The sequence below is a fragment of the Bradyrhizobium mercantei genome, from assembly GCF_001982635.1.
Lineage (GTDB): Bacteria > Pseudomonadota > Alphaproteobacteria > Rhizobiales > Xanthobacteraceae > Bradyrhizobium > Bradyrhizobium mercantei.
This window is the reverse complement of record NZ_MKFI01000009.1, coordinates 1-57,671: the sequence shown is the minus strand read 5'-3', so window position 1 is coordinate 57,671 and position 57,671 is coordinate 1. Positions and strand designations below refer to the sequence as shown.

At 58.7% G+C, this 57,671-nt stretch carries 45 protein-coding genes and 5 pseudogenes (1 of these 50 running past the window's edge); 24 read left to right on the top strand and 26 right to left on the bottom strand.

Annotated elements, in window-relative coordinates:
- Together aepX and BI327_RS35130 are read left to right on the top strand one after the other, a co-directional pair.
- Nucleotides 1–392, top strand: the 3' portion of a protein-coding gene (gene aepX, locus BI327_RS35135; RefSeq protein WP_076866108.1) for a phosphoenolpyruvate mutase. The gene continues 478 nt to the left of window position 1, outside the view; the window shows 392 of its 870 coding nt (coding positions 479–870); the start codon falls outside the window, past its left edge; its stop codon occupies nucleotides 390–392.
- A gap of 520 nt (nucleotides 393–912) precedes the next feature.
- Nucleotides 913–1,239 (top strand): annotated as a pseudogene (locus tag BI327_RS35130) (sugar phosphate nucleotidyltransferase); the annotation flags it as partial.
- Between the two features lie 470 nt (nucleotides 1,240–1,709).
- Here the strand turns inward: BI327_RS35130 and BI327_RS43810 are convergent.
- Nucleotides 1,710–1,835, bottom strand: a pseudogene (locus BI327_RS43810) (type VI secretion system ImpA family N-terminal domain-containing protein); the annotation flags it as partial.
- Between the two features lie 1,039 nt (nucleotides 1,836–2,874).
- Here BI327_RS43810 and BI327_RS35120 point away from each other — a divergent pair.
- From BI327_RS35120 to BI327_RS35080, 8 genes and pseudogenes are all read left to right on the top strand, one after another.
- A complete protein-coding gene (locus BI327_RS35120; RefSeq protein ID WP_076866107.1) occupies nucleotides 2,875–3,780 on the top strand; it encodes an isocitrate lyase/phosphoenolpyruvate mutase family protein in 906 nt (301 codons plus the stop codon).
- A 371-nt stretch (nucleotides 3,781–4,151) separates the two neighbouring features.
- Nucleotides 4,152–4,949 carry a phosphocholine cytidylyltransferase family protein gene (locus BI327_RS35115; protein ID WP_076866106.1) on the top strand — a complete coding sequence of 266 codons (798 nt, stop codon included), beginning with the start codon at nucleotides 4,152–4,154 and terminating at the stop codon, nucleotides 4,947–4,949.
- 282 nt (nucleotides 4,950–5,231) lie between these two features.
- Nucleotides 5,232–5,993, top strand: a pseudogene (locus BI327_RS41190) (IS5 family transposase).
- A gap of 471 nt (nucleotides 5,994–6,464) precedes the next feature.
- A complete protein-coding gene (locus BI327_RS35100; RefSeq protein ID WP_076865950.1) occupies nucleotides 6,465–7,673 on the top strand; it encodes a pyridoxal phosphate-dependent aminotransferase in 1,209 nt (402 codons plus the stop codon).
- 160 nt (nucleotides 7,674–7,833) lie between these two features.
- On the top strand, nucleotides 7,834–8,460 hold the full coding sequence (locus tag BI327_RS35095; RefSeq protein WP_076865949.1) for a CDP-alcohol phosphatidyltransferase family protein: 627 nt from the start codon (nucleotides 7,834–7,836) through the stop codon (nucleotides 8,458–8,460).
- Between the two features lie 760 nt (nucleotides 8,461–9,220).
- Nucleotides 9,221–10,165: a GNAT family N-acetyltransferase gene (locus BI327_RS42500; RefSeq protein ID WP_076865948.1), complete on the top strand. Its 945-nt coding sequence runs from the start codon at nucleotides 9,221–9,223 to the stop codon at nucleotides 10,163–10,165.
- 43 nt (nucleotides 10,166–10,208) lie between these two features.
- A complete protein-coding gene (locus BI327_RS35085; protein ID WP_159450512.1) occupies nucleotides 10,209–10,991 on the top strand; it encodes a class I SAM-dependent methyltransferase in 783 nt (260 codons plus the stop codon).
- Nucleotides 10,969–12,120 (top strand): succinylglutamate desuccinylase/aspartoacylase family protein, encoded by a 1,152-nt coding sequence (locus BI327_RS35080; protein WP_083742330.1) that lies wholly within the window; start codon nucleotides 10,969–10,971, stop codon nucleotides 12,118–12,120. The genes BI327_RS35085 and BI327_RS35080 overlap by 23 nt, the downstream gene beginning before the upstream one ends.
- Before the next feature lie 224 nt (nucleotides 12,121–12,344).
- Here BI327_RS35080 and BI327_RS35075 read toward each other — a convergent pair whose 3' ends face one another.
- From BI327_RS35075 to BI327_RS35045, 7 genes are all read right to left on the bottom strand, one after another.
- Entirely contained in the window at nucleotides 12,345–13,829 is a 1,485-nt protein-coding gene (locus tag BI327_RS35075; protein WP_076866104.1) for an alkaline phosphatase family protein, read from the bottom strand.
- A gap of 86 nt (nucleotides 13,830–13,915) precedes the next feature.
- Complete coding sequence (locus BI327_RS35070; protein WP_159450511.1) at nucleotides 13,916–15,088, bottom strand: aminotransferase-like domain-containing protein; 1,173 nt, start codon at nucleotides 15,086–15,088, stop codon at nucleotides 13,916–13,918.
- Nucleotides 15,089–15,260: 172 nt separating this feature from the next.
- Entirely contained in the window at nucleotides 15,261–16,361 is a 1,101-nt protein-coding gene (locus BI327_RS35065; RefSeq protein ID WP_076865946.1) for a hypothetical protein, read from the bottom strand.
- Nucleotides 16,362–16,505: 144 nt separating this feature from the next.
- Complete coding sequence (locus BI327_RS35060) at nucleotides 16,506–17,762, bottom strand: extracellular solute-binding protein (RefSeq protein WP_083742328.1); 1,257 nt, start codon at nucleotides 17,760–17,762, stop codon at nucleotides 16,506–16,508.
- A gap of 81 nt (nucleotides 17,763–17,843) precedes the next feature.
- Nucleotides 17,844–18,692, bottom strand: coding sequence for a carbohydrate ABC transporter permease (locus BI327_RS35055; protein ID WP_076865944.1), 849 nt, complete (start codon nucleotides 18,690–18,692; stop codon nucleotides 17,844–17,846).
- Nucleotides 18,689–19,663 carry a carbohydrate ABC transporter permease gene (locus BI327_RS35050; RefSeq protein WP_394329907.1) on the bottom strand — a complete coding sequence of 325 codons (975 nt, stop codon included), beginning with the start codon at nucleotides 19,661–19,663 and terminating at the stop codon, nucleotides 18,689–18,691. The genes BI327_RS35055 and BI327_RS35050 overlap by 4 nt, the downstream gene beginning before the upstream one ends.
- Nucleotides 19,660–20,838 (bottom strand): ABC transporter ATP-binding protein, encoded by a 1,179-nt coding sequence (locus BI327_RS35045; protein WP_076866101.1) that lies wholly within the window; start codon nucleotides 20,836–20,838, stop codon nucleotides 19,660–19,662. The genes BI327_RS35050 and BI327_RS35045 overlap by 4 nt, the downstream gene beginning before the upstream one ends.
- A gap of 809 nt (nucleotides 20,839–21,647) precedes the next feature.
- Between BI327_RS35045 and BI327_RS35040 the strand changes: the two genes are divergently transcribed.
- From BI327_RS35040 to BI327_RS35030, 3 genes are all read left to right on the top strand, one after another.
- A complete protein-coding gene (locus BI327_RS35040; protein WP_076865943.1) occupies nucleotides 21,648–22,847 on the top strand; it encodes a pyridoxal phosphate-dependent aminotransferase in 1,200 nt (399 codons plus the stop codon).
- A gap of 13 nt (nucleotides 22,848–22,860) precedes the next feature.
- Nucleotides 22,861–23,733, top strand: coding sequence for an isocitrate lyase/phosphoenolpyruvate mutase family protein (locus tag BI327_RS35035; RefSeq protein ID WP_076865942.1), 873 nt, complete (start codon nucleotides 22,861–22,863; stop codon nucleotides 23,731–23,733).
- A 362-nt stretch (nucleotides 23,734–24,095) separates the two neighbouring features.
- Nucleotides 24,096–25,004, top strand: a complete 909-nt coding sequence (locus tag BI327_RS35030) for a LysR family transcriptional regulator (RefSeq protein ID WP_076865941.1) — start codon at nucleotides 24,096–24,098, stop codon at nucleotides 25,002–25,004.
- Between the two features lie 222 nt (nucleotides 25,005–25,226).
- Here BI327_RS35030 and BI327_RS42035 read toward each other — a convergent pair whose 3' ends face one another.
- Entirely contained in the window at nucleotides 25,227–26,747 is a 1,521-nt protein-coding gene (locus BI327_RS42035) for a porin (protein ID WP_076865940.1), read from the bottom strand.
- 1,147 nt (nucleotides 26,748–27,894) lie between these two features.
- Here BI327_RS42035 and BI327_RS35020 point away from each other — a divergent pair.
- Complete coding sequence (locus BI327_RS35020) at nucleotides 27,895–29,715, top strand: HesA/MoeB/ThiF family protein (RefSeq protein ID WP_076865939.1); 1,821 nt, start codon at nucleotides 27,895–27,897, stop codon at nucleotides 29,713–29,715.
- Nucleotides 29,712–30,245 (top strand): Mov34/MPN/PAD-1 family protein, encoded by a 534-nt coding sequence (locus BI327_RS35015; RefSeq protein WP_159450510.1) that lies wholly within the window; start codon nucleotides 29,712–29,714, stop codon nucleotides 30,243–30,245. The genes BI327_RS35020 and BI327_RS35015 overlap by 4 nt, the downstream gene beginning before the upstream one ends.
- 920 nt (nucleotides 30,246–31,165) lie before the next feature.
- On the opposite strand, the gene BI327_RS35010 is transcribed toward BI327_RS35015, so the two are convergent.
- The 3 genes and pseudogenes from BI327_RS35010 to BI327_RS35005 form a co-directional block, all read right to left on the bottom strand.
- Nucleotides 31,166–31,519, bottom strand: a complete 354-nt coding sequence (locus BI327_RS35010; protein ID WP_245335024.1) for a DUF2285 domain-containing protein — start codon at nucleotides 31,517–31,519, stop codon at nucleotides 31,166–31,168.
- Between the two features lie 250 nt (nucleotides 31,520–31,769).
- Nucleotides 31,770–31,946 (bottom strand): annotated as a pseudogene (locus BI327_RS43365) (transcriptional regulator domain-containing protein); the annotation flags it as partial.
- 167 nt (nucleotides 31,947–32,113) lie between these two features.
- Nucleotides 32,114–32,389: a DNA -binding domain-containing protein gene (locus tag BI327_RS35005; protein ID WP_076865936.1), complete on the bottom strand. Its 276-nt coding sequence runs from the start codon at nucleotides 32,387–32,389 to the stop codon at nucleotides 32,114–32,116.
- A 791-nt stretch (nucleotides 32,390–33,180) separates the two neighbouring features.
- Here BI327_RS35005 and BI327_RS35000 point away from each other — a divergent pair.
- A complete protein-coding gene (locus BI327_RS35000; RefSeq protein WP_076865935.1) occupies nucleotides 33,181–33,405 on the top strand; it encodes a helix-turn-helix domain-containing protein in 225 nt (74 codons plus the stop codon).
- 567 nt (nucleotides 33,406–33,972) lie between these two features.
- On the opposite strand, the gene BI327_RS34995 is transcribed toward BI327_RS35000, so the two are convergent.
- Together BI327_RS34995 and BI327_RS34990 are read right to left on the bottom strand one after the other, a co-directional pair.
- On the bottom strand, nucleotides 33,973–35,316 hold the full coding sequence (locus tag BI327_RS34995) for a UDP-glucose dehydrogenase family protein (protein WP_076865934.1): 1,344 nt from the start codon (nucleotides 35,314–35,316) through the stop codon (nucleotides 33,973–33,975).
- Nucleotides 35,316–36,401 (bottom strand): NAD-dependent epimerase/dehydratase family protein, encoded by a 1,086-nt coding sequence (locus BI327_RS34990; RefSeq protein WP_076865933.1) that lies wholly within the window; start codon nucleotides 36,399–36,401, stop codon nucleotides 35,316–35,318. The genes BI327_RS34995 and BI327_RS34990 overlap by 1 nt, the downstream gene beginning before the upstream one ends.
- 1,119 nt (nucleotides 36,402–37,520) lie before the next feature.
- On the opposite strand from BI327_RS34990, the gene BI327_RS43615 reads away from it, so the two are divergent.
- The 4 genes from BI327_RS43615 to BI327_RS34975 all read left to right on the top strand — a co-directional run bounded on the left by BI327_RS43615 (nucleotide 37,521) and on the right by BI327_RS34975 (nucleotide 41,570).
- Complete coding sequence (locus BI327_RS43615; RefSeq protein ID WP_076865932.1) at nucleotides 37,521–37,748, top strand: integrase core domain-containing protein; 228 nt, start codon at nucleotides 37,521–37,523, stop codon at nucleotides 37,746–37,748.
- Nucleotides 37,749–38,666: 918 nt separating this feature from the next.
- Nucleotides 38,667–39,893, top strand: coding sequence for a class I SAM-dependent methyltransferase (locus BI327_RS34980; protein WP_076865931.1), 1,227 nt, complete (start codon nucleotides 38,667–38,669; stop codon nucleotides 39,891–39,893).
- Nucleotides 39,890–40,237 (top strand): NAD-dependent epimerase/dehydratase family protein, encoded by a 348-nt coding sequence (locus BI327_RS42030; protein WP_143271745.1) that lies wholly within the window; start codon nucleotides 39,890–39,892, stop codon nucleotides 40,235–40,237. The genes BI327_RS34980 and BI327_RS42030 overlap by 4 nt, the downstream gene beginning before the upstream one ends.
- A 25-nt stretch (nucleotides 40,238–40,262) precedes the next feature.
- On the top strand, nucleotides 40,263–41,570 hold the full coding sequence (locus BI327_RS34975; RefSeq protein ID WP_245335023.1) for a DUF4910 domain-containing protein: 1,308 nt from the start codon (nucleotides 40,263–40,265) through the stop codon (nucleotides 41,568–41,570).
- Between the two features lie 453 nt (nucleotides 41,571–42,023).
- On the opposite strand, the gene BI327_RS34970 is transcribed toward BI327_RS34975, so the two are convergent.
- The 6 genes and pseudogenes from BI327_RS34970 to BI327_RS34950 all read right to left on the bottom strand — a co-directional run bounded on the left by BI327_RS34970 (nucleotide 42,024) and on the right by BI327_RS34950 (nucleotide 45,614).
- Entirely contained in the window at nucleotides 42,024–42,965 is a 942-nt protein-coding gene (locus BI327_RS34970; RefSeq protein WP_076865929.1) for an NAD-dependent epimerase/dehydratase family protein, read from the bottom strand.
- A 193-nt stretch (nucleotides 42,966–43,158) separates the two neighbouring features.
- Nucleotides 43,159–43,938 (bottom strand): glucose-1-phosphate cytidylyltransferase, encoded by a 780-nt coding sequence (gene rfbF / locus BI327_RS34965; protein WP_076866100.1) that lies wholly within the window; start codon nucleotides 43,936–43,938, stop codon nucleotides 43,159–43,161.
- Entirely contained in the window at nucleotides 43,935–44,189 is a 255-nt protein-coding gene (locus BI327_RS42025) for a hypothetical protein (RefSeq protein ID WP_143271744.1), read from the bottom strand. Before BI327_RS42025 ends, rfbF begins: the two co-directional genes overlap by 4 nt.
- Before the next feature lie 211 nt (nucleotides 44,190–44,400).
- Entirely contained in the window at nucleotides 44,401–44,940 is a 540-nt protein-coding gene (locus tag BI327_RS34960; RefSeq protein WP_245335022.1) for a DUF2285 domain-containing protein, read from the bottom strand.
- 46 nt (nucleotides 44,941–44,986) lie between these two features.
- Complete coding sequence (locus tag BI327_RS43805) at nucleotides 44,987–45,181, bottom strand: transcriptional regulator domain-containing protein (RefSeq protein WP_076865927.1); 195 nt, start codon at nucleotides 45,179–45,181, stop codon at nucleotides 44,987–44,989.
- A gap of 156 nt (nucleotides 45,182–45,337) precedes the next feature.
- Nucleotides 45,338–45,614, bottom strand: a pseudogene (locus tag BI327_RS34950) (DNA -binding domain-containing protein).
- Between the two features lie 711 nt (nucleotides 45,615–46,325).
- On the opposite strand from BI327_RS34950, the gene BI327_RS34945 reads away from it, so the two are divergent.
- Both BI327_RS34945 and BI327_RS34935 read left to right on the top strand, forming a co-directional pair.
- On the top strand, nucleotides 46,326–46,550 hold the full coding sequence (locus BI327_RS34945) for a helix-turn-helix domain-containing protein (RefSeq protein WP_076865926.1): 225 nt from the start codon (nucleotides 46,326–46,328) through the stop codon (nucleotides 46,548–46,550).
- Nucleotides 46,551–47,407: 857 nt separating this feature from the next.
- On the top strand, nucleotides 47,408–48,172 hold the full coding sequence (locus tag BI327_RS34935) for an amidohydrolase family protein (RefSeq protein WP_076865924.1): 765 nt from the start codon (nucleotides 47,408–47,410) through the stop codon (nucleotides 48,170–48,172).
- A gap of 2,363 nt (nucleotides 48,173–50,535) precedes the next feature.
- Here BI327_RS34935 and BI327_RS34925 read toward each other — a convergent pair.
- Nucleotides 50,536–51,285: an enoyl-CoA hydratase/isomerase family protein gene (locus tag BI327_RS34925; RefSeq protein ID WP_076865922.1), complete on the bottom strand. Its 750-nt coding sequence runs from the start codon at nucleotides 51,283–51,285 to the stop codon at nucleotides 50,536–50,538.
- Between the two features lie 664 nt (nucleotides 51,286–51,949).
- Between BI327_RS34925 and ccrA the strand changes: the two genes are divergently transcribed.
- Entirely contained in the window at nucleotides 51,950–53,245 is a 1,296-nt protein-coding gene (gene ccrA, locus BI327_RS34920) for a crotonyl-CoA carboxylase/reductase (protein WP_076865921.1), read from the top strand.
- 566 nt (nucleotides 53,246–53,811) lie between these two features.
- On the opposite strand, the gene BI327_RS34915 is transcribed toward ccrA, so the two are convergent.
- The 5 genes from BI327_RS34915 to BI327_RS42495 all read right to left on the bottom strand — a co-directional run bounded on the left by BI327_RS34915 (nucleotide 53,812) and on the right by BI327_RS42495 (nucleotide 57,348).
- A complete protein-coding gene (locus tag BI327_RS34915) occupies nucleotides 53,812–55,350 on the bottom strand; it encodes a porin (RefSeq protein WP_076865920.1) in 1,539 nt (512 codons plus the stop codon).
- Between the two features lie 916 nt (nucleotides 55,351–56,266).
- Nucleotides 56,267–56,389, bottom strand: coding sequence for a transposase domain-containing protein (locus BI327_RS41170; protein ID WP_159450509.1), 123 nt, complete (start codon nucleotides 56,387–56,389; stop codon nucleotides 56,267–56,269).
- A 14-nt stretch (nucleotides 56,390–56,403) separates the two neighbouring features.
- Nucleotides 56,404–56,832, bottom strand: coding sequence for an IS66 family transposase (locus BI327_RS43610; protein ID WP_283807827.1), 429 nt, complete (start codon nucleotides 56,830–56,832; stop codon nucleotides 56,404–56,406).
- Entirely contained in the window at nucleotides 56,832–57,149 is a 318-nt protein-coding gene (locus BI327_RS43605; protein WP_076865918.1) for an IS66 family transposase, read from the bottom strand. Before BI327_RS43605 ends, BI327_RS43610 begins: the two co-directional genes overlap by 1 nt.
- Before the next feature lie 31 nt (nucleotides 57,150–57,180).
- Nucleotides 57,181–57,348, bottom strand: a complete 168-nt coding sequence (locus BI327_RS42495; protein ID WP_159450508.1) for a hypothetical protein — start codon at nucleotides 57,346–57,348, stop codon at nucleotides 57,181–57,183.
- A gap of 108 nt (nucleotides 57,349–57,456) precedes the next feature.
- On the opposite strand from BI327_RS42495, the gene BI327_RS34895 reads away from it, so the two are divergent.
- Nucleotides 57,457–57,671, top strand: a 215-nt coding sequence (locus BI327_RS34895) for a helix-turn-helix domain-containing protein (protein ID WP_143271742.1), incomplete at its 3' end; no start/stop codon positions are given.

Here is a 57,671-nt window from a genome sequence, read left to right as displayed (position 1 = left end):
ACGAAGCCATTTTGCGCGCTCACGCTTACGCCGATGCGGGAGCCGATGCGATCCTGATTCACTCGCGAAGAACTGCCGCGGACGAGATCGTTGCGTTTATGCGCGCCTGGCAAAACAGATTGCCAGTCGTGATCGTTCCAACGAAATACTACCGAACACCGGTCTCCGTTTATCGTAAAGCGCGCATTTCGACAGTGATCTGGGCTAATCACTCCCTTCGCGCGGCAATGGCAGCAATGCGGCAGGTGTGCGGCCGCATCCTCGCTGAGGAGACTACAGCGAGCATTGAACCTAATATTGCGACACTCGACGAGATCTTCGAAATGTTCAATTATAACGAACTCGCTTGTGCAGAATTGCGATACCAGTCTCCCGATAGCCTACGGCAATAGCGTTTCATCCTACAACAGCTTATTGAAAGACCGCCGTCATGCAACCTTCCGCACTACTATCACGTTTCAAGAGATTGTTCCGCGCAGCACGTGTTTTCCGTTCTGATACTGCACATACGATCAAATGGCGCGACGACGTCATCGACCTTTGCACTGCTGCGTATCTCGGTTCGATCCCCCCATGCATCTCAATGACCAGTCACGAAGGGCCTACGAGCTCATATCTCTCCCGGAGAGAAGTCAACGCGGACGACAACGCGGCCCCTTCAAATGGTGAGGTCTCCTTTCCAAGGACTCTGTAGGCCTCACGTCATAGTAGCGACCATAAGCGACATTTCTCGATCACGGAGGCGCTCATTTGGTGCAACGGACAGGCATGCACAGCACTTCGTGCGCCGATCATTTGATTAAGCTCAATGACAAGCGGGCCTCTCCTGAACACGCTGAGCAAGTTCCAACAGGTGCTCGACGCTCGGAACAATGAATAAAGAGATATCCTTCGGCGGTAGAGTAAACCTAAATGGCTATCAATGCTCCCAGGAAAGCCGTCATTCTCGCCCGCCGGTATCGGTTCTCGATTGCGACCCTTGACGGATCTGCGGCCGAAGCCCCTGGTCGAGGTGCACGGCACGCCGATCCTCCACAATGCCCTGCGACCTTGGCGGCGGTCGGCGTCGAGGAGGTGACGATCGTCGTCGGCTACCGCAAGGATGCCATTAAATACGCATGCGATCGCCGCTTCGGCCCGATCGAGATCAACTATGTCGATTCGTCGGCCTTTGACCGCACGGGAAGTGCCTATTCGCTGTGGCTCGCTCGCGACACACTGCTTTCGGGCGACTGCTACCATCACGAGGCCATCACAGTGCTCGATGACAAGAGCACGGCGGGTAAGGGCATTGCCGACGTGGTTGCGGCGCAGCTTCTTAGATCCGGTGAGCACGCCATTCGAAACAGCTATGTAGCCGGCGAAAAAGACTACGCGGCGCTGGTCTCAAGAATGAAGAAGGATGGGGTGTGGGTCGCCTATATCGGCGGCTATCATACCGAAGTTGGGCTGATCGTACGCCAAGCGTCCATGAGGACAGGTCAGATCGCCATACCGAACACGAGCCAGATGCGGGTTGTGGAGGCTCGTTCGTGATGCGGTTGCAGCGCCCTGACCAATACTTCCAGAGTGACCTGGCCGTCGATGAGCTCTCCCCTGAGTTCGCGAGCCAGTCCATCGAGAGCATTCTGGACGGCGACAACTGCTGAAGCGTCGGCTTCAGTCGGCTCGTTCGCGGCCAGAACCGGGGCGAGGTGAAGGAGCCAGTGGACCGCGCCGGTCCGCGCATCTTCCTGCGTGACCGGCGGAAATAACTGCTCCCAATGGGCCTCCACCATACCGCGCAGGACGCCGAGGCCGACGGCAAGACCCTCGTATCCCTCGACCCGAAACAGGCCAAGTGGCCCAGGAGTCGACCAGAAGATCTTTTGACCGGTTCGACAGGATGTCGAGCGACAGAGTATTGTACCCTGCCCCAGTCAACCGCGGCCGGTCCGTCCAGGTGCATGCGCCGAACCTCGGCTTCGAGCCGTTTGAAGACGGCTGCCTGTCGAACATTATCGCCAGCAGGCAGAGCACCTGGCACGGGCGCAGCGCCGCGGCGCGAACGCGCAGCGATGTTGTGGTGGACCACGATCCAATAATCGAGCATGCTGGCAAACCATATCCATGTTGCAATCGGTCGCGTCACCGGAACAATCGACGTACCGGCCGATCCGGACCATCCGTCGTACGTCAAGGACGTTGAAAGCAACGCGGCCGTGGTGCTCACAAGCATCAATCAAGCCTCATGCCAATTCCGACAGCCCGACCGTAAACGCCGTTTGCTCGACCGGACGTATTTTTGTTGCACGGCCGACAACAGTGTCTCTGACAGCCATCAGACTGGCCCAGCCGTTTCGCCTCCAGAATCCTGCTCCAGGCAGATCTCGCCCACGCGCCTGTCAGAACACCATAACCGAGAACCTCGGTCGAAACGTACCGGGCATCGGGGCGCCGGCTTGCGATCACGCTGGCGCCGGCGTGACAATGACGAGCGCCAAGCCCTTCCGATGATTTTTGACGGCGTGCGCCTTCACACGCCTGATCGCCAAGCCGCCTGTTCGAAAGTCCAAGGGGCGAACCGCGCGCGAATTGACCAATCGCGCGCAAACCGCCACGCAGAGAAGCCGCAAGCTCATCGCAATTTTCGTCAGCAAGGGACGAACGCGTCGTAGTTGCGGAAACCCAGTCGTGCCTGCAATCTCGAGCGACTGTCCACCACTTTTCTCCGGTCAACTACCAACGCTCGTCATTGATCCAGATGACAGATGCATGTCACGTTCACTGACGCACGTCGGCCGTTCAAGCGCACAAGGATCCGGTATGCAGGTCCCATCAGCTTCTGTCCTCGCCAACGGCCATAGCCGGCCCGCCAGCCCGTCGTTTGCCGAGATGAAGCGCTCTCAAGTCTGCTGCAGCGGGGAACTCTCTTTCCTTATGGAAGCGCATGATGGCCTCTCCGCCGCGATCGCAGAGCGGGCAGGTTTCAAGGGCCTCTGGGCATCGGGGCTGTCGATTGCATCCTCGCTGGGTTATCGCGAAGCAAATGAGGCATCGTGGAGCCAGCTTGTCGATGTAGTCGGCCGAATCGTGAACTCTAGCGGACTGCCGGTTCTAGTCGACGGGGACGGCGGCTTCGGGAACTTCAATAACGCCCGTCTGCTGGCTCGCAGCCTCCGTCAGTGTGGCGCAGCCGGCATCACGCTGGAAGACAGCTGCTTTCCGAAGAAAAACTCGCTTCTTGGCGGTCGCCATCCTCTCGCCGCCATCGACGAGTTCTCCGGCCGCCTGCGCGCCGTAAAAGACACCGTCGCGGACGATCTGATCCTGGTGGCCCGTATCGAATCGTTTATCGCCGGGCATGAAATCGAAGAAGCACTCTCCCGCGCCCACGCGTACGCGGGATCCGACGCGATCCTCATTCACTCGCGAAGAACCGCCGCGGACGAGATATTCGCGTTCGCGCGGGCCTGGCAGAACAGGCTGCCGGTCGTGATCGTTCCCACGAAGTACTATCGAACGCCGGCCTCGGCACATCGAAGGGCGCGCATTTCAACAGTGATTTGGGCCAACCACTCCCTGCGAGCCGCGATAGCGGGAATGAGACAGGTCTGCAGTCGTATCATCGCTGAGGAGAGCACTGCCAGCATTGAGCCCACAATTGCGACGCTAAACGAGATCTTCGAACTGTTCAGGTACGACGAGCTCACTCATGCGGAAACGCGATATCTGCCCGAGCGACGACGCTCTGAATGCCATGAACAAAGCAGCAATGATTTTGAAGGACTGCTGTCTTGAAGTCGCCCGGCTTGCGACCCGCTACGGCGCCGATGCGGTCCGTTACTCGCTCCTATCGGGGGTGGGTGGCGACGACGGCAGGTGACCCAAAGCTCCCTTCAACCAGCGGGCTCTCGAACGAGCAGACAACTTGTCACGCAGCACCGCCGTGGATTACCGCCATCCGTTCTCCCAATCACCTCATTGTCTCAAGGGCAACCATTCAGCCCCACCAAAATGGCCGCTCTGCAGCACGAACGGCCTCCCTGACCAAATGGTGATCCCCTACGTTTCGCGACCACGACTGCAGCACCATACGTGAAGACCTGATGCACCAGCCGGACGCTTACAGCGTTTTGCGGAGCGCAACCTTGTGCGATGAGAGAGACCAAATGGTAGCCAGCGCTCCTGGGAACGCAATCATTCTCGCCGCGGGTTGCGGCTCCCGCCTACGTCCTCTGACAGATCTGCGACCAAAGCCGCTGGTCGAAGTCAACGGCACTCCGATCCTCCACAATGCCCTGCGGAATCTAAAGACCGTAGGCGTAGAAACGGTGACCATTGTCGTTGGCTACCGCAAGGACGCCATTCAATATGCCTGCGGTAGCCGCTTTGCCGAGCTCGAAATCAAGTATGTCGAATCAACAGTTTTCGATCGTACCGGAAGCGCTCATTCTCTGTGGCTGGCGCGCGACGCTCTTCTTTCCGGAGACTGCTTTCTTCTCGAAGGCGACGTGTTCTTCGAGAAGAACGCGCTTCACTACCTGCTAATCAGTCAAGCGACCGACGTGGCTGCAGTCGCTCCCTTTGATGAGTCGATGGAAGGATCGGCGGTCGTGTTGTCGGATGCCGGCTTTATCAGAGACTTCCGCATGAAGCAGACGGCTGCGAACCTCATTGGGGACGGCCCACGGCTTTTCAAAACGATGAACCTGTTCCGATTTTCAGCGTCGACGCTCAGAGCAACGATCGTTCCAGCGCTGGACAATATCATCAGGTCAGGAGCCACGCAGGCTTACACGGAGGAGCTCCTCGCCTATCTCGTGGAACGGCACGGTTTACAGCTCATAGCGGTGCGATGCGACGGTCTGAAGTGGTACGAGATTGACAGCGTCGAAGATCTGCGCGTTGCGGAACGCATTTTCGCAAAGGTGATCGCCTCCGCGTCACCGAAAGAACTGAAGGCATAGTGAGGTACCGGTGCCAGGCCGCCTGAGCTGGTTGCGGCACCCGCTTTCTCTCCTTCCGGAGAGAGAATGGTATCAAGTTGCAGAGGACATTTGAGCGACATGCAATGGAGTCCATTGTTTCTCACCAGTGATGCCCCCGCATTCAAAATGACAACAGGCCAAAAGGAGTTATACGCTCGCGGGCCTGTCGAACGGACCATCGCGTGCACTCTAGGCGGTGTGGACTCTAGGGATTCCCTTTTGAGACCAAATCAGATTCAAGGCTTCTTTTGGGAGGCGGCCTTGGGTGTGATGGATCGTTTGGTGTTGAGCGACGCGGCCTGGGAGCGCATGGCGGCGCTGATCATCGGCCGGCCTGACCAGAAGGGTTCGACCGGACGCGACAACCGATGTTCGTGGAAGGAGTGCTCTGGATCGTGCGCACGGGCTCTCCCTGGCGTGATCTTCCGGAGGTGTTTGGGGATTGGAACAGTGTGTTCCGGCGCTTCAGTCGATGGAGCATCAAGGGGGTCTGGTGCCGCATCTTCGAGGCGATGTCCGATGATCCGGACTTCGAATATCTGATCGTCGATTCCACCATCGTCCGGGCGCATCAGCACGCCGCCGGGGCGAAAAAAGGGGGTCTGAAGATCAGGCGATCGGTCGCTCGCGCGGCGGCCTGAGCACCAAGATACATATGGCCGTTCGCGGCTTGCGATGTCCGGTGCGGTTCACGCTTACTGCAGGTCAGAAGGGCGATGCGCCGCAAGCCGCCACGTTGATCGAGGAATTGCCCGCCGAGATCGTCATGGCCGATACGGCCTATGACGCGGATCACTTGCGCCAGGCCATCGCGGCCAAGGGCGCGCTCGCCGTCATCCCAACAACCCGTCACGTGCGCTCAAGCATCCGCTCGACAAGCATCTCTATGCCCAGCGGCATCTCGTCGAATGCTGCTTCAGCAAACTCAAGCAGTTCCGACGCGTCGCTACACGCTTCGAAAAGACCGCGAGAAATTACCGAGCCGTCGTCACCCTCGCTGCAATCGTCCTGTGGGCGCGATAAGTGTCCATACCGCCTAGAGTTCCTGCCGGCGTCGATCAAGCAAACCCTGCGGTAGCATCCCGCTGCACCACATTTCAGGCCGCGATCAACCGCCAAGACTCGTAGTTGATCCGGAAGCCGAAAGAATGTCATCAGCGTGGCGACAGCGCCGAGCCAGGCAACCCAGGTGAGGGACGTTCACATGCAAGATCAACTACAATCTGTTCTCGCCAGCAGCTCAGATCGAGCGCCCGTTCCCAAGTTGCAAGAACTGTGCGCGCCGGGCTCCTCTCCAATGCCCCGCATTTCATGATGGAAGCGCATCATCGATTGTCCGGAGCGATGGTCGCGCGCGTCCTGTCGAGTGACCATGCCGCCTGTATCGGGCTCTTCCGGCAGCAATGAGCTCGACGATGTGTCGAGCGGATTCCGGGAGCGGAAGGACCCATCGAACGGCTCGAGCACCCGATAACCAGCGCAGAAGGAGCGCACATGCTGGCTCAGCGGATTGCCTTGCTTCCAGACTCAGGTACAGCCGCGGCGCGCGCGACCACCGACGCCGCCTCTGCGGCCGGTCATCAAATCATCGATCTTGCGGCTGGCGAAGTTATCATCGAACCACCATCGTCCGTACGTGAGGGCGCGATTGCCGCAATCAAGGCGGGTACAAACCGTTATACGGATTCCATAGGGCTGCCGCTGCTGCGCACGGCCATCGCCGAAAAGCTGTCAGCGCAAACCGGTGTCGACTGGAATACCGACAACATTGTAATCACGGCCGGTGCAAAGCAAGGGCTGTTCGACGCCGCTCTGGCCGTGCTCGATCCGGGTGACGAGGTTATCATCATCCGCCCCTGCTGGCCGACATTGCCGTCCCAGGTTCTTCTTGCCGGCGCAAAGCCGGTATTCGTTGATGCTTGCCCGCCGACATATGTTCCGGATGTCGGCGCTATCCGCGCCGTTGTCGCACCGCGCACCAGGGCGATTATCATCAATTCGCCGAACAACCCCACCGGGGCCGTTTATGATCGAATAACACTTCAGGCTATTGGCGATCTCGCGATTAACTACAAGCTCTGGATCATTTCCGACGAGTGTTACTCAAACTTCGTATTCAGCGGCGCCCCCCATGAATCAATCTCCAGCGCGCATCCGGGCGTGCGTTCTCGAACGATCGTCGTCAATGCGTTTTCCAAGGAGCTGGCGATCACGGGATGGCGCCTGGGTTACCTCGCGGCATCCCGGGAGATCACTTCCGCGGCCAGGAAGCTGCACAGCCATACCACTTCGAACGCCAACGTGATCGCGCAGCACGCGATCCTGTATCATCTTCAAGTCGGTGACGGCTCATTCGAACGAGAAATGCATCAGCGTCTGGCCGATGCTCGGACCAGGGGTCTTCACATCCTGGCGGGTCTGCAAGATGCAAGCCCGCCCATCACCGAGGGTTCATTCTTCTTCTACCTCGATCTCGGCAGGCTCGTCTCCGCCCTCCCAGCCGGGATTTCCGTCCGGTCCACCGATGATATCTCTCGACTGCTGTTGAGGGAGGCGAACGTAGGATCCGTCGCCGGCGGCGCATTTGGCGACGCGAACGGTCTTCGCCTCTCGTTCGGAGCTCAACCGGATCTGGTGGCGTCAGGGCTCGAACGCGTGGTCGACACCTTGAATGATCTGAAAACCAGGCAATCAGTGGCCTGAACTCCAGCGAGTGAAGATTTCAGATGCACAATTTTACAGCGGTCCGAATTCCTGGCGCGGGATCGGTTTCAGAACAACGCCCTTGCGCAGGGTACCTTGCCAGAACCCTCCGGGACACCTCCCGGCGGCGCACGATCTCGCGAGCAGGAAGGCAACGGCGATGATCCCGTATTTGCTGGACTATGCAAATGCGATTACGGCCCTGGGTTATCTGTTTGCCGTCACCGCTCTCTTCCTGACCCTCAATGAAAAGATGGAGTTCGGCGTTGCGGCAATGCTCTGGACCTGGTTTCTGGATCATTGGGACGGCCATGTCGCGCGCAAAACCAGCCATCTCCGCCGCCCAGAGACTGCGGACTTCGGAAAGAGCTTTGATGGTTTTGCGGACTTTTTCCACGGTATCTTGTTCCCCGCCACGATCGTTATCCTTGTTGGTAACGGCACCTTGTTGTCTCTGGTCGCGAGCCTGATATTGATATTAGCGGGCGCGATCAGGCTGAGCTATTTCGAAAATGTAGGCCTCACGGCGGATGCAAAGTTTGCCGGCATTCCGGTTTCCTACGACACACCATTGATGGCTGTCCTGCTGCTCGCTCGCCCTTTACTGCCGGACAGTATCTTTCCGGCAATTGCCGCCGGCGCATTCATCATCCTCGCGCTCTTGCACGTGACAACGGCGATTCATGTCCCACCCATTCGCGGAACCGGGGTGCCGATCGCAACCGGCTTTGCCATAGCAGGCTCGATCGCACTGGCCTTGCTTGGTTCCGGGATAGTCATCTTTTAGCACGGTATCCCCGACCTCCCTAGCAGGACGATAGAAAATGATCGCGCTCCCGGCTATTGCGGACCAAGGAGTCTCATCGCGCGCCGTTTCTGCAGACCTAGGGCGAAACTTTCCACCACGCGCCGCACCCGTCGGAAACCGGTTTGCTCCTGCTTTTGACAGGCTGGAGCGTGCTGAAATGGCTGGAGCTATCCGGCCTCTCCGCTTCAACGGAATGGTGCCAGATCGAGCCGACGTAGCAGGCCGGGTTGCCCGACGTCCTGCGATGGCCCATGGTCCGGAACGGATTGCTCTGTCCAACGGTTCGCAAAACACTCTACTGATGGTTTTCGCCTCGCTTGTTCCGCCTGGCAGTATTCTTTTGACGGAGAAGCTGACGTACGCCGCATTGAAGCCAGCAAGCTCACTGCTTGGAATAAAGCTGTATTCCGTCAGGATGGATCAGGAAGACGTCGTTCCCGGCGGATTGTGCGACGCTTGCATCTGGCCTGGAAGTCGGGTGCTGTCTCTCTGTTGCATGCCGACGCTACACAATCCTGCGGCGCCAACTATGCCGGTTAAGCGTCGTGCCGCGCTCGCTGAAGTATCCCGGCGACATAACCTCTGGATCTTCGAGGAAGATACCCGCGGAGTTCTGCCTGAGATCGCGCCGCGGCCTCTGCAAACATTTGCGCCCGAACGCACATGGTGCATTCCTGGGCTCCGCAAATCGTTAGCAGCGCAATCGTGCGTTGCGTACGCCGCCGCCCCAGGCGAGGGCATGAGACGCGAGGTGTTCTGGCCCGGCGTCAGGACGACCAAATGGATGGTTGTTGCGCAGATGGCACCTCTGTTGCTTGAACAGGGTGCTGTCGAGCCGCTCCTCAAATCGGTTCGCGCCGAAACTAGCGGCCGCTGGGACATTGTGAGGAATTCGCTAGTTTCCCGGGCAGCAATAGTCCCACCCTTCTTCTATCGTGCCTGGCTGGAGTTGCATGAAGATTCGCCGGCGAACGATTTCGAGCGAGTCGTGCGAGGACGAGGTGTTTCCATTGCAACGGGCGGCTCCTTTTCGCCGGGATCCGGCGGATTTTCGTCAGGTGCCGAATTGGAATGGGCTCTCCTTCTGATTATCAGAGCGTCCATACCGAACCGGATATTGTGTACGACATCCGCGAGCAAGGAGATTATGATGCCGGATCCGCGGCTCCGCCACACGATGGACTCTCCGCGAAGCACGACGCACATTGGCAGTGTGCCAGGTTTCCTGCTCGCCGATCAGACGCTTCACATCGGAAGCGTGAGGGAAGCAGACTGTTACGATCTGAGAAAAGAAGGGCTTCAGCCAGCCAAGGCAAGAGTCGTGCCGGCCTATCCGTATGCAAAAGAGCAGTTTCATCTGGCCGCGTTTGCCGGTTTCGAGCTTGTATCGGCGGCAACGTTCCTGCTCGAGGACCGGACGGACGATGGCACCTACTCGGCAGCCGGATTTTCGTGGCGCCTGAGAGGAATGGCAACGCATCCCCGGCACCGCAATTCCGGTTACGCGACTGCCGTACTTGAACACGGCGTCAGGCTCCTTCGGCGCCGACAGGCGTCAGTTCTGTGGGCCAACGGGCGAAGCTCGGCAATCGGATTCTATCTTGAACACGGCTTTGTCTGCGTCGGCGATGAGCAAGTCCGGCCCGGGGTCCAGCCCCACTACCGCATTGAACGACGATTGTAGCCGTCGTCGTTGTCCTGTCTTAGCAGCTGGTATGGAGGTTTTCATGACATGTTCGGCTGTGTCGAATCTCGGGAACTTTACCAACTCGGCCCCCTACTACTGGGATCGGCCGCGATACGATCCAAAGCTGCTGGACATGCTATCGCTGCTGATCCGCAATTGCTTTCCGAAGCCGACGGTCGCCGACGTTGGTGCAGGCACGGGTCTGTTGACGCGCGAGCTCGCGGCGCGCGCATTCGCCGGTACCGCAATCGAGCCCAATGATACGATGCGGCAAGAAGGGATAAGGCACTCCGATCCCGGCTTCGCCTTCCGGTGGATCAAGGGCAGTGGTGAAGCAACCGGTCTCGACGATCAAAGTGTAGACTGGCTCCTGATGGGAAACGCGTTTCACTGGACAGACATGGACGCCGCTCTCCGTGAATTTCGCCGGGTCCTCACGCCGGGTGGATTCTTTACGCCCATCTGGGTGATGCTTGACACCGAATACGACGAGACCGTCCAGTCTATTGATCGCCTCTTGTCTGAAACAATTCCCTCTTTCTCACGCCACTCGGACGTCGTTCTCGAGTTCATTAAAAATCTCGGCGCTGCACCGAGCGACATCTCCGAACATCGCATCTTTTTGGAATCTCGTCACTCCGAAGTCATGTCCAGGGATCGATATCTGAACATGTGGCGATCAAGGAACGATCTCCAGAGTGCATTGAACGCTCAGGAGTGGGAAGGTGTCATTCAAAGGATCAGCGAGCTGTTGATTGAAGACCGGGTCATATTGAAGCTGAGAACGTACAGCTGGATTTTTGGACAAGGCGGATCCGGCTGACGTAGATGATTTCGGCGGCGCCGTGTTGAGTCCGGCGTGGCGCCATCTTTTTTTGGCAACAAAGAGTTTTTGCAACGCGTGGAACGAAGCCATGGCGGACATACCGAATGTAAGGTTGGTCGGAATAGACTACGATCGCCAGGGAAAGAGCCACGGGTACATCGGAATTCAGCATTCTACGACCCGCTCATGCTATTACTGGCTGCCGTTGCCCATCACCAGCATAAGGAGCGGCTCCGGTCCAACTGTCCTCGTGATGTCAGGCATTCACGGCGACGAGTATGAAGGCCAGATTGCGCTCTCCAGGCTTGCTGCGGAACTTCAGCCCACCGATGTTGCCGGGCGTATTCTTATTCTTCCAATGGCAAATTTTCCGGCAGCAAAGGCTGGCACGAGAACTTCACCGATCGATGGCGGAGATTTGAACAGGCTTTTTCCCGGCGAGGCGAATGGCAGCGTGACTCAACAAATCGCCGCCTACGTCGAACACGGATTAATGTCGATATCCGACTTCGTTATCGATCTCCACGCCGGCGGTTCATCAATCATGCACGTTGCCGCGGCCATAGTGGTTGCCGAAGCAGATGCTCTGCGCTTTCAGCAGCAAATGGACTTGGCCGAGGCTTTCGGGGCGCCATACACGATCGTTTATGCTTCACGATCTCAACCTCATTTTGGAAGAATTGCGCTGACAGCGAGCGCACGCCAGGGAGCGATAGCGATAGGTGCTGAACTTGGAGGAGCCGGATCGGCGACGTCCAGTTCTATCTCCTTGGCAGAGCAGGCGCTCGTTCGGGTTCTGCGCAGGACAGGTATTCTGGCCGGGACCAGTGACGCTCCGCCTCCGACGAGAACGCAAATTCTCTCGTCTGACCGGCCAGATACCATGACATGGGCAATGGAAGCGGGCCTGTTCGAGCCCTCTGTGACCGTGGGCAGTGAAGTCAGCCCTGGAGATCTGGCTGGAAGGATACATTTTGTAGACAGTCCAGGGCGCCCGTCGGCGGAATATCGCTTTGACGCGGACGGTGTCGTCACCGTTGCGCGGTTCATGACGCAGGTCGAGCGCGGCGATTGTCTTTACCGGATTGCGTTCAAGCCAGACGCTCACCAGAAGGGGCATCGCTAACAATCACCGTTCCCGCCCCATCAGTAGGATCCGATGCAAATCTGGCGCTCTGAAGAATGCGAAATGGCTTACCCGATGCGCGAAGTGATCGATGACGTTCGTGTGTAGACGAAGGCCGCTGCTGCAGGAGATCACGCTCCGGAGCTGCTGGAATTTCACGGCTAGCCATATAGTTCCTCGATAGTCAGGCGCTCAGGTCTCGACGACGCACGCGAAGCGCAGAACTAGCTGACCCAGGCGCCCGTAATGTAGCAAGCGCTGTCCACGTGGATGCGGCGTAGCGTCTGGGCATAGCCATCAAGGCAGGCATCAAAGACGTCTTCGCGAATTGACGGGCCATTTTTGACTGACGGCGCGGTCAGCTCACGGAGCACACGGCCGGTCATGCTCTGCGGCACGGCCAGACCGAGCAGCTGGAGCATCGTCGGAGCCAGATCGCAGATGCCTGACACCACCGATGAAATGCAGGCCGAAGCAGGGAAGGCGGAGCCGGCAACGATTCCCAAGGCGGCCAATTCCTTCGGGTGCAGTCCTCCATGGAGGCCGAGGCCTGTGCGACGGTCGTTGTCGTAAAAAGTGCCGCCGAGCAGGCCGAACGGATCGAGGCCGTCGTCGGCGCGAAAGGAAAAGGCGACGTCCGGCGCGCGAACATGATCTGCGAAGACGAGGCGATTTGAAAGGCTTCCCGGGGCAGTCCCGTGCACTTCGTCCTTCGCAGACGTAAATATTGGCCCGCACCATGGCTGGGAAGTCATGGCCGCAACCAACCGGGCAAGCTTCCGCGCGTCCGGATCGGCAAGATAGAGAGCGCCGACCTGGCCAGGCACGACGACTACGTCCACCCCGGGAGCAGGCGCCCCCCCGGGCCTGAAGCCGGCCGCACGCAAGCTGTCGGCCACCGAAATGCACGTATGCCCCGTGATGTGGCCATGGTCCGAGATAGCGATGATCTGCACTCCGGCCTGTCGGCCCTCGACCTCCCACCAGTCGAGTACGCGACCAAACTGGCGGTCGCAATGGCTGATAATGGACCGGGTTGCCTCAGCCCCCGTGCCGTGAAAGTGAGAGGTGACGTCCGGCTCGCCATAGGAAAGGATGGTGACATCTGGCCGATATCCCGGCCAGATCACATCGAGGAAAGCCGATGTGATCCAGTCCTGTCCGATACGATCGGGCTCCGTCCTGGGCGGGACCGGCGTCAACGGGCTGATCCGCGCCTCCACCTCGGCCAGGATATCGCCTGGCGTACAAGCTTCACGGAAGTGACCGGAGAGGCGAATGTGGCCACATTCCTCCGCCTTGTGGTGGAACAGGCGGGTCGTACCCGGGGTGTTGGTGGCGAGCACGGCGAGGCTGCGCCCGTGAGCGGACAATATCTCCCCCAGCGAGGGAACGGAGTAGAGCTTGCCTCCGCTTGTCAGATCAAGATCGCGAAGGAGAATGGCGTCGGCCGTGTCGATGTAACGCGGTGGCACCAGCTCGCGATCTACGTACTTGTTGCCGACCATGCCGTGACGACCGGTCACGGCGCCCGTGACGAGGCTGGGAAATGCCGAGCGCGTCTCGCTTGGATATACCGTCCGGTGGTTTCCGAGCGCAATGCCTGCATTTGCCAGACGTGTCAGGTTCGGCGTCAATCCCTCACTGACGAGATCCGGACGCAGTCCGTCAAAGCTCACGACTACAAAATGCCGCTTTTCGTCGCGCAATGATCTCTCCTGCTCTATTGTCAATGCATGGCTGCGTGCGATCTGACATCGGCCCGCGGGCTTCAGAATTCGAAAAGGGCGCCCGGTTACGCGGTCATGCCGGGCTGCAACACGCGCCGATAGGCGTCCCGCACGACTTCCAGGCCTCGTGAAAGTTGATCACGGTTGAGCACAGTGCCCAATCCTACCCTGAGCGCCTCGGGGGCAATGCAATTCCCCACGACAAATGCGTCGCCGTGCCCGACGATGACATTCCTATCCTGCGTCAGTCTCGCGATTTCGAGGCGCGCCCCGGCTCTAGGTATTCTGACCCAGAGATTCAGCGCACCGGCACTGGTCGCAACCGGAATCCCCTCCAGGATGTCCTTCGCGAGTTCATGCCGGCGCTCCATCTCGAGGCGGACAGCGCCGACGATGTCATTGGCGTGCCCCGACAGCACAAGGTTGGCTGTGACCGCCGCATTCAACGGCGCCGGCATCCAGTATGTTGACCTGACACCAGGCCAGAATGCACGACCTGCAGCCGCGCTGTCCGGCGCTACGACATAAGCCACTTTCAACCCTGGCGATAATGACTTCGCAGTCCCGAGAATGTACCATGAAATTTCCGGAGCCAGTGTCGCAAACGGAGGCGGCGCGTTCAGTGGAAGCATACTGTAGATGTCGTCTTCGATGAACTGAACGTTATTCAGGCGCGCGATGTCGACAGCTGCCCTCCGGCGCTCGAGCGTTGTTGTGGCCGTTGTCGGATTATGCAGCGTGGGCAATATGTAAAGAGCACTGGGCTTGTCCCGCTCGCAGACATCGGAAAAGCTGTCGGGTACCAGCCCCTCATCATCGATTCTTACCGGGCAAAGCCTGATACCAAGTCTTGCTGCCATCGGTTTGACCGCCGGGTAAGTCAGTTCTTCCACCGCTATTACGCCGCCGCGACCGGCAATGCCGTCGAACAAGCGGTCAATTGCGCTCTGCGTCCCATTGGTCACGACGATCCTGCTGACGTCCGGGGGGGAGCCAAGTCGTAGCGAGACAAATGCCGCCCCCGCGCTGCGGTCTCTTTCCGTCCCCATGAATCGATGGGAGCCGACAAGACTGCTAAGCTGCTCCTCCGTCATGACTTTGGAAAGGGCGCATCTATACCGCTGTTCAAACACGTCGGCCACAATCGGCGGCAGATTACCACTCAGGTTGAGTGAGCCATCGACGAGTGTGGGATCGGTCTGACGGGTGACTTCCGGTCCCCCCTTTGCGTCGGTCAAGATTCCGTCTCCCGCTGTTTCGACGTCTGGTTTCTTCCTGCGCATCCGGCCTCCCGGCGCGTCCCCCCACACGTCCGGGCGACGTCGCGCTGTACTTTCGTGAGGTGCGTGAGCCGAGGCCCTCTCGCCTCAACTCCGCGCCCCCTCTCTGTCCTGCCTGGTGAGCGTTCCATTAGGACGACGTCGCAGGCCAGCTTGTTGGCAGTCCGAGTTCTCGACGAACGATGTCGGTACCTTTGACCAGAGACCGGATCTTCCCGAAAGCTACCTCGCGCGGTAGATGCCACATCCCGCAGTCAGAACTGGGATGGAGCCTCTCCGGAGGGATTACCTCAAGCGCTCCCCTAAGTCTCGAAGCAATATATTCGGGCTGCTCAATATCCATTGTCCCGAGATCGAGCAGGCCCAGCACGACATGTTTATCGCCACAATGGCGCAGCAGATCGGGCTGATGGCGCGGTTGCTCGTACTCGATGCTCATGGCGGTCAGTGATCTGGAACTGGCCAGCAGTTCCAGCAGCTCCGGGTAGGTCGGGCTTGGCGCCTTGCTTTCTTTCGAATACGCGTACCCGTAGCAAACATGCACCGTGGTCGGCCGCGTCAGCCCTTCGATCATCCGCTCGATTGGAGCGATGCCGAGCCGCCTCGATCGACTGAACCGCGAATGCATGACCGGATCGTCAATATGCAGTACCGCTGCGCCGGCTTTTTCAAGAGCAAGCAATTCCTTGTTAAGAGCGGCCGCGACAGCCATCGCAAGCTCGAGCTCGTCGTGGTAGTATTCATCGGCCAATCGGTCGATGACGGTAAACGGGCCGACGATCTGTGTCTTGAGCGGTCGGTCGGTTTGGCGCTTCGCGAATTCAAGTTCTTTGACGGTGATCGGCTCAAGCCATTCGATGGGGCCGACTACACGGGGAAGACCGTCGTCATCCTCTCTCGACCATTCGCCCTCCTTCTTGAATTTGACCGTCCCGATTTCGGAGGGAGGCACGACGGTACTGGCGGGCCGCTCAACGTTCAGTCCGCCCAGCCTGGAAATGAAGTGGCGGTCCCATGCCGAGCGCCACGGCTCGCCGTCTGTCAACAGATCCATGCCGGCTTTTTCCTGATCGTAGATAGACAGCCGCGCAACATCGGCTTGTGCTCTTTCCAGGAGATCGGGCTGAATCCGCCAGGCACGACCACCCAAACGATAGATTTCATTGTGTTTGATCAGCCAAGCGGGCTTCGTGTAGCTACCAACAAGTTGGGTTGTGAGCGGGTGAAGCATGTTCGCGGTCCCTGTGCATGAACTTGAGTGGTCCCGTGCGCTTCACGACTTCTTATCGTGGCGCGCAACATCTTCCACGGCGCAGCGTTCGTCACGTCGCTGTGAAACACGATCGGCGGGTACGGATAATGTGAGCTCCGAGGCTTACCTTAGAAGAGCCTCGACATCCCTCGTCATAGCCTCGAGCGCGACGTCGGGTTTCGATTTGAGTGTGACCACGGCCCGCAGCTGCTCGCGAATTGCGTCGCTGATCTTGACCGAGTTTCGTCCCGGGAATGCGGTCCAGCTCGTGACGATCGGAAGCTCCTTCAGGCTTGTGACATAGAGCGGATTGTCGCTGTAGAATTTTCCCAACAGGCCCGGATCACTTGCCGGACGGTCGTTGCAGGGCATCATGCCTGTTTGCTCGACCACCAGCGTTTGCGCGATCGGTCCCGTGGCGAACTTGATGTACTCCCACGCGGCCTTTCGCTTCCTGGAATCTCTTGTGGTCAGCATGTAGATCCCACCGCCCGCAGGTATCCTTGCATTGCTTGCCGAACGCGGCAGGGGAGCGGTTCCGATCGAAAATTTGTTCGCTGAAGCTCGCAGCAGATTGCCGAGCTGCGCACTGGACCCCACGTAAATCCCGAGAACGCCAGCAGCAAACGATTGTCTCGCCTGCTCACGGGGCATGTCGGACATGCTCGATCGGCCGATCTCGCTCAGGGTCGCAAGGGCGCCCAGCCCCTCCGCATTGTTGAAGCCGATCTTTCCTTCTGAAGTCACGAGTTGTGTCCCCCGAAGATTGAGCAGCGCCTGGAAGGTCCAGTTACCATCCGCCTGGTAGTCGAAAAACATTCCGGCCCGCTGGTCGCCAAGTGCGCTGATCCTGCTGGCGATTTGCAGAATGCCTTGCCAGTCGGAAGGAAACTCGCCCGGTGTCGCGGACACCGATCGAACGAGATCGGCGTTGTAAAACATGATTGGCGTTGAGATGCGGAATGGTAATCCCCAGACTTTGCCGTGGTATGTGCCAAGGCTGACAAGCCTAGGGCTATAGCCCATCGATGCCCAGTCCTTCTCCTGCTCGATCAAAGAATCCAGGGGCTGCGCCAGATCACGATCCACGATCTCGCCGAAAAGGTTGAATGCATGTTCAGCAACGTCAGGTCCATTACCGGTGGCAGTGTCCAGAACGGTCCGCTGCAGCTGATCACCCCAAGCCTCGACGGGCGCAGCCAAAACGACAGCGATGTCGGGGTGCATCTGGGTAAAGCGTCGGGCGATCTCTTCTTGTATCGGCTTCATGTAGGAGTTCACGTAAGAGACGCGAATGGTGACCCGGCCCTCCGGATGGGCCGGCGAGCCGGCGAAGGCCCAGATCGCGACACAGAGCATTGCACAGAGGCGGCGTTTCATTTTGATGGAGCTTTCTGTTCAAGAGAACGGCGATCGCTTATCGGTCTGTTGGCGTTACCTGCTTCACTGTCGGCTGCACCGTCATTTCACCGCTCCTCCGGTCATGCCTTCGACGAACCACTTCTGGGCGGCAAGGAACGCGATGACGAGAGGCATCACGACGAGAGTTGATGCGGCCATGAGCGGGCCATAGTCGTTTCCTGCCTCCTCGTTCCTGAAAACCATGATTCCCAGGGGCGGCGGCATCAACGATTGATCACGGACGACGATCAGTGGCCAGAAGAGATCGTTCCAGTGACCGATCACCGAAAATATCGAGAAGGCGATGAGAGCGGGCAAGGCCATAGGCAGCATGATCTTCCAGACGATAGCCAGTTCAGAAAGACCGTCGAGTCGCGCGGCGTGCACCACGTCATCGGGAATGGTCATGAAGAATTGCCGGAACAGGAAGATTCCGAACGGCGAGACGACGTAGGGGAAGATGAGTGCCGCATAAGTGTCGAGCAGGCCGAGCTGGTAGCTGAGGATAAACAGTGGCAGCGACAGCACCTGGTGCGGCAGCATCAGGCCGATGAGCACGATGCCGAAGAGCAACTTGCGACCAGCGAAACGGAGCTTGGCGAGCACGTAGGCGCACGGCGCGCAGACGAGTATCTGGAGCGCCAGGATGATGGCACAGACGAGAACGCCATTTCCCATGTAGCGCAGGAGCGGCGCTTCGGTCAGCGCCCGGGAGTAGTTCTCAATCCCGTAGAACTGGTGGGGCCAGAACGAAAAGGATACCCCGAAGATCTCGCATGGGGGCTTGATCGACAACGACAGCATCCACATGAAGGGCGCGAGAATGAGCGCGCCGGTACATATCAGCACGGCGTGGCGAAGAATCGATGACAGCAGCGACTGGCGATTCGGGAACGTCATGGCGCTCATTGATAGTGCACCCTCTTGCCCATGATCCTCGCCTGGACAAGCGTGAGCGTCACGACGATGCCGAGAAAAACGACCGCAAGGGCGGCACCGTATCCGGTGCGCAAATACTCGAAGCTCTCCCGGTACAATGTGTACAGAAGCATTTCAGACGCGTGCCCGGGGCCGCCCTGGGTAAGCACTTTCACGATATCGAAGGGTTCGAACGCCCTCACCGCCACGACGATGACGACGAACATCGAAACCGGCCCCAACATCGGAAGCGTGACGGTGCGCAGTCGGTCAAACCAGAAATCGGCACCATCGACGTCGGCAGCGTCGTACAAATCCTGCGGGATGCTCTTCAGGCCAGCCAGGAACAGCACCATGGCATAGCCGAGGTTCTGCCAGATGCCGATGGCGGCCAGCACTGGAAGGGCGGTATTCTCGTCTCGCAGCCAGTTGGCCGTCGGCAGCCCCGTGACGGCAAGCGCCTGGTTGACGAAGCCGATCGCGGGGTGCAGCAACGCCTCCCAGGCGATCGCCATGGCCGCGAGTGTTGCCATGAAGGGCAAAAAATGGACAGCGCGATAAAAGGCGCGGCAGGACTTTCCGCTCTCGATCAGCACTGCGATGACAAGACCGAGGATGCCAGCCCCCGGCACGACGATCAGAACGTAGACGACGGAATTGAGAAGCGACGCCCTGAACGCAGGGTCGAGGAAGACTTCGCGAAAATTGGCAAAGCCTACGAAGGAAAAAGAACGTGCTCCGAACTGCCAGTCACTGAATGCGATGACGAAGACCCCGGCCACTGGCAGCAGGAACAAGACGAGCAGAAAGAAGACTGCCGGTCCAGCCAGCCCCCACGCCGCCAGTGTCTGCGCAACGGCGCGAGCACGGGCCGGTGACGTGACGGGGGCGCGGTCCGTTCGGGCGCCGCCCATGGCAGGGGGCTCGATGTGGACACCGGAAAGGGAAAGCGGTTCGCTCACCGGGCGATCTCCCGGATCGGTGCGATCGATGCCCGGCCGTGTCCCGCGTCCCGGCGCAGACGCCGCCCATCGCGGCTAAAGACCAGCACGCGATCTGGCCTGACGCCGACATGCAGGGTCTCGCCGATGGCGATATAAGGCGCCCGTTCCGCCAGCAGCCGCGCAATCACCGGGTGATCTACGCCCGCCAGATCAAGATGCACAAGCAGATCAGAGCCCATGTGCTCGATCATGCGGACGGAACCGGTCAGCACGTCCGGTCCACCATGGTCGACGAAATGAAACGCTTCGGAGCGAATGCCGACGGTGAGATGGGCGCCAGCGATTACGTCGAGCTCCATGGCGAGCGTCGATCCGGCCACATCGATCACACCTCGTTCGCGCACCATACCGTCGAGCATATTGATCCTGGGCGAACCGATGAATTCAGCGACGCGGCGGTCGTCGGGATCGGCATAGATGTCCTGAGGCGCCGCTACCTGCAACAGCTCGCCATCAACCATGAGCGCCACTCGGTCCGACAGCGTCATTGCCTCGGCCTGATCGTGGGTAACATAGACGAACGTGCCCCCGAGCCGCCGATGCAGATCCTTGATCTCGGCACGCATCTGCACACGCAACTCCGCGTCGAGGTTCGACAGCGGCTCGTCCATCAGGAAAACAGCAGGATGGCGGACCATCGCCCGACCGACGGCCACGCGCTGGCGCTGGCCACCGGAGAGCTGCCCTGGTTTGCGCGCCAGCAGGTGGCCAATGCCGAGGGACGTGGCGGTACGCATGACTTCCACGTCGATCGCGGCCGAGATTCGCGCCGTTCCCGGCAGCAGGCGGCCGACAAGCGGAAGCCTCTGGAAGGCCGATAGCCCGCGCATCCGGAGCGGCAGCGCCATGTTGGAGGCAACTGTCATATGGGGGTAAAGCGCGTAGGACTGAAACACCATCGCCACGTCCCGCTGCTTCGGCCTGAGGCCGTCCACCGCTCGCCTGTCGATCAGGACCGAACCCGCGTCCTGCACCTCCAGCCCGGCCAGAATACGCAACAGAGTCGACTTCCCGCATCCTGACGGCCCCAGCAGCGTCAGAAACTCGCCATCCGCTATCAGCAGCGAAACACCACGCAGAACAGACGTCGGGCCATAATTCTTCCGGATGTCCTCAATCGCTACGGATGCCATCTTCGTTACTTCCACATCGTCATGAGAGCTTTGCGAAGCAGAATGAGAATTGTCTGTCTCACTTTGGCTGCCCGCCGATGTGCGAGAACTTCAAGACCCGCTTTGCTACACCCGAATGACGCCCATCGAATAATTAGATGCTAACTATGGAACATGCGATGATGTAGAGGAGCAGCCAGAAGCAGCACGTGCCTACTCGGCACATTTTATGGATAAAGCGAGCGAACAGCGAAGAGTGCCGGAGCTTGATCCCGATTCCATCAGCGCATCTCCCTTCCGGAACGACATCCTGACTGCCGGGTGTCGAGCGCCTTGTCCTGAGCACCTTGCTTAGAGAACCTCAAAGCGGTTCGTTTCAATCCAAGGAGAGATAACTGAAGGCGCGAGAGTCGAGGCGATCTGCTCTTCGGTATGTCCCTTCTGCCGGGGCGAAGCAGCTTCGATGGGTTGCACCTTGCGACGCGACTTCCCTGACAGCGATGTCATCGCGGTGAGCAACTAGTCTTCGTGATCGCCGATTAGACGCCGGACGCGGGATCTCATGCACTGTCCCTGTCCTGCCGCGGACCATTGGCTCCCGACCTGCCGCCCCCCTGCCGTGTGCACCATCTGCGTGAAGATTCTCACGCCGTTCGTCCTCGTTGACCGTCCATGGCGCATCCACCAAGCGGGGGCCGGCAGCTTCGTTTTTGACTGATCGCAGAGCTCGATGATCTCATTCACAAACGAGATAGCATGATTGGTTACGCCGTTTGAGGGCGGGTAGAAGTTTCGACGTTATTTTTTCCAGGTTCGCGAGGTCCCCTACCTTGTCTCTCGTTGCCGAACGGCTTGGTCTCGTCCGCCCCTCTGAAACAAAGGCCATAACGGCACGTGCCGGCGAGTTGCGGGACAAGGGGGCCGATGTGATCACGCTCAGCCAGGGCGAACCGGATTTCGACACGCCTTCTGCTGTGTGCGAAGCCGGCATCCAGGCGATCCGCGAGGGGAGGACGAAATATACGGCGGTCGCCGGGATCAAGCCACTGCGCGAAGCGATCCGCACGAGCCTTGGCCGCGATCACGGACTGGATTATGGTATCGACCAGATTACGGTGGGTTGCGGTGCGAAGCAGGTCCTGTTCAACGCCCTGTTCGCGACCCTTGATCCCGGGGACGAGGTGGTGATCCCGACGCCATGCTGGGTCTCCTATCCGGACATGGTAACGCTCGCCGGTGGCAAACCGGTGCTCGCCGCGTGCGAGGAATCCCAGGGCTTCAAGCTGCGCCCATCGGCCCTTGAGGCTGCAATCACGCCACGCACCAAGTGGCTGATACTGAACTCGCCCTGCAATCCGTCCGGCGCGGTCTACAGTCGTGACGATTTGCTCGCGCTCGCCGCGGTGCTCCGCCGCCATGCGCACATCCATGTGCTGTCTGACGACATCTATGAGAAACTGACGTACGATGCCGCTTTCGCCACCATGGCTGCGGTCGCGCCAGACCTTTACGGGCGCACGCTGACAATCAACGGTGTGTCCAAGGCCGACGCGATGACTGGCTGGCGCGTCGGTTATGGCGCAGGGCCAAGGGCGCTGATCACGGCCATGAACCTCATTCAGGGCCAGACTTCCTCGCACACCAGCACGATTTCACAATATGCTGCCACCGAGGCGCTGTCCGGCGATCGTCACCATATCGAGCAATTCGCAAACGCCTTTCGTCAGCGGCGCGACGTCACCGTCGCGAAGCTGAACCAGGCCGAGGGGCTTTCGTGCCGCGCGCCTGACGGCGCCTTCTACGTTTTTCCTTCCTGCTCCGGCGTTATCGGCAAGCGCACGCCAGGCGGCAAGGTGATCGGGACGGATACTGATTTCGCCCTCTATCTGCTCGAGGATTTCGCCGTGGCTGTTGTGCCGGGGAGCGGATTCATGGCCTCACCCTATATCCGCATTTCCTGCGCCGCGTCGCTGGAAGACCTCATTCGCGCCTGCGACCGCATCATCGCTGCCTGCGCGGCGCTGTCCTGAAAGAGTATTTTCCATGTCCCCTGCCAGGAACCTCCGCGCTCGCATTGCCAAGGCCAGCCTTCTCCACATCATGGCCGCCCACAGCCCGCTTTCGGCGCTCCTCGCAGAAGAAGCCGGCTTCGATGGCCTGTGGGCTTCCGGCTTTGAGCTGTCGGCTCTTTTTGGCTTGCCTGACATGAGTCTCGTCTCGATGACACAACATCTCGACATGCTGCGAGCGATCGCCGGCCGCTCAACACTGCCGATCGTCGCCGACATCGATACCGGCTATGGCAATGCTATCAACGTCATCCATGCCATCGGTGAATACGAGCGGGCCGGTGCCAGCGCCGTCGTGATCGAGGACAAGACCTTTCCCAAGGTATCAAGCCTCATTGCCGGCGGACGCCAGGATCTGCTGCGCACCGAGGAATTCCAGGGCAAGATCGGGGCCGCCGTCGCGACACGACGGGATCCGGATTTTCTCATCATCGCTCGCACCGAAGCGCTGATCGCCGGCCTTGGCGAAGCCGAGGCGTTGCGCCGTGCGGAAGCCTACGCAGAGGCCGGCGCTGACATGATCCTGATCCATTCGAAAAGTAAGGATTCCTCCGAGATCGAAAGCTTTTCGCGCGCTTGGACCGGATCAGTGCCACTGGTGATCGTACCAAACGCCTACCCGGATCTCGACGGTCAGCGGATCAGGGCCCTTGGCAATATTCGTATGGTCATTTACGGCAATTATGGCATCCGTGCCGCTGCAACGGCGATGCAGGAGGCCTTCCGCCGGATCCGCGCCGACGGCGGCGTACAGAATGTCTACAAGGATATCCTGCCCGTCGAGGAGATTTTCAGACTTCAGAATATGGAAGTGGCCAAAGCGGCGGAAGCTCGCTTCCTTTGCTGAATGATCCGGCCGAATTTGGCCTTGAAACAGATACAAGAGGTCTTCAGCCCTGAACCGGCGGTGCGCCATCGAGCGCATCGCCTACCAGCTTTCTCCTCACGGAACCGGAGCTTTGTCCGCAACGTACAGATCGATGGTTTGCGACCAGACGGCCGGTTAAGGCGCGTCCGTGAGAACGTCGACGCAATTCAACGACAAAGGCCACCGCGCCGATCGCGTCGTTCCAGCAAGATGTTTTTGCTCGCGATATCGCGTTTAGAGCAGTAATCCGGCACCGACATCGAATAATGTGATGCAATATTGATTTGTGGCAACGGCCTCGGCCTCGGCGGGCGGGCTTCCCAAAGTCACCGGAGCAGAAGATGGCGGCCGAACACGACGACGTCCCGCTCAACGCGATTCGGGCTTTTGTGACCATCGCCCGCGAAGGAAGCGTGACCCGCGCAGCCAGCGTGTTGAGGACGACGCAAAGCTCGGTCAGCCGCTACCTCGCCGTGCTACAGGACTATCTCGGGGCAGACCTGATCGAAAGACGCGGCAGACGGAGCGAATTGACGGAGTTCGGAAGGCTTTTTGCCAACACCGTTTCTGAACCCCTCGATACGGTGTGCTTCACCGCCCGACGAATGCGCCGGCGGGATCGTCCGGATGCCAATCGAATTGTGGTCCGCACGTCGCTATCGACATTCGCCTACTCCTTGCTGATTCCAAATCTCCAGACATTTTCTGCCGAGATGGGAGGCGTGATCGTGGATGTGACGAACTCACTGTCGCCGCCGACATCTTCCGACGACTTCGACATCCTTATTACACGCGATCTTTCCGTGATCGAACCGGCCGACGATTGGGAACTCTACAATGAGCAGGTCGTCTGTGTGGGCGCTCCGGATCACGTGGATGGCAAAAGCCTTTCCGTTATTCGCTCGATGCCGATTCTGAACGTCAGATCACGACCCGACATATTGCCAACATGGCTAAGGGCGATGAACCTGACCTCGGCAGACATCAAGTCGGGAGCCCGATACGACCATAATTACCTTGCCCTTCCGGCAGTCATGACAGGAAAATGCCTTCTGGTGTTGCCTGAAATCATTGTCAGCGATCTGGTGCGCGGGGGCGCCCTGAATGTCATACCGGGATCACGTACTCCGAGTGGCATGCAATATCGGGCGTATGCGGTCGATCGCAGTGATAATCCGGAAATCGCCCGTGCCTTCTGCCGGTGGCTGGTCCGGCTTTGTAAAAAGGCCGCTCTTCCGGACATCGCCTGAATATCTCGCATGAGCTCAGTTACAAGGATGGCGGTCCTGAACGCGGCACTCGAAGAACTCGCCAGGCGCGGGGCTCGTTACCGCGCCTGGCTTTATCGAACGATGGCTCTTCCTGACCGGTCCCAGGTTTTCTCGACCGGCATACTCATCCCCCGCGACGCTCCTCTCGCAAGAGGAGTCTTTTTTCGCTCTACCCCTCCAAAGATGCTCGAGCGCTGTTGGCTAGAAGCGAACAAGGACCATGCTGTGAATACGGTCGGCTGTTCCACCGCCAATCCCGTTCGCATCCGGAATCACCAGTGTTCGCGATCCATGAAGATACTCAACGCCCAGGTCGACCGATGGCACGGGGCTGTAGATCAGATTGACACTCGTGGCCCACAAGCTCCTGTTGACGGCGCTTGAGGTCGTCGTGAACTGGGTCACATAAGCCGGGTAGCTGAGACTGGTGGCCGAAACGAGGGCATTGGCCTGAAGATTTGGAAGAAACCTGTACTGCAGCCCAACAAGGCCGGCAGTGGCCGTCACCGTATCGATCCGGGCCGCCTGAGACGTCACGCCAGGCAAGCCAAAGTTGGTTACTGCACCAAATCCCTGGCTGACCGTGATCAGATAACGACCGATGCCGGGCCCATAGTTTGCCGTTGCAAACAGTGCCAGACGGTTGTCGAAGAGATTGAGCCCGCCGGTCGCACCCAGACCGTAACCCGTGGTCGATGCGTGATATCGCTGGGCGGCCGCGGACGCAGCCTCGTTGCTGATACCGATGTTGCGGACCATCCCTCGCAAGGCGAAGAACGCGCTTTCTCCTCGCCAGACGATGCTCGCCGCACCGTCCGGAGCCGAACTCAATGCAAAGCCTGCACCACCATTGGAGTCGGGATAACTTGTTCCGGCTGTACTTGTGACGTCACTGTAGGTGTTCTCAAGGCCCACACTAAACGTCGTAGCGCCGTAACTCTTGCGGTATTGAATGGCTGCCTGGCGAACAGCGCTCGTTCCGGGCGTTGTCCAGTCAGAGACACTGCGTAATGGATTAAGTATGCAATCGCTGAAGACCGAGTAGGTCTGTCCGGCGACGATGGATCCCCAGCCGTCAGTATTGCCAAATTCTCCAAACGCCAATCGAAGCCTCGTGGTGAAGCTTGACGCAGTTGTCTGACTTGTCGGGTCGGACTGTCCAGCCCAATCGACCTCGAAGTAGGTTCGGGCCGTTCCAAAGTTTTCACTAACCGGAGTTCTGGCATCAAGAGCAATGCGGGACCATCGAGCTCCGACTGCAACGTCCCCCGGGGTCTGGGCGCTCTGCGCCCCGCTCGATAATGGAATTGACGGCACTGCAATATTGTCGGATCTGTTGCGCGGCCCAAGATCTCCATAGGCATGAACTTTTGCATAACCGGAGATCCTGAGCGACGTACTGGTTCCCGGGATTCGCATGCTCCCCGGAAAGCTCCCTTGCAGAGGATCCGCTGCACTCTGCGCCGCCTGCGCCTTTACACGAGCAGCTTCAGCCTGAAGTCGCGCCTGCTCCGCCTGCGCACGCGCTTCTTCGGCTTCATTCCGGGCCAGTTTTGCTGCCCTGGTCGCTGCACGATCGCTGCGAGCTACCGTTTGCCTTGTGGCCTCAAGTGACTGAATACGGCTCTGCAGGCGTGCCACCGCCTGCTTCAAATCGTCCAGCGATTCCCCGGCATGAACCGGAGAAGGACATGAAAGCGCCGAGCCGACCGTCGCGCTCATCGCGAGCGATGTCGCCAACCTACGGACTTGTCGCGACCGCGCAAAATTAGGCGCGTATCTACTGGATATCAGTTCGCCGGATTTTCTTAGCAGTGAAGTCCCAACACATGCGTGAATACGGCCTGCGATGTTTTTCAGACTGGACCAGAAAAAAATCGTGCGTGCCGTTACTAGCCGGTTGGGCATCGCGTCGGGCAACCTGGGCAGATAAGCGCTCCCAAAAAGCCAGTCGCGCTGTCGACGGGACTCCGCGCCCTGCCCGTTGCTTTTTGGACTCCCAACCGCGCAGTTCTCATGCGGAAGACGGCCCGTGCTCACGCCGGATCCCGACGCGCAGCATCCGCCTGTCAAAGGCATGAGGCGGGCTCGGACTATAGTGGTCAGGCTTTGACACGCTCGGCTCACGAGTATCCAATGGCGCACCCGCAACGCCGCGAACATGAATAACCGTCGATTAAATACAGGCAGCGCAGAGCCGCAACGATTTGATCCAGCAAACCTGGTTGAAAATGTCATGCCGTATCCTTAAGGCCAGACCTCGTATCTGCCGTCGCGAATATCGTTGCAAAGCAATAGTCCGGTGACAGGCATCAACTAATGCGATGAACGTTTCTCATTTGACGATTGGCTTGTTTGAATGGCTCTGCCAGTCCGCGCGGCGCCGCTCGTCGGCACTACCGGACACGGCGTGCCGGCTTCCCGGTGTCCGGTCTCATCGGCTCGTTGCCAGTTCGCTGACGTAAGGAAAGTATTTCTCTGATGCATCCAGAATATTTCGCCCGCCGGTGACCGGGGGGATGAACCCCCGGCCTTTGCGGATCATGTCGTCAGATGTTGTTATTTTCCCTTTCGCTATGTTCATAAAGGCTCCGCCTTCGTCCGAAGCGCACCAATATGACCTTGATTGTTTTCTGCGGCGACGTTGTTCTTGTGTTCGACTCACGCTAGGCAGACTGCGCCGCTCTGGCCGCGAAACGCATGGTGCGTGCAGCTGAAGCGAAGCAAGGAAGGATTGACGTATGGCCAAGCCGCCCCACCCCTCACATCCGGAGCATCCGGACGTACCGCCCGGTCCTCCCAGCGAAACGCCGGGCAAGGGCCCGCCGCGCCCCAGTTCGCCGCCTGGACATCGTCCCGTGGGCCAGGGATGACCAGGCACAACAAGCGTGGCGCCGACCAGGCCTGGTGGACGATCTGGCCGGAGATCTTCGATGTCGAGCTCGCAGCCTTCGCACGACTCGGGATCACCCCGCGAATCGTTCACAAGGGAAACGGGGTGCTGATCCTCGAAGCGGACTGGCCGGTGCAGGGCCAGTCCGCACATATGTTGTTGCGCATCGGCTACTCCCCGCTTCACCCTTTCTGTCGTCCCGCGATCGCAGCCCCGAACGAGAGCTTCGAGCGCCATCAAAATCCCTTCAGTCGTGAGCTGTGCCTGCTGACCCAGGAATTGGGACAATGGGATTCACGTCAGCTCGTCGCGGATTTCATCCAGGAGCGGTTGGATCAGCTTCTTCACGCGCTCACTGCCAGGAGAGACGGGCGCTGGGAGGATGCTGCCGCACTTGAGGAGCAAGCTGCGGATCCGCTGATGCCGTATTTCGCCGGAGCTGCTGAGGTGGACTCCGTCATCCTTTTTGATGGTCAGGCACCGCTGCCTTCGGGTCAGCATGGATTGATGCAGGTGGCCTGCACCAATCGCGCCACCATGAGGAACGGCGCGGCCATCGAAGGCGTCCTGCAGCAGCTGAAGACCAGCGCTGGCGTGCCGATCAGTAAACATTTCGGCTTGCCGGTCGGGCCCGAAGGAACTGAGGTGATCACCGGGCGATGGGTGAAGTTCACGCCCCCGGCAACGGCGGACGGGAGAGAACTGCTGCGGCTTGCGGAAGAAGAGCTTGCGCGACAGGCGGTGCTGCAGCGAGCCAGCGTGCAGAAGGTCAATGATGTCGCGCGAGGTCCGTTTTCCATCACTGGCATCGTATTCCCGGAGGAATCCGAATATGGCTCGCAAAAAAGCGGCGTGGGGTGGCTATTCCTCGTGACGAGGGGCAGTTGGGCGAGCGGAGACACCTGTGCAACCGACACGAAGCTCATCCGCGGCGAACGCGCTGGAAAGGACGACATATTTTCGCGGTTACCGGTCGCAAAATCTCTTCTCGACAAGAAGGCTCTCGTCGTTGGCTGCGGCGCGATCGGAAGTTTCGCCGGCCTCGAACTCGCGCGCGCCGGTGTTGGCGAGATTGGCCTTGTTGATTTCGACACGGTCGAGCCCGGAAACAGTCTGCGCTGGCCACTCGGCCGCACGGTTTGGGGAAACGGCAAGGCAAGTGCTCTGGCGAACTTCATCGCCTCGAACTATCCATGGACAAAGGCCTGGGTGATTGAGGGGAAGCTCGGTGCGGCCGTCACGGAACCGGCCCATATTCCACGCCAATGGAACAACATTCTCACTCCACTATTCGATGAGATCCATTCCGCCGATATCGTGGTCGATGCTTCAGCCTCATCGGAGGTCCACCTTGCGCTGTCCCACTATTGTCGGCGATTCCGGGTGCCGTATGTGATGGGGTATGCAACGCTCGGTGTCGCGGGAGGCGTGGTCGCGCGGTTCCTTCCGGATTCCGAAGGATGCTTCGTTTGTCTGCAGGAACACTGGAACGACGCGCGGGTCTCCCCGTCGAAGGACAAGCAGCACATCCCGGAGCCGCGCGTCGATGACGCCGGCGTCGTCACCCCGGTCGGCTGCAATGCACCGACGTTCACGGGTGGCGGCTTCGATCTGCAAGAAATCTCTCTGGAAATCGTACGCACAACCGTGGGGCTCCTCTCCGAGGGGAATTACGATCCGGGCGGTTGGGATCTGGCCGTGCTGACGCTCAAAGACGATGAGGGCGCGCGGATGTTACCCCGTTGGCAGGCATTTCAGTGCCCGCCTCATCCCCGATGCTGCGGAACCGGGCGATGACGATCTGGCTCTCCTCACATGCGCTGCGGCTGATGTGCCGGTATGCACGAGAGCTGTCTCCACTCGAGAATGGGGGCATTCTGCTTGGGTGGCGGTCCGGAGAGGACTATGTCATCGTCGACTTGCGCGGCCCCGGTCCGCGCGCCCTTCACGGGCTGCATTGCTTCATTCCGGATCACGCCTGGCAGATGAATGAACTTAGCCGTGCGTTCGAACATAGTGGCGGCGATCTCGACTATCTCGGGGACTGGCATTCGCATCCGAACGGAAGTGCCGAAATGAGTGATCTCGATTCGGCGACGCTCTTGCGAATAGCCCGACAAGTGAAGGCGCCACTCATGCTCATTGTTGCCGGCAGCGGAGGGGACTGGTCGCCCCGGTGCTGGAAAGGACACCTTGCTGGCCCGTTACTTTGGCGCCGATTGGCAGCAGCGCCGCAGGAAGTCAAGGTCTTCCACTCGCCGGCAGCCTGGCCCGGCTCGAGCACAGTTCGAACCATCGAAGCCGGTCAGCTGACCCAGGATTCTTAAGCCTGATGGTGTAGCCTGTCGCATGGATCGTGCCCGATGGGGACTGAAACGTAACTAACTGCCCCCGACATTCGTATCGGAGTGGTCGTTCGTTGCCCGGATCGCGAGTGCGTCGTTTCAACGGGTTTCGGCCAGGCGACAGGCAACTCACCGCGACGCTCCTCCCCCATGACGTCGGTGCGCGTGCCGATGTCCAGCGGCGGCGCAGCTCGCATGGTACGGTCCTCAACCAGGCTGACGCGGTTCTTCTGATTGATCCATGTGATTGATCTGATTTGCCTTCGCAGCTGCGACCTGTCTTCATTCGAGTCCGCTCAGGGTATGAAGGTTTGCCGACCCAGGTGCAGGCGTATCGTTTTCCGTTCGCTGCGGCCGAAGCTAACCAAACCTTGATCGCGAATTGCAGTCTCGATCTGTTACTGCTGGTTCGCACCAGCGCATTCACACCGACGACATGTTCATCTTCTCGAGAACGTGCGCACGTGACCGAGCGGCTTGATCCACCCGGAACCCGGCGCACCCCGAGGTAGTGAATCCTGATCAACCGTCCGACTTCCAGCTCGGACAATCCCATGCGCTCAACGCGTTCACGTCTTGCTCGCGGTCATTATCTGGAAATCGCCTATTCTCGTGTGTCGGGTATGTCGGATCTGCTGCAGAGTCTGATATCTTTTGTCAAATGGCGTGGCATGTCTCGCACCGCCCTCGAAGGATACGGCAACGATATGGCCCGCTTTTGAACTTGAGCCACTCGATCGGTCCCCAAATGAGATATCCCGGTCCAGTGTTCGAGACGAAGACCGGGCGCGTCAAGTAAAAAACCCGGGCCGTCGCCCGGCTGACATCCTTACTCGACCCGGCGCCGACGCAGTGAGTAGTCTCAATGCCGCAGGTCGACGCGATGCCGGGCAGCGAAAAGTTCAGGAGGTGTCGTCCTTCCTTTTGTGGCGGAGCAAGGCGCGATAACCACCTCGGATAAGACGTACCCCCATCTTGACTAGCCGAATGATCCGGCTGCGCAGATCACTTGTTTTCCAGCCCCGATCAGGAATGCGAAGCGCGCCAAAAAGGCCTTGCGCGATTTTGCGATAGCTGTTTCCTTCCACCCATCCATCTGCGGCACGCAGGGCCAGGATGAGCCGATGCCGGGTCTGGATCGGCAGAGCACGTGGGGACGGGCCGAGGGGGCGCTGTTCGAGCGCTCGCCAAAAGCGCAGTGCCGCCTGCGAACGAATGTCGAAATCGCGGTCGAGCGGCAGATCGACGACAATCACTGAGCGTTTCGATGGCAGTTCTCTCAGCCAAAGGCGGTGCTTCGCGCCTCCGAGCGGCACGATGGCATGCCATCCATCTGGCGCCCGACGAAGCTCGCTGCCCGCTAGTTTGCCGAGATCCAGGTCGTACCGTTTGGACGACCTCAAACCGACAGCCGGGCGGACAGACAGCACGGTCGACAGCGCCTCGGGCGCCCAGAAAATGGCCTGTTTGTCGAACGCCGTTCGCGGATCTGGGGCGAAACGAAAGCCCCCACTTCCTTCGGAAGCGGTCCGTCGTCGCGTCGGATCGTTCGCTGCTGGTCAGGACCTCATAATCTCTTTCATACTCGAGGTCGCGACGTAGACATTCCCAAGCAATGTCCTCCGCTTCTACCGTCTTGGCGTCAGGATATGCTTGCTTTGATCTCCAGTCAGCGGCTGCCATCGTACTTTCTTCCCCGCACGTTCATGCGACGAAATTGCAGCCCCACGATTGTGACGATTTCTGGTTGTGCTAATGCAATTGTTCAATATTGATCTGATCCGTCGATGGAACAATCAATTTTTGCGATCAGAGCTCGATAGAAATCACGTCCGCTTCAAGTGCGTCGCCTATTCACTCTTCGGCCAACCGCGTCGCAGGAGATGACGATGGCCGTGACGCGCCATCCATTTGGCGCGAGCCAAATGAGTGTCGAAAGCGCGGCGCGCGCGATCCGGCTCAAGGACCGGATCAACACCGAGCACAACGCGCGCGACTTCGCGCCAATCTGCATTATCTGCCTGTGCATCGAGAAGGCGCAGGTAGGTAACGACGTGCTGCTCATCGTATGGCGTAAGCTCAGGCGCGCTGGGCGCCACATCTGCGATCTTATGATCGGCCGACACTGCCTGGAACTCCTAGCAAACTGAAAAGCTCTAAAGAAATCTGAGCGACGGTAGCCCGCTTCACGGCATCTTGGTACCGGATTGATTGCCGCAGTCTACAAAATGTTCCCCCGCAGAAACATCAATTGGAGGCGGCCATCGGATATCTGGGCCTCTTCCGTCGCTTGTCTCGATTTCGCTCGCCCGACCTTCGCCGGTGTTGATTTGACGTGTCCATATCGCTTGGAGCGCGATGAGCAGATTTGCGTCCTGCAAGCCCTTGCTCGCTCGTTGCCCAAGTAGAAATCGACGCGTGTGGTTTGGCTGACGCACCTGTTGCCTCCACTCGCTGGCCGATGATGGCTGCTCGGTTTGGTCGGCTGGCGAGAACATTGTTCTCGATTTCGAACTCCACGTGAGAAAATTTGCTGTTTGGTCGCGCCGCCCTGAAGAAAGCCGCGGCCCGGTTAGCCATGCATTTTGCTGCCGCCAAATGGATGAGGAACGGTTCGCGTGCGCGCACTGGCCGAGATCTGGATCGATATGCAGCACGGTCCGATCAACCTCTTTTCGGTCGGCGTCGGCGGCTTCCGGATCGATGAAGTCGCCGGCAGGTCACCAGATGCCGCGCGCCACGGGGCAACAGCACTAAACTATCCGAACGAGGATCAGCGACGGTTCAGTGGTGGGGTCCGGATGATCTTACGCGCGCGCAACAGAGCGACGCAGTTCCGGTTCACAACGAGCGTGAGGCGTCATTTTGTCAAGTATATCGAGGTGCAGTATATCGAGCAAGCGGCATCCTTTCCCGCATGGACTTGCGGGAGATATTCGCCACCAACTTGCGCCGTCTGCGCAATGCGAAAGGATGGTCCCAAGACGAGCTTGCCTTCGAGGCCAAGATAAGCCGGGGCTATTTAAGCCTGCTCGAAAAGGGCGAGTACTACGTCAGTATCAAAATCATAGGTCAACTTGCCGAGAAGCTCGAGGTTGAGCCTGCTGAGTTCCTCAAACGGCCCGCAAAGAGCGGCCGCTAGGTAGGCACAGCCCAATACTCGCCTTACCCCAATCCGTTTTTTCTGGTCTCTTCCGTAACCTTTGAAAGCTGCTCTAAGTGATTCCAGCGGTCGCGCTTCGTCTTCCCGCGGCCGACGTGGATTCGAGATGGGCTGACGCAGGGGCGCATCGATGTGGTTGGAATGGTCGTGACGATCTCCATACCGACATGGGCAAGACAAACTTGGGGCGGTTTACGAGGAGACGGAGAGCCGGCTGGTGCTGCCACGACTGATGGCCGGCTTGGCCATTCTCAAGCACACCCACGACCTCCGCGGGGCGCTGGCTGGAGACTCCCTGATCCACGAGTGCACCTCGTCAACTGCTCTTACCTGTCTGCACAATCTGATTGTGCAGGCATCCGAGCGTGCCCGCATGCGTAGACACTGAGGTGTTGATCTGTCGGAATCCTGTCGCCAAGCCGCGGGCACGCGCCAGACCTTTCGGCGCAGAAGACGCGGGCAAGAAAGCCGCGATCGACGCTGCGAGGCTCGACGGCTGACGAGGAAGGCTCCCGATATGGGGTAGGCTCGTAGATCACGCCTGATTCAATTCAGGCGGCGCCCAATGGTCACGTAATCCGCCGTGGGCACAGCGGCTGGGCTGATCAGTCGACGCGCGTCAAACACCGTCTTGCCGGCGACGCACAACGAGGCGAGTTCGCCGTATTCCTGCGTCCGCGTCGCGATGATGACGATCTCGGCCCACTCGACCTCGCGCCGCCAGTCAGACGAGAACCGTATGCGGTTCGCAGCGATTCCGATGGCGAGCTTGAAGTTATCCGTCGCGAGCGGGTCGTAGCACTTGACGTCCGCTTCGACGCGCAGAAGATCACGAACGATCTTGATCGAGGCGGACTCGCGGACGTCGTCCGTGTCCGGCTTAAAGGAGAGGCCGAGAACCAGGATTCGTCGGCCGAACAAAGGCCCGCACTTCCGTTCGAGAGTAGAGACGATCTGGCCCGGCTGCGCGGCGTTCACGTCAAGAACGGCATTGAGCATGTTCATCGGGAGGCCAAGGCTCTCGCCATGGGTGCGCAGCGCCTCTACGTCTTTTGGAAAGCATGACCCGCCGAACCCACAGCCCGGAACGAGATAAGTCAGGATCTGTGGGGCGAGCCGGCCCGAGGGAGTGATCGGCGACCAGCGTTTGTCGAGATGGACGCCGCGCATGACGTCGAGGGCGTCGACGCCGCCTACCGCAACGCAGAGATTTGCGAGTTCGTTGACGATGGATATCTGGGTGGCCAGAATTGCGTTGTTGGCATATTTAATCATTTCGGCCGTGCGGCTGTTCACCCGCACTTTATCGCAATTCCACGGAGCGTAGAGTTCCTCGAGCCGCTCCAGCGTCCTCTCGTCCTCCTGACCGATCACGATGCGATCGGGCTCCATGAAGTCCTCGATCGCCTCTCCTTCGCGAAGAAACTCCGGATTCATGCCGAGGCCGAAGGCCCCGAGCTTCTTCCCGGACGAGCGCTCGAGCTCTTTGCGCACCATCGTGTCCGTTGTCCCCGGGATGACGGTGCTCTTCACGACGACCGACAAATGATGAGGAATGGTCGCGAGATAAGCGCCAATCTGGCGAGCGCATTGCCGGACGGCGCTAAGGTCGATCGCGCCGTTCTCGGACGGCGTCCCGACGGCGATCAAGGCGATTTCCGCTATCTCAATCGAGGCGTGCAGGTCCGTGGTCGCCCTAAAGCGGCGCGATGCAAGCACTGACTTGAGCAGTTCAGGGAGGCCACGCTCATGGATATGCGGCACGCCGACGTTAAGCTGTGCGACGACATCGTTCCGCAGATCGACGCACGTCACGTCGTGTCCCTTCGCCGCGAGGCACACGCCCGAAACGAGGCCCACATAGCCGGAGCCGACAATTGCAATGCGCATCACCTCCTCAACTCGTCGTGTAGAAAGGACAGGTACCGCCGCACGCCCTCATTTACGAGAATCTTGGGAGAGTACCCGAGAATGTCCCGCGCCTTTTTGATCGCGGGGCGCCGCCGGCTTGGATTGTCGACAAGATACTCTGCGTCGGAACTCCTCTCGAAGACAACCGCGCCGCGGCGTCCGAAAAGCTCGAGCGACGCCTGCTGATACATCTCGGCAAGGCCGTGGACTGAGATCTCCGGCCTATCGATCCCGATGTTGAAGTAATCGTACTTCCCATGCAGAAGGCAAAGGAGATAACCCGTGATCGCATCGGAGATGTAGCAAAACGTGCGGGTCGGGCTACCATCGGAAAGAATGACAATATCGCGTCGATTGATCACGCATCGCGCGAAATCGGCCGGCAGCCGACGATCGTCGATGCGCATGCCAGGCCCATAGTTGTTGAAGGGGCGCGCGACAGTAATGGGCATGCCATACGTCTTGGCGAAGACGTAGCACATTGTCTCGCCGAAACGCTTCGATTCGTCGTAGCAGGCCCGCGGGCCCAGGCACGCGACATTGCCCCGGTATTCCTCGTCAGTCGGGATCGCGGCCTCAGCTGGATTGCCATAGATTTCGCTGCTCGAAAAGAACAACAGCCCCCTGAGACGATCCGAACCCCGATAGGATTCGAGCAGCCGCCGTAGTCCCCAGATGTTCGCGTCGATGGTCTCGACCGGATACTGCCGATAGAACGTCGGCGAAGCGATCGAGGCCATATGGATGACGTAGTCAGCTGCGCCAATGCCGTCGATCGTTCGAAGGTCACCCGTGGCGATGTTGAACGCTCGTGTCTCGAGCACCTTCGGAAACTCCGCACTCAGGTCAATCAGCCACTGCGGCCGATGCAGCAGAAAGCTGTCGAGCGCGATGATCCGCTTCAGGTCGAGTTCGCACACTTTTCGCGTGAGGTACTGGAGGAAGTAATATCCAAGGAAGCCTGCGCAGCCTGTGACCAAGACCGTGGCCCCTGCGAAGCCTCCTCGCGGCAAGGCCGCATGGATATACTCGATATCTTCTCTGATGATGCGGCTGATTGTCACGAAGCGTTCCGAACGAGGGGGTGGGCATTGCTGGCGTGAACTCAAGAGGCTCGACCCAACGCCAAAATCTCTTCGAGCAATCCTTGTTATGCCGCGTATCCATGCAAACTCAGAAGCCGATTTGACGCCATACGAGCAAGCCGCCGGTCCAGGCAAGGTCGGTGAAGGGCTCTTTCTCCAGCACGAAGTCGGCTCGATCGCGAAGGTCGTTCACGAGAGACTGACAGAAGAAACTCGGCGCCGCCGTTGATCCAGCTCGAGCCCTGCTTGGGCTCTTCGGAGTTCGCTCTCCGTCGATTTAAAAGGTCCTGTGATTGCTGTTGCGGCGTGAGGTCTGCAGGCTTCTTGAAGAGCGGACCTCAAATCTCAAGAAAGACGAATCATCGGCGTTTCTCCGAGAACGGAATGATCTCGTAACGGACAAGTCGATCGCGCTGAGATGCTGCGACGATGTTTAGACCCGGCTGCGTAAGATCTGACGCGCCAGTCGACGGTGCGTCCAATTAGAGAAAACCCGTGTTGCGCTGAAAAGCGCGGTGACAACTGATGTAGGGTAGCCGGTTGCATGATGGTGGCTGTCGAGAATGAGAGTGTTGCAGCGTGAATGAGGCGTTATTGCCCTAACTCAGGAAGGTGAAGATAGCGCGCCTCCGCACGGCAAGCTCGTCGCACGTCAAGGGTTCAAAGACGTCGGCGAGCATGGCGAGGACAGATTGTGATTGGTCCCGCATGACGGTTTCCTTTGCGTTTGACCGGCCGACGTTCATCATCGATAGGTGACACGCTTCCGTCATCCAAATCAATTACCAGCGCGGGTAGTTGACCGGAGCGCAGCATTTTGTATGCCGGGATAGAAGCGGGGACAGACGTCCCGGTCACGTCCTAACAATCAGACGGCCCTCAGCGAACTGACTGCTGAGGCATGTCGTGTAGTCTTTCAGAATGGAACCGGTCTTTTGCGTCGCCGAAGCCAGGGTTCACCTTCCGCGGCGCCGACGTCGTGGAGCTGCTGGAAAGGTCCCGCAGGGAGGGGGAGCTTCCCGGCGACCATACGGTCGATCAAGGCAGCGAGTTATTTGACCGCACGATCTTAACCTGTGGGGCGATCAGCGCGGCCTCATGCCGGAGTTGTTGCGGCCTGGTAAGCCGACCGACCGTGTGGTCATCGAAGCCTTCAACGGTCGCTTGCCGATCGAATGCCTGACCATCCATTGGCTCCTTAGCCGCGCGGATAAAGTGGAGGATCGGCGCAGATACTGCAACGAAGAGCGCTCCCGCGGGACGGTCGGCAATCTGTCGCCGATCTTGCTGCAAACCACTTCCGCGCAACGCGCCCGCCTAGCCTGATCAGAGGTGCATACCTGAGGGTTAAACTTCGATCTCGCTGCAAGCCAATGATCGACCCTACTAATTTTGGGAGGAGATTGCCGAGCTCAGGCTGGTTAGAGGGAACATCGAGGCTCATAGGAATTGGTCTCATCGACAAGGCTGACAAGAAGGGACCTATGGCAAGAGACGACCACTTTGCCAACGGAACGCCAGTCTCGCCGGATCGGACGTCACTGGGTCGGTCCGCCGTAATCACAGCAACCCGCTTCGCTTGGCTGCCACGCGATCTCAGTTCCGGCGACGAAGGTTCATACCCTAACTCAGTCGCGCCCCCATCCCCCTGCTCCATCAATGTTCCGCCGCTCCTTTTCGGCTTCGTCTATCACAGGCCATATCAGGGGGACGGCAGCGACATCGTGGCGCTTCGCATGGCGAACGTCACGCTCACCATGGCCCTGGGCTGGATTTGCAGGTTCCTTATGATCCGACATCTCTGGATGGCGGACTGGCCGCACGCAGCGGCGCTATCGGCAGGCATCTCCAACCTACGTTATACGGCCTTCGTAGCCGAGATGCTCATCCCCGGCTACAACGCACTCACCCTTCTGCTTTCAATTGATCCCGATGGTGATGATCAGTTTGCGGCTGGCCGGGCGGCCGGGGCGCGTTCGCCCCCCTCTTGGAGTGGATCCTGGCGGGCATCGGCGGCTGGTGTCGATTCAAGGCCAAACCGCCCCCTGCCGCAATTGCCGTCATCGTTATGTTCCATGTCATCGACGAACGTCGCTGCTGCACCACATGCTATTCGCCGCCCAATGAGGAGCTATTCGCTTCGATGATCCGATGGCTGACGTAGCATGGCCTTTGCCATCACCGACTTGTCCGCACGCGATCCGACGCATCCGCCTCTTATGCCGACTTCAAGGGACGAGGCCTATGAAATGCCGCAATTGCCAGACGCCATTACAACATTTGGTCCTTGACTTGGGACACGCGCCGCCATCTAACGCTTACCTTTCGGAAGCGCAGCTCCACGAACCGGAGACGAGCTTTCCGCTCAAGATCCTTGTCTGTCACGCGTGCTGGCTTGTACAAACCGAAGACCACGCCGCCGCGGACAAACTGTTCTCCAACGAATACGCATACTTCTCCTCGACGTCGCAGGGCTGGTTGAAACATGCCAGGGCCTATTGCGAACAGATCGCCGAGATGCTGCATCTGACCCGAGACAATTTTGTCATCGAGGTCGCCTCTAATGACGGCTATCTTCTCAAGAATTTTGTAGCGATGGGCGTACCATGCCTGGGCATCGAGCCGACTGCCAGCACGGCCGATGCAGCCGAGCAGATTGGCGTGCCGGTGCTTCGTGAATTCTTTGGCGCTGCCACCGCTACCAGGCTGGCGGCGGGCGGGCAACAGGCAGATCTGATCTGCGGCAACAACGTCTACGCCCATGTGCCTGATATCAACGACTTCACATTGGGCCTGCGTATTCTACTTAAGCGGCACGGTACGGTGAACCTGGAGTTCCCGCATCTCAAGAACATGATTACGCAGAACCAGTTCGACACCGCCTATCACGAGCACTTCTCGTATCTGTCGCTGACCGCGGTTATTCATATCTTCGAAAAGGCCGGTCTACGCATCTTCGACGTTGAGCAGCTCCCGACGCATGGTGGCTCTTTACGGATCTATGGCTGCAACAAAGATGATGCACGCAAAACGACGGCAGCGGTCACGGACATGCTGGCAGAAGAACAAAGGCTGGGGTTGCTAGACCCCGGTTTGTACCTGGCATTCCAGCAAAGGGCGGACAAGGTAAAGAACGATTTCTTGGCTTTCCTGATCGAGCAGAAGCACGCCGGCAAGTCGGTCGCCGCGTATGGCGCAGCTGCCAAAGGCAATACATTGATGAACTATGCCGGGTTGAAGCACGATCTGATCAGCTTTATCTGCGATGCGGCAACCTCGAAGCAGAACAAGTTCATGCCCGGCAGTCACATTCCGATCCTTCCCCCAGCAGAGCTCGCGAAGCGAAAGCCAGATTGGGTGGTCATCCTGCCCTGGAACATCGCTGCCGAGGTAATAAGGGAGCATGAGCAGATCAGAAGGTGGGGCGGCAATTTTGTCATTGCGGTTCCCGAACTGAAGGTTCTGACATGATGGTCTTGCTGACCGGTGCGACCGGATTCAACGGGCGGCATGTGGTCACCCGTTTTCTACGCGAGGGCCATTCGATTGTTGCCATTGCACGAAATGCCGGATCGCGCTTCAAAGATGTCGTCGCACCCAAAGAACTACTTCGGCGCCCGTGGTTAGGCCGCGGATTTCAAACCAGCGATCGAGGCGAACATGATGATCGCGCCCCCTCTCACTTGGCACAGTTGAAGGTTGATCGGATGGTTTTCACTTTCAACGATCCGGCGCCTTCTATTAGACGGCCTGAGCCGGAGATAATGTTTCGTCAAGGATTGCGGCCTGACCAGCTTGCAGATCGCGAGCTGTAGTGATCCCGACAGAAGCGAGATGCCAATGAAGCTCGACGTAAAGGAAACGGATAAGAAGCCAGCGATTGACCTGTATCAACTCGTCTGCGAGATGTTTCCGATCAACCGCAGTCAAACCGGATCAGGGGTTCGCAAGACACTGAGCATCGTCGCCCGCCACATTGATCTCGAGATCAATGAAGTCCGGACGGGAACGCCTGTTTTCGACTGGCACGTTCCGATGGAATGGAATATTCGGCGCGGGTCGATCTCCACGGTGGGCGGAAAATGCTTGGTCGACTTTGCCAGCAATAATCTTCACATTCTGGGTTATAGCAGGCCGGTGCAGGGAGTGTTCTCGCGTGCCGAACTCGCGCGGCACATCCACACGCTGCCTGATCAGCCAGATCTTATTCCATATAGGACCGGCTATTACGCCGACGATTGGGGCTTCTGCCTGCCTCATAATCTTTGGCGGACCATGAATGATGACGCCTATCATGTCGAGATTGACAGCGATATCTCGCCTGGTTCAATGACGTTTGGTGAGTGTTTCATTCCCGGCGAGACGCCGAACGAAGTCTTGCTCAGCAGCCATATCTGTCATCCCAGCCTCGCAAATGACAATCTTTCGGGAATCGCGGTCATGACCGCGCTAGCCATGCGGCAGGCGTGGCAAAAACGACGGCTGGGGTATCGATTTCTTTTCATTCCAGCGACGATCGGAGCCATCACCTGGCTTGCTCGCAACGAGGCGGTATTGGCAAACATCAAGCATGGCCTCGTACTGACATGCTTGGGTGATAACGGACCATTTCACTATAAGCAGAGCCGCAAGGGAGCGACGATCGATCGGGCCGTGGCACATGTCCTCAGGCATTCCAGCCTCCGCCACGAAATATTGCCGTTCGCCCCTTACGGATATGACGAGCGGCAGTTTTGTTCGCCTGCTTTCAATCTGCCGGTCGGCTGCCTGATGCGCGGCGTACATGGTGCTTTCCCCGAATACCATACGTCGGCAGACAATCTGGATTTCGTAAAGCCGGACGCTCTCGATCAATCTTACTCGGTCATAGAGACGGTCTTGGATTTGCTTGATGCGGACTGCACGTATGAGCGCGTCGACGGTCGATGCGAGCCTCAGCTTGGAATACGCGGTCTCTACAGAACGATCGCTGGGCAACGCGAGGCGGGCGGCGCCACGCAAATGGACCTATTGTGGTTGCTCAACCTCGGAGATGGCGACCATAGCCTGTTGGAAATTGCGGTGCGGGCCGACGTCCCCTTTGCTCGGCTTGAGTCCGCCGCGCGGATCGCATTGGACGCGGGGCTTGTCCACGCGCGTCCCGAATGATCCAAGCGGGTCGAATGATACACCATCATGCCGCGAGTTCATCTTGCAAGTCGATCGGCTCGATGGCGTTGGGGATGTTAAGTTCCAAACTGACGACGAGGTGCCGTCTCGGAGCTTCTCCACTTGGATTGCGACGAACACGTTCTTGGTCGCCTTGGCCGACGGCCCATGCTTTTGCCTGTACAGTTTCTTTCTCCGCAATACCTGATTGAGCAATGCTTGAAGCCCGATATCGAACCCTATCTGGCCCCGCGCCGCGTACTGTTGGAGCCGTCGCGACTGCGGAATCTGAACCCGGCATTGCGAGGTCTCCTCATGATGATGCACTTTGGCAATGCGCGCTGCTTGGCGGTACGCAAGCCGCAGCACGCGATCATTGTCAGGGCGAGGCGCACAGGAGCCACGCATTCGTGGCAATCGGGCAACGGGTGACGCCCGGGCCCCGCAGCCAGGTCATGCCGAGGGTCGGGATCGATACCATTCCACTGTACGGCGCAGGCCCGCCTGCAACGTTGTCGAGGGGTTCCAGCCGATCAATTTGCAGGAAGCGCCAACATCAGCTTTCAATATCCGCTCGAGCGGTCGATCGGGAACCGCCCCGAAAAGCGGTTCGGGCGCACCGGGAATCAATTCTCTTAACTGCTGCACGATTTCCCGGATCGTGCACACCTCACCCCATCCGAGATCTATCACGCGGCCCTCAACGCCAGATGCGTGGGCGCATACCATAAGGCCATCGACCACGTCATCGACATAAATCCAATCAACCCGCCGGACGCCGCTGCTCAGCTTGGCACGCTCACCATGCAAAAGCGTGGTGATAACATAAGGGACCAGTTTCGTGAGGTCCGCCTGCGCCGGGCCGTAAACCATGGCGATCTTCGCGATGACGACCTCGCTCTGGTACAGCGCCTCGAACATCCGAGCATACCCGGACGTAGCCGCTTTTGCCGCAGCATAGGGCGAGCGGGGTATCGGATCCGGGTTATCCGGCTCTTCAACGGAGCCCGCGAGCACGATCCGGCCAGCGCCGCTTTCAGCGGTGACCAAAAGTAGATTGAATGCGGTGAGGAAGTTGTTTTGCAGGATCGGCAGCACCATTTCGAAGCTGCGTGAACCCGTCACCAGACCAGCGAGGTGATAGGTCATGTCAGGCCGGACAGTCCGGATCAGTTCTCGCGTTGCTTGCAGGTCAATCAGATTGACGTTCCACCAACGGATAGCGATGGCACGTCCGGTGTTGCTGATATCTCCACCGATTGATTGCCACCAGGCCGGAACGTCGAGCGGGGGCTGGCGCGAGACCGCGTGCAATTCGACGCTCGAGCCCGCGAGCCTTTTGCAAAGCTGCGATCCAATGAAACCTCGTGCGCCGGTCACCAATACCTTTTCCATAGCCGCATCCTCGTGACAGAAATTGCTTTGGCCCGTCAGGTCGAATGATGAACACGGCGAATTGCCGTGGAAGACCCGGTGGAACCAGCGCGTAACCGATCACCCGCCACCGAGACGTTGCACCCAAACCGCGAGCCGCGCGCTCTTGAAGCCCGCGAGCCGTGGCAAAGGCGAGTTCCTTGCTCAGAATCGCTTATCTCTCCCATACTTTCCACGGCGCCTTGCCCTCCCCCCAGAGTGCTTCGAGGAACGTCTTCTCACGCAGAGTATCCATGGGCTGCCAGAAACCATGGTGCTGATAGGCGGAAAGCTGTTGCTGCTCGGCCAACGCCATGAGTGGCTCGCGCTCCCAGACGGTCGAGTCGTCCACGAGTAGATCAATTACTTTCGGGGAAAGCACGAAGAAACCACCATTGATCATTTCCCCATCACCCCGAGGTTTCTCCTTGAAACTTGCGACACGGTGACCCTTACAAATTTCGAAGGCGCCGAAACGGCTAGGCGGATAGGTGGCGGTTAGAGTGGCGAGCGTACCCTGCCGACGGTGGAAGGCGATCAATGCGGCTATGTCGATGTCTCCCACACCATCGCCATAGGTCAAGCAGAAGGCGTTCTCATCAGTCAGGTAGTTAGCAACTCGCTTGAGCCGACCACCGGTCATCGTCTTCTCGCCAGTATCGACGAGCGTCACCTTCCAAGGTTCGGCATGGTGCTGGTGGACCTCCATGCGGTTACTTGTCATGTCAAAGGTGACATCCGACACGTGCAAGAAGTAGTTGGCGAAGTATTCCTTGATCAGATAGCCCTTGTAGCCGCAGCAGATCACGAAATCGTTGATGCCATAGTGCGAGTAGATTTTGAGGATGTGCCACAGAATCGGCTTGCCGCCGATCTCTATCATGGGCTTGGGGCGGAGGTGGGTCTCCTCGGAGATTCGGGATCCAAGGCCACCCGCGAGGATCACAGCTTTCACCACCGGCCCCATTTCTGGCTGTCCGCCTGTTGTTGCCTGCCTTCAGGGCAGGATTGCTCCGCCCGCGCCGCGCGGCGTACGGGCTTCAACAAACACTGCCACCGGTAAGCGTTCGGATCATCCCCGTCATTCGCGAGGTTTTTCAGCGTAGTGGCGGCGGCATGGCCCGCCTGCCCGGCTGAAGCAATGACACTGGCTTGGTCAAGATGATGCAAGCCGGCCGGATCGGCGTCGCCGGACAGAGCCGGCAAAGTCCGATTCAATCGGACCGACCTTCCGCTCGCATATTGGTTGGCTCTTGGCACAGGCCCCTTCCTGCCAGCCTGATAGACGAGGCCTCATTCCAATGGATTAGCTTCGACGAACTTCTAACTAACCTGAGCCCCGCAATCTCCTCCCAAAATTGGTGGAGTCGATCACCTCGGTGCCAGGACTTCGGCGCGACTATGATCGGCGAAGAGCTCAGGAAGCGTCGTCCTTGCCATTGCGACGGAGCAATGTGCAATAGCTACCTCGCACGAGGCGCAGCCCCATCTGGACCAGGCGGATGGTCCGGCTGCGCAGATCGTGTGTTTTCCAGCCTCGATCGGGAACGCGATGCATGCCAAACAGACCTTGCGCGATCTTGCGATAACTACTCCCTTCCAGCCACCCATCCACCGCACGCAGAGCGAGGATGTGCCGATGCCGGGCCTGGATCGACAGAGAAAGAGGAGGTGGTCCGATGGCGCGCTGTTCGAGCGCCAACCAAAATCGGCGTGCTGCCTGCAGGCGAATGTCGAAATTGCGGTCAAGCGGCAGATCGACCGCAACCAACGAGCCGCCCGGTGGAAGCTCTCTTAACCAGAGGCGATGCTTGGCTCCTCCAAGCGGCACGATGGCATGCCATCCATCTTGCGCATGGCGAAGCTCGCTGCCTGCCAGTTTGCTGAAATCCAGCTCGCCCCCTTTGGACGCCGCCGAGCGGATCGCCGAGCGGACGGGCAGCACCGTCGACAGCACTTCAGGCGCCCAGAAAATAGTTTGCCCGTCGAACGCCCTTTGCGGATCAGCTGGAAAACGTCAGCCCCCACTTCCGTCGGAAGTGATCCGACGTCGCGCTGGACTGTTCGCTGCGGACCAAGGCCCCAAAGTCTTGTTGATACTCGTGATCGCGGCGAAGCCACTCCCAGGCTACGTCCGCAGCTTCTGCTTTCCTGATCTCTTGGTATGCGCTCTCTGATCTCCAGTCGGCACCTGGCATCGTACTGTATTCCCTGGATGACACACGCAAGAAAAGAAGCCTGACAATTGCGACCCATTTCTGGTTGCATCATTTCAGTTGTTCAACACTGATGCACTTAGTCGACGGAACGATCTACATATGCGATGGGAAAGACGTCAGGCCAATTAGATACCGTCACCCTTCACTTTTCGGCCAACTCCGGCGCAGGAGATCACGATAGCCATGACGTGCCGCCCACTTGGCGCGAGCCGGATGACTGTCGAACGCACGGCGCGCGCGATCGGGCTCGAGGGCGGGGTCAATACAAAGCACAATGCGCGCGACTTCGCGCCAATCCGCATTGTCGGATTCGGCATCGAGCAGACGCATATAGGTGACGGCGTGCTGCTTGTCGTATGGCGTGAGCTCGGGCGCGCGGCGCCAGATCTGCGACCTTGGGATCAGGCAGCACTGCTTGGAACTCCTACCAATCCGGAAAACGTCTGTGTAAATCTCAGTGATCGTAGCCAAAATACCGGGCATCCTGGTGCTGCCGATTGTCGCGCCCCTCGGGTAATATTTCCCGCCGAAAACCGCGATGGGAGGTTACGATCGGAGATCCTCATGCCGTGTCCGATCGTTTTCTCCATTTCGTAGGGTCCGAGTTCGGCCACCGCGGATTTGACTACAGTTCGGTCGGAGAGATCAGCAGCTTCGCCCATCCAGTTGGCGTCTGCTCCCTTTTCGGCCGTCGGAAGAGATGGACGCGTGCGCTTTGGCGGACAAAGTCGTTGCGCTCGCTCATTGATGACTGCCTGCGCGGCCCAGCCGGCTTGTGAGAACTTCGTTCTCGATTTCGAAATCCACGCGGCCAATTTTTCTATTTGGCCGCGGCGCCCACGAGGCAAGCCGCGGTAATCTCGGGAGGCCATCCATTTTACCTCGCCATTACGAGCGCGCGCGCTGACCCGTCAGGGCCGCCAGTAGGTCACCAGATGCAGCTCGCCATGGGCAGTGAGCACTGAACTAGCCAGAGCAGGATCAGCGAGGGTCAAGTGGTGGGGTTCGGACACTTACGCATGCGCACCAGATTGAAGCAGCTTCCGTTCACAACGTGCATGAGACGGCATTTTGTCAAGTATATCGAGGTGCAGTATATTGAGCAAGCGGCATCCTTTCCCGCATGGATTTGCGGGAGACATTCGCCACCAATTTGCGCCGTCTGCGCAGTGCGAGGGGATGGTCCCAAGACGAGCTTGCCTTCGAGGCCAAGATAAGCCGGGGCTATTTGAGCCTGCTTGAAAAGGGCGAGTACTACGTCAGTATCAAAATCATCGGTCGCCTTGCCGACAAGCTCGACGTTGAGCCTGATGAGTTCTTAAAGCGGTCAGCAAAGCGAGGCCCCTAGGGAGGCCAGCCCAATCCACATCTGCTTCCACTCCGTATCTTCTGGTCCGTTCCGTCGACCTTGAAAGCCTGTCCGAGTGATTCTGGGCCGCCGCGCATAGGCTTTCCCGGCCGATATCACAAGGTAAAGAGTCACAGGCACAAGCCACCGAGACAGAACAGTGCGCGCAGAACGAACTCCCCGAAGCTCTCGGTCTGCGCAACAACGTTTTCGTCGATTTCGGAGTCGAGGTCGCCTGTGATAGCGCGGTGGAGTTGCTCGAACGGCTCGGCAACTCGCCGAGTGCCTCGTGGCCATGGCCCGGTCAGGACACCCGCCAAGCTCGATGTTATCATTCGGGAAGCTTGCCTCGAGACACGATACCGGTTGGGCGGGAGTTCGTGCGCGTTGGAGGAGTGTTGTTGGGGCATCATTGGCTTGTTCTCAAACTCATCGAATCCGAAGCTTGAAGGGAGATTGGTCGGTACACTGACGTGCAGAACGCGCCCGTCATTTTCGTCCGTAACGTACGAACGACATGAGTTGCTTTCTCCAGCCGCATTGTCCCTTTTTCCAGTTCGCGCTAACGGGGAAGCGAGCCTAGGGATGACAATCCTGGGCTCATAAACAAACGATCATCTACAGCGAGCCCGTACTGATGGCGTGCGAGCATACCACCTGGAACACGACTCTATCGGCGAGATCAGGTAGAGCCAGCACCACGATCTGCCCGCACGGCGGGACGTGGTCCGCCGCGCGCTTGAGCACAAGCTCGCCAGTATCTACGGCCGCCGGGCAGCCGTCGATGACCTTGGGTTTCGAGTGTACTACGAGCTAGCTAGCGCTGTGCCAGTTGTGGTCCGCGGCGGGAGCGCCCCATGAGAATCGATTGCGAGGTTCACGCGTTCCGACAGGACGCCCGGCAGGCGGCGCCTGTCATGAACGGCTCCTTGGCTCAGCTGGAAAGCGCGGCGCGCGGCTGCGCGATCACTGGGTTCGTACTTGTCCAACCCGCTTTCCTTCATGGCGACTCGACCGAGCTCTTCGCCCAGGCGAGCGAGGCCCATATGCCGGTGCGGCTGATTCCGCCCCTCATACAACCGTTGGCGCCCGGGATCTTGGAGCAGTGGGCCCGATCAGGCGCTGTGGGTTTGGCCGTAACCCTTGATGATCCTGATCCGTTGGCCGAGTCCCTCGAGGCTGCCCTTCAATTGGGCCTTCACCTGGAGATATCCGGCGGGATCGAAGGAAGAGAGCACTTCGCAGAGCTGCTGCTGGCCGACGGCCATCGCCTGGTGTTCCGAGACTTCGGACTTGCGAACTGCGCCCGCGATCCTTCCTGGGATCCTCGATTGGAGCGGCTCCTCACACTCGCTGAAGGCGCCGAGGTGTGGGTGAAGCTGTCGGGGGTCGGACGTGTTCCAGATGATTGGGCCAAGGCAGCGGCGGTTCGGCTACTGGAGGCACTTGGATCAGAACAGCTGCTCTGGGGGTCGGAGTGGCCACACGTGACGGCCGCCCATGCCTATGCGCCGTCCTATACAGAGACGTTGGCATGGTTAGAGGAGCTCGTCCCGGACGCGGACGCGAGAGGACGGATCCTTGGCGAGACCCCGGCCGCTTTGTATGGTTTCCGCAACTAAAGACCTTTTGTTGAAGAAAAAAGCGAAATACGTATCGGGCACGGCGAGTCTGTTTTCCGGGTTTGCCAAGGGCGAACAGAGCTTCCCTCGATGGGAGTCGTCAGATCGAACCGGTCCCATCGACGCACTCTTAGGACCGACACGGCGGTCGCGCGGAACGCAGAAGGCAAGCACGCCGGCGCGACATGGATCGATGTAATTCGGGTGTTCGAACCTTCGCGGAGGACGGGTGCGAACTGCCGAAGAAGCAAACTTCTCCCTCCCGGCCTGCCTTCGCGATCGCAATGGCGTTTCTCAGGTTCACGACGTCGATTCCGACAAATGCTTCCCTACAGTCCACCACGGCTCGCCCTCTTATATTGAGGATCGGCTTGGACCCGCGCGAGCACCCGTCGGACGCGCAGTGTACGGCGAGCCACCTCGTCGGCAGAGACGGACATACAGGCTTACAGCTTTGCCGACACCGCCTGGAGAGAACGCAATGTCCCGCGGTCACACACGGAAGTCCGACCGCGCCTTTTCGCTCTTCGGAAGCAAAATGGGCCAGATAACAATACGTCGATCGGGAACATCGATAGACGTCGCAGCACGCGGCGCTCGCCACTCTGTAGGCCGGAAGATCTCACACACGCTCATAATGGCCTATCGGCTGAGCGAGAAGATGGATTCGCAGATCGGCAAGCTCCCACTTTCAACCTTCTTTAAACAAACGATTGGCTGAGATGCACGGCTAGGCTAGCGCGCTCCTCTACTAGAATCGGTAGGAGGGCTCTCTTTCTTGATTGATGTATTCTTCAAGGCGAGATCGGCGCTTGGGCCATCAGACCTCGGCATATCTAGTATCGTCTGCTCTGGAAAAAGGATGGTTCGATTCAACTAGAGATCATGAGAGTTCGTAGTCGTCTTCACGCAAAAGGACATACCATGCCGGAAGCGCTTGTGACACGGACTTCACGTGGCGCTTCGGACAGTGAAGACCATCCCTAAGCATTCAAGCTTGACGCAATAATACCGCTATGAGGGCGCTTCTCGCCAGAGCAGCGTATTTCGCGCCAGGAGTTGCCGATGGCGCATCGTGCGCTTCATCGTCATGAACGCGCGGGATTTGCGCCTTCTGCCAGAAACGATTATCCATCTCGCGGTCGCCGCAAAGTCTATCGATAGGACAAATTGGCTCGCTCTAAAAGCCGGGCAGAGGCTAAGCTGGCCGGGACACAAACAGACGGCTGTATGGCAAGCCACACTAATACGCCGTTCGACGTGCTCCTCCCGGCCAAAGGTTTCCCCCCGGCGCAAACATACTTGAGCGGACCACGTTGCGCATCCGGTGAGGCAGAGGACTTTTGAACAGCTAACAGTAGATATTGAAAGAGCCAGCTGAGAAGGCGCCTCGAAAACCATGTGAGAATTATGAAGGTGAAACACGTCCCACCGGCGTCATGCAGCTCATCAGGCTCGACCGTCGTCTTTGTAGGCAGGAATCGTCGCGGCAACTGGGTTGCCCGCGAACGAAACGGCCTCTTTGGCGGCCTTTTCGTGGACCGTGCCCAAGCGCTCAAGTACGCCCTACTCGAGATTAGTCACCGTCGAGAAAGTGTGATCGAGGTGTCGGGCACAATTGAGCTCGACGTCCCGTTGATTCGCAGAAGGCTGACGAAAGGCGCGTAGCGGCAATTAACTCCTCTAGAAAATGGTAGGCGATTCTCTTCGCGTTTTCTGTACTCTCACCATCAGGAACCGCATTGAGAGCCTGAGAGCCTTCGTCGAGTATAGTTCAATGAAAAATATTCCAGCGGCCTCGAACTGGTTTAACAACAAGCTGCTCGGAAGCTCTTCATGAGAACGCTTGCCTATACAATAACGCGGCAGTTTCCCTGGCCATTCGTACGTGACAGAAAAAGACAGTCGGCTACATATCCCCCTCAATCTCCGGTCGACACCAGACAGAAGCAGCTACTGAGTCTCATTCACCTGCTTCGTCATGCTGAGGTTGAGATACTTGAGCTGGACCTCGAAACATCGGCGGTTCTCTTGGGAGCCGCGATAACTGATCTAACTCGACATCTGGACTAGTGTACGGCTGGCTACAACTGCGACTTTGGGAAGACATATCTTGGTCGTGAATACAGCGCGATGGCTTAGGCAAGCACCACACCTCTCTGCAGAGGTTCGCTGGCTGTCCTTCATAGTCGCCGATCCACGCGGGTTCGGGCCCCAGTATAATGGATGCCAGTCAATCCCATGAGCTAAAATTGGGAAAGTTCGCGATCCAAAGATATTATTTACGCGCCCGATCCTATCCGGGGTGAATCGGCCCAAACCATGGCGATGCCATGCCAAGGCTTGTTGTAAATCATGGTCTATTATCGCGTGACCCGAGCGAAATGGGCTTGGGCAGAGCTGCTACGAAATCCATCCAGAATGATATTCTTTGCCATTGGCTTCAGCTCTCCCAGCCCGGCAATGAAGGAACGGTTCACCGACTCCTTCGTTCGCCGATAAGCGACTTCCGGATAGTCCCCAAGGATGCCAGCTCTCCAAATGGCTCTCTCGACGACGTCCCGCGGCTCGGCAATCTCATTGAAGAATTTATGCTCTATCCCCCATTCAGGCGGCACAACCTCGCAGCCGAAGACAATATCCGACATCGCCGAACGCCCAAATGATTTCCGGAGCATGTAGGCCCCGATTGGACAAGCCAGTCCCTGCTTGAGCTCAGAGCCAAGCGCCTTCGCCGTTGGCGTTCCCACGCGCCAATCGCAGCAGAGTGCCATCTGAAGCCCGGCACCTATGGCGTATCCGTCAATTCCTGCGACGGTAGGCTTTGTTACGCTGAGGATGGCAACGTAAAGCCCGACTGTCCGGTCTATCAGACCTTCAACGTCGATCCGGGTTTTTATTTCGCGTGCTTCGTTTAAGTCGTCACCGACACCGAAGGAGCGATCCACTCCACCAGTAAGGACGATTGCCCTGACGGTCGGTTCGTCTTGCGCCCATCGACATGTCTCGACAATACCTCGCTCAAGCTCTCGATTGAGCGGATTTAAGGGTTTCTCACGATTGAACTGCACCACAAGAACGGTCCCCGCCTTGTGAACATTTAGGGGTGCCATGCAAGTCTCCGGTCAGGTTTGTGAAAACGTCACCACTGGGCGGCCGTTTGGCGTACAAAGGACCGAGAGGCGTGTAACGAGTCCAGCTCTTGACTGAGCCAGTCCGTCACCTCTCCCCGTGCTCGCGGCCGCTCCTTCGCATTCGCGCTTATCAGCTTTTCCATTCAATCCAACAACCAACGTCTCCTGATAGGTGTTCTTTTCTGTTCCGACTTCTCCTTTTCAGTGTATAATGCGCCGTCAACTGTTCAGCATGAGAGCTGCGCGAGCATACGGCCCCGGCGCACAGGAGCAGAGATGCCTGAAGGAGATTGAGCGTCGCTTTTGCCGATTGAAAATGAGTGTTGGGAGAATGAGATCGTGATTCTGATCGCCCGGCCCGGCGATCGCGTTAAGGTCGAGATCTCACACCGATATGGTGGCAGTTCAAGGGCGGATGGACATCAGTCACGCAACCGCTACGGCCGGCGCATATGCTCGAAGGACCTGTCGTGCTGCCTCGCTTCCAGAGCTTGCAGCGAGTTCGGCGCTCAGCAAACCCGCGGTCGAGCCTCCTGGAACAAAACCATCGATCAACATCGCAGGTGGTCGTTTGACGTACGCGTGGAAGGACGCGTGACTGGCTGGGCTCTTCGCGCCTGTCGCCATTTCATCGAGGTGACCAATGAGTAGAGTCGATCAACGCAACGGACTGGATCCATCGATCGTGGAGAGTGTCCCGACGATTCAGAAGGATCTTTACGAGATTGGCGAAATTCCGCCATTGGGCTACGCGCCGAAGCACATGTTTGCCTGGGTCATACGCCGGGAGCGGCACGGTGATCCGGAGAATGCAATGCAGGTGGAGGTGATTGAGACGCCGCCTGTGGGGCCTGACGATGCCTTGGTCATGATTATGGCCGCAGGGGTAGGCTACAACGGTGTTTGGGCGTCTCTCGGGCAGCCAGTATCACCCTTCGATTTGCATCGGCACTCCCGTCACATCGCGGGATCGGACGCGGCGGGAATTGTTTGGTCCGTTGGAAGTCGAGTAAAGAAATGGAAGGTGGGTGACGAGGTTGTTGTCCATTGCCACCAGGACGATGGCGATGATCTCGAGTGCAATGGCGGGGATCCGATGTTATCGGCTTCCCAGAGAATTTGGGGTTATGAAACCCCGGACGGATCCTTCGCACAATTTGCATGCGTTCAGTCGCGTCAACTATTGGCGAGGCCGGTACACCTCAGCTGGGAGGAGAGCGCGTGCTATATGGGCACGGTGGGTACTGCATACAGGATGTTGTTTGGCCATCACCCGCATTCGGTTCGACCAGGTCAGAACGTGTTGGTGTGGGGTGCGGCTGGCGGGCTGGGTTCGATGGCGGTCCAACTCATAACATTGACGGGCGCTAATGCCATCGGTGTTATTTCTGAGGAGTGGAAGCGTAGCTACGTGATGTCATTGGGCGCCAAAGGCGTGATAAACCGAAAAGAGTTTGACTGTTGGGGAAGACTTCCGGATAGCGATAACATCGCTGCATACAGGGATTACATGAAGGAGGTGCGCCGATTCGGCAGAGCCGTTTGGGAGATTACAGGAGGGGCCACCGATGTCGACATGGTATTCGAGCATCCGGGAGAGATGACATTTCCCGTGAGCTGCTACGTCGTGAAACGGGGCGGAATGGTTGTGTTCTGTGGCGGGACTTCTGGTTACTACCTTACTATGGACGCTCGCTTTGTATGGATGAGACAAAAAAGAGTCCAGGGCAGCCACTTCGCGAATCCATATCAATTGTGGGAAGCGAACCGGCTTGTTCGCGAACGACGGATTGATCCGTGCCTTTCCGAAGTCTTCACCTGGAAGGAAATCCCACGCGCGCACAGGAAGATGTTAAGGAATGAGCATCAGCCCGGAAATATGGCTGTTCTCATCCAGGCAAGTGCGTCGCAGTCGGGCTGTCAGGTTTCAGGAGTCTGATTGTCCGTCAGAGGGGATCGACCGAACGTCAGGCGGGCGCGAATACGCGAGCGTGCGGCCATACGGAGAGCTTGAGCGGGAGTGATCGAAGGTCGACCGACAATATGAATGTCGATATCGTTGTAGGCCTTCAAACTACAGCACGATCGGAAACTGGTCAGGATGCACCATCGATTAGCGGCCGCCGTTTGCAGTGGCGATGAGCCGCGGCAATTAGTGCACTGATCGTCGCGAGCAGTTTATTGAAGTCCGAAATCTGGGGTGTTAATAGGTCGTAAGTCCGCAGGCGCCCCCGCCTTCAGGCTTACATGAGTTGCACGAGGTGCCCTGAGGCGACAGTGAAAGCATCTAGTTACGTGTTCCTGCGAACGATTGACCAGATTCGGCGGATCCAGTTTGTGTTAGCGGCCAAGAGTCAGCTTTGAATGTGCAATCTCGATTCAATGCCTGCTATCAGACCAAGTCGAACTTCAGGTCAAGAACAAAGTGGAGGCCTCCGGCGGGCATGCCGGAGGCCTTCTGGAGGTCAAACCATCGACGTTAATCGCCTGCTGTCTGACAGAACATCACCAATTCCGTTGTGCGCGCAGCAGCAGCGAGACTGCGCTCTGATTTCTCAGTTCATAAACCCCACCTGGCTTGGCGGTACCTGCCTGCAGCGGCAAGATCACCGTGCTGCCGCCTGCATACTTCTGGTCGAGCATGGCGTAATCGAGTTCAGCCGAGAAGGTCAGGTTCTTGACCGGGGTCCAGCGTGTGGCCGTACCAACAACGGAATAATTGAAGTCCGGATTGCAGCCAGCGACACCGCTCGAAAGAGCAAGATTTGCGACAACGGCCCCGCAGATGTAGTTCTTCGCAGTTCCGTTATAGCGCACCGCGGCCCACGCACCAAACAGGGTCGTATTCCAATATGGATTCCAGTTGTGGGTATAACCACCTTGGAACCCATAGGTTGTGGTCAATTGCATGCCTGATCCGGTCACGAACACCGCGTCGGACAGACCGGCGATACCTACGCTTTGGTAAGCGCCGGCGAGACCCGTGCCGCCATACATAGCGTAGGTGCTGGACGCATAGTCCTGGAAGTTATAGCGGCTCGCCCCGTTGGTATAAACGGCGGACATATTGATGGTGTCACCCGGACCCGTTGGAATGTTCTTGATCGACAATGACAGCTGGCCTGCCCAGCCCCACTTGTCATCAGGATGTCCGGTCAACTCGGTGCCGCCGTAGTAGGCGGCGTGGTTGTCATGCGCAGCGAAAGACGCCTGGAAGAGTCCCCAGGACTGATCGACACGAAGCATCGCGACCAGATCGGGAGCTGCCGTGCCGGCGATATCGTTGCCGCCATACGCGCCGGCTGCGATACCGGCCGCTGAAGCGGCACTGACGTTCCAAAGATTGCTGGTGTAGAGGGCAACCTGATCCTGTGCCGACAAGGACAGCGAGACGCCCTGACCGAAGCCTGCCGTATACGTGAACTGGTTCACAGGATCCCAGCCTCCACCGCCGGGCAGCCCGTCCATTGCGTTCGCAGGATAGTTGGCCCATGGCGCCGAGAACTGCGACTGCGCCTTACCTATTGTGAAGCCTGCGAATTGAATGAATGCGTAATAGACGCCAACGGTACCATAAGCTACATTGCCCGCACCCGCATTGGCAGGCGCAGCGGTGCCGCCGAGAGATTGGTAGATAGTTGAGCCGTTTCCAGCGCCGCTGTAACCGCCTGAAGTCCAGGTAAAGACCGAGTCGAAGTAAGTTCGGACCACACCGTACTCGGTCGCCGTGCGGGTATCGATGGTCAGATCCTCGCGAGAGCGCCACGAATATGCATTGCTGAAGCGGTTCTGCGCGCCACCTGCGCCACTATTGGGTACGTCAACGTTGCCGTTGGAGTGAACATTGAGTTCGGCCCGCACATAGCCTCCGAGTTTGATGCACGTATCAGTGCCGGGGATATAGTAGAAGCCAGGCCCGTACAACGAGCACACCTTCACATAGTCGATCGCCTTCGCCTTGACGGGCAGATCCGCAGCCTGCGCGCCGCCAGCGACGATTAATCCAGTTGCCGAACCGAGCAGAATGCTTTTCTTCAATCTCATAGGACGTCCCCCAAATCGTTTCACCCTCGGAAGTGGCCTCCCAACCTGGTCGTGCGAGAGATAACCAACTTCGCCTCGGCCGCCCCCAAATCGTGTGATCTGCAGGGCTCCTCTCAAACGCACGCCGGTCGACTGGATCGATGTGCGTCGCGGCGCGGACCATTCCGCCGCTCGCTTGAAGAAGCTGACACATCAGGTTCATAGTCGCAGGGCAAAGTTTGTACGATGCGAACAGATCGGGGCGCGCTGACGGCTACCGTGCTTTGGTAGCTTCACATCGGTACGCTTCGTACCGATAGCAATGTTTTTCTTCAAGGATTACAGGGCGAACTTCCGATGCACTCGATCGATGATGAACGAGCCACTTACACGAACATTGCGCGGCTACGGATGTCGAATGCCGACGTCAGATTTGTACATCGCAATTCGTTGGCTTGAAAGAAAATGGAGTACGAAAGTTCAAAAGTTCGGCTGCTTTGCGCAATAGCTACTCCATTGCATCTCAGGCCAAAAGGAAGGACCGAAAGTGTGCCAATGTTAACAGGACGCTTCAGCACATCCCAGCGTCGCTGACTAAGGTGTTGATCGTACACCTGCGCGCTCGCTGAGCTTTAGGCTCGATCGTCGACGGAAGAACATTTCGCCGCTTGCAAGCGGAGCTCATCCTCACGGTGACGGTGCAAAAGGTTTGCGAGCTCGCACTTCGCTCACTCCGGAAAGGGCTCGGGTAGCGTCACTTTCCAGAGCTTGGCGTTGACATAAGCCCGATACCATCGACAAGCCCATCGCGTTCAGGCGATTGCGACTTTTGCGAAGCAGTGAGCGAAGGTCACGGCTCAACGCCTGCTCCTTCTTGCTAGTTTGACCACCGCGGCAGGCGAGCAGCCTTACGTAAGCTTACAGTGAGGCGTTGCGGTCACTCTCGCCTGTTTCGGTGACGGCCATTCCACGGATGCAGTTCGTTGAGCCTTTGGGCTGGATGTACGGCGATGCGTGCCAGGACATCGGCGAGCCAGGCTCGTGGATTTACGTCATTCATTTTGACTGTGACGATCAGGCTGCAAAACATCGGGGCACGGTTGCCACCGCGGCCGGAGCCGCAGAGCAGCCACGACTTCCGTCCCAGGCAATGCCGCGCAGAACTCGTTCGGCGGCGTGGTTCGACAGGCAAATGCGGGCGTTGTCGAGGAACCGGGTGAACGCACTCCAGCGCTTGAGCATGTAGCCCGTCCCCCTTGGCGATATGGTTGCGCCGTGAGAGCTTGGAGCGTTGCTCACGCATCCAGCTTGCAAATCGGCGACCAGCGGCGCGCTGAGCTCGTGGCGGACAGCCCAGCGCCGTTCGGGCGGCTCCCCGTTGATGCCTCGCTCGATCTCGAAAAGGCGTCGATCCGGCGGACTGCTTCCAGCGTTCAGAGAGGCGAGATCAACGCCGGCTTTTGCCCTGCACTTGCGGCGCGCATCCTCCGCAGGACCAACCATCACGAAGAACGGCCGCGCAACATGGACCCCGCATGCGGCTTCGAGGATCGGACCCGCGTTGCGGCCCGGATGCAAAGCTTGCCATAGCGGCCATAGGCATCTGTCTGGAGGATGCCGCTGTAAACGGCCATATGGGCTCGGGGACGCTCGTCGGCGTGATCGCGTGAGTAACAAAAACACTTCCCCCCGCGGAGCCGCCCGCCAAAAGGCGGCTTGTCATCGCGCACATAGACCCAGATTCGGCCGTGTCGTCTTCCTTTGGCCAGGATCGCCCCCCGTAGCGTCGTTCCCGTGCAATCGCTCGGCGCCCAGCACATGGCCCCCCCCCCAGGCGCCGGAACAAATGCGTCAACGCGACGGGTAGACAGGCTGATCGGCACGCCCTCCCTGTTCAACGATGGTGACGAGTTCCTGGCCTTCATTGGCCATACGCCACTGGTGATCCACAACGCTGGCATAGCGTTCGGCCTGCCGGTTCAGCGACGGATGCTGGCCGAATTTCTCGAACAGCACCATCGCCACAGGCGCGGGCCGGCCTAGCTGTGGTCTGTCAGGAGGTTGTCCATCTGGTCTGAACCGAGGAAGCTGAGGTTGCGAAGCTTCAGTGTTCCAAGGAGAGACCAGATGAACGTGCACAAGAATGCGCCTTTGACGCCCAAAGGTCGAGAGGCGATGGTCCGAAGCGTGGTTCAAGGCGGGCTAAACCAAGCTGGCGCGGCTGAGTTGTTCAATACGACGCCGAAGTCGGTCGCCAAATGGGTCAAACGGTACCGCGCAGAAGGTGTTGAGGGGTTGCGTGATCGCTCCTCAAGGCCCCTTTCATCGCCAAGCCAAACCCC

Coding starts and splice junctions, on each gene's coding strand:
- BI327_RS35120 (WP_076866107.1), top strand. CDS start 2,875: ATGAAGCGCTCTCAAGTCTGCTGCAGCGGGGAACTCTCTTTCCTTATG.
- BI327_RS35115 (WP_076866106.1), top strand. CDS start 4,152: ATGGTAGCCAGCGCTCCTGGGAACGCAATCATTCTCGCCGCGGGTTGC.
- BI327_RS35100 (WP_076865950.1), top strand. CDS start 6,465: ATGCTGGCTCAGCGGATTGCCTTGCTTCCAGACTCAGGTACAGCCGCG.
- BI327_RS35095 (WP_076865949.1), top strand. CDS start 7,834: ATGATCCCGTATTTGCTGGACTATGCAAATGCGATTACGGCCCTGGGT.
- BI327_RS42500 (WP_076865948.1), top strand. CDS start 9,221: ATGAGACGCGAGGTGTTCTGGCCCGGCGTCAGGACGACCAAATGGATG.
- BI327_RS35085 (WP_159450512.1), top strand. CDS start 10,209: ATGACATGTTCGGCTGTGTCGAATCTCGGGAACTTTACCAACTCGGCC.
- BI327_RS35065 (WP_076865946.1), bottom strand. CDS start 16,361: ATGCTTCACCCGCTCACAACCCAACTTGTTGGTAGCTACACGAAGCCC.
- BI327_RS35060 (WP_083742328.1), bottom strand. CDS start 17,762: ATGAAACGCCGCCTCTGTGCAATGCTCTGTGTCGCGATCTGGGCCTTC.
- BI327_RS35055 (WP_076865944.1), bottom strand. CDS start 18,692: ATGAGCGCCATGACGTTCCCGAATCGCCAGTCGCTGCTGTCATCGATT.
- BI327_RS35045 (WP_076866101.1), bottom strand. CDS start 20,838: ATGGCATCCGTAGCGATTGAGGACATCCGGAAGAATTATGGCCCGACG.
- BI327_RS35035 (WP_076865942.1), top strand. CDS start 22,861: ATGTCCCCTGCCAGGAACCTCCGCGCTCGCATTGCCAAGGCCAGCCTT.
- BI327_RS35030 (WP_076865941.1), top strand. CDS start 24,096: ATGGCGGCCGAACACGACGACGTCCCGCTCAACGCGATTCGGGCTTTT.
- BI327_RS42035 (WP_076865940.1), bottom strand. CDS start 26,747: ATGAGCGCGACGGTCGGCTCGGCGCTTTCATGTCCTTCTCCGGTTCAT.
- BI327_RS35020 (WP_076865939.1), top strand. CDS start 27,895: ATGACCAGGCACAACAAGCGTGGCGCCGACCAGGCCTGGTGGACGATC.
- BI327_RS35015 (WP_159450510.1), top strand. CDS start 29,712: ATGACGATCTGGCTCTCCTCACATGCGCTGCGGCTGATGTGCCGGTAT.
- BI327_RS35000 (WP_076865935.1), top strand. CDS start 33,181: ATGGACTTGCGGGAGATATTCGCCACCAACTTGCGCCGTCTGCGCAAT.
- BI327_RS34995 (WP_076865934.1), bottom strand. CDS start 35,316: ATGCGCATTGCAATTGTCGGCTCCGGCTATGTGGGCCTCGTTTCGGGC.
- BI327_RS43615 (WP_076865932.1), top strand. CDS start 37,521: ATGCCGGAGTTGTTGCGGCCTGGTAAGCCGACCGACCGTGTGGTCATC.
- BI327_RS34980 (WP_076865931.1), top strand. CDS start 38,667: ATGAAATGCCGCAATTGCCAGACGCCATTACAACATTTGGTCCTTGAC.
- BI327_RS42030 (WP_143271745.1), top strand. CDS start 39,890: ATGATGGTCTTGCTGACCGGTGCGACCGGATTCAACGGGCGGCATGTG.
- BI327_RS34975 (WP_245335023.1), top strand. CDS start 40,263: ATGAAGCTCGACGTAAAGGAAACGGATAAGAAGCCAGCGATTGACCTG.
- BI327_RS34970 (WP_076865929.1), bottom strand. CDS start 42,965: ATGGAAAAGGTATTGGTGACCGGCGCACGAGGTTTCATTGGATCGCAG.
- BI327_RS43805 (WP_076865927.1), bottom strand. CDS start 45,181: ATGCCAGGTGCCGACTGGAGATCAGAGAGCGCATACCAAGAGATCAGG.
- BI327_RS34945 (WP_076865926.1), top strand. CDS start 46,326: ATGGATTTGCGGGAGACATTCGCCACCAATTTGCGCCGTCTGCGCAGT.
- BI327_RS34935 (WP_076865924.1), top strand. CDS start 47,408: ATGAGAATCGATTGCGAGGTTCACGCGTTCCGACAGGACGCCCGGCAG.
- BI327_RS34925 (WP_076865922.1), bottom strand. CDS start 51,285: ATGGCACCCCTAAATGTTCACAAGGCGGGGACCGTTCTTGTGGTGCAG.
- ccrA (WP_076865921.1), top strand. CDS start 51,950: ATGAGTAGAGTCGATCAACGCAACGGACTGGATCCATCGATCGTGGAG.
- BI327_RS34915 (WP_076865920.1), bottom strand. CDS start 55,350: ATGAGATTGAAGAAAAGCATTCTGCTCGGTTCGGCAACTGGATTAATC.
- BI327_RS41170 (WP_159450509.1), bottom strand. CDS start 56,389: ATGAATGACGTAAATCCACGAGCCTGGCTCGCCGATGTCCTGGCACGC.
- BI327_RS43610 (WP_283807827.1), bottom strand. CDS start 56,832: ATGGTTGGTCCTGCGGAGGATGCGCGCCGCAAGTGCAGGGCAAAAGCC.
- BI327_RS43605 (WP_076865918.1), bottom strand. CDS start 57,149: ATGTGCTGGGCGCCGAGCGATTGCACGGGAACGACGCTACGGGGGGCG.
- BI327_RS42495 (WP_159450508.1), bottom strand. CDS start 57,348: ATGGTGCTGTTCGAGAAATTCGGCCAGCATCCGTCGCTGAACCGGCAG.